This window comes from Acetobacter persici, from assembly GCF_018256955.1.
In the GTDB taxonomy this organism is placed as follows: Bacteria; Pseudomonadota; Alphaproteobacteria; order Acetobacterales; family Acetobacteraceae; genus Acetobacter; species Acetobacter persici.
In genome coordinates, this window is sequence record NZ_JAERKU010000002.1 from 1 (window position 1) to 57,671 (window position 57,671).

General features: G+C 59.3%; 43 protein-coding genes (1 of these 43 running past the window's edge). 20 read left to right on the top strand and 23 right to left on the bottom strand.

Annotation, left to right across the window (positions count from 1 at the left end; genetic code table 11):
- Positions 1–19 precede the first annotated feature (19 nt).
- The 7 genes from JK199_RS02240 to JK199_RS02270 all read right to left on the bottom strand — a co-directional run bounded on the left by JK199_RS02240 (position 20) and on the right by JK199_RS02270 (position 10,652).
- On the bottom strand, positions 20–877 hold the full coding sequence (locus JK199_RS02240; protein ID WP_212373615.1) for a hypothetical protein: 858 nt from the start codon (positions 875–877) through the stop codon (positions 20–22).
- Between the two features lie 175 nt (positions 878–1,052).
- A complete protein-coding gene (locus JK199_RS02245) occupies positions 1,053–2,207 on the bottom strand; it encodes an energy transducer TonB (RefSeq protein WP_212373617.1) in 1,155 nt (384 codons plus the stop codon).
- Between the two features lie 107 nt (positions 2,208–2,314).
- A complete protein-coding gene (locus tag JK199_RS02250; RefSeq protein ID WP_212373618.1) occupies positions 2,315–3,865 on the bottom strand; it encodes a c-type cytochrome in 1,551 nt (516 codons plus the stop codon).
- Entirely contained in the window at positions 3,862–5,643 is a 1,782-nt protein-coding gene (locus JK199_RS02255; protein ID WP_086655083.1) for a GMC family oxidoreductase, read from the bottom strand. The genes JK199_RS02250 and JK199_RS02255 overlap by 4 nt, the downstream gene beginning before the upstream one ends.
- Entirely contained in the window at positions 5,636–6,445 is an 810-nt protein-coding gene (locus JK199_RS02260) for a gluconate 2-dehydrogenase subunit 3 family protein (protein WP_212373623.1), read from the bottom strand. Before JK199_RS02260 ends, JK199_RS02255 begins: the two co-directional genes overlap by 8 nt.
- Before the next feature lie 416 nt (positions 6,446–6,861).
- Positions 6,862–8,964 (bottom strand): M13 family metallopeptidase, encoded by a 2,103-nt coding sequence (locus JK199_RS02265; RefSeq protein ID WP_212373631.1) that lies wholly within the window; start codon positions 8,962–8,964, stop codon positions 6,862–6,864.
- Between the two features lie 749 nt (positions 8,965–9,713).
- Positions 9,714–10,652 carry a transporter gene (locus tag JK199_RS02270; protein WP_212373633.1) on the bottom strand — a complete coding sequence of 313 codons (939 nt, stop codon included), beginning with the start codon at positions 10,650–10,652 and terminating at the stop codon, positions 9,714–9,716.
- 294 nt (positions 10,653–10,946) lie between these two features.
- Here JK199_RS02270 and JK199_RS02275 point away from each other — a divergent pair, with 294 nt between their 5' ends.
- The 4 genes from JK199_RS02275 (at position 10,947) to proP (ending at position 18,866) form a co-directional block, all read left to right on the top strand.
- Positions 10,947–13,391: a membrane-bound PQQ-dependent dehydrogenase, glucose/quinate/shikimate family gene (locus JK199_RS02275; protein ID WP_025828829.1), complete on the top strand. Its 2,445-nt coding sequence runs from the start codon at positions 10,947–10,949 to the stop codon at positions 13,389–13,391.
- Positions 13,392–13,637: 246 nt separating this feature from the next.
- Positions 13,638–14,582, top strand: a complete 945-nt coding sequence (locus tag JK199_RS02280) for a 2-hydroxyacid dehydrogenase (RefSeq protein ID WP_212373635.1) — start codon at positions 13,638–13,640, stop codon at positions 14,580–14,582.
- Positions 14,583–14,886: 304 nt separating this feature from the next.
- A complete protein-coding gene (locus JK199_RS02285; RefSeq protein WP_408742323.1) occupies positions 14,887–17,274 on the top strand; it encodes a TonB-dependent receptor in 2,388 nt (795 codons plus the stop codon).
- A 137-nt stretch (positions 17,275–17,411) separates the two neighbouring features.
- On the top strand, positions 17,412–18,866 hold the full coding sequence (proP, locus tag JK199_RS02290) for a glycine betaine/L-proline transporter ProP (protein WP_212355581.1): 1,455 nt from the start codon (positions 17,412–17,414) through the stop codon (positions 18,864–18,866).
- A gap of 45 nt (positions 18,867–18,911) precedes the next feature.
- On the opposite strand, the gene JK199_RS02295 is transcribed toward proP, so the two are convergent.
- Entirely contained in the window at positions 18,912–20,300 is a 1,389-nt protein-coding gene (locus JK199_RS02295; RefSeq protein ID WP_212373637.1) for a DUF2142 domain-containing protein, read from the bottom strand.
- A 248-nt stretch (positions 20,301–20,548) separates the two neighbouring features.
- Between JK199_RS02295 and JK199_RS02300 the strand changes: the two genes are divergently transcribed.
- The gene (locus JK199_RS02300) at positions 20,549–21,937 is read left to right on the top strand and encodes an L-serine ammonia-lyase (RefSeq protein WP_212373645.1); all 1,389 of its coding nucleotides are present in this window, start codon (positions 20,549–20,551) and stop codon (positions 21,935–21,937) included.
- On the opposite strand, the gene JK199_RS02305 is transcribed toward JK199_RS02300, so the two are convergent.
- Together JK199_RS02305 and JK199_RS02310 are read right to left on the bottom strand one after the other, a co-directional pair.
- Positions 21,899–22,768 carry a TIGR03915 family putative DNA repair protein gene (locus JK199_RS02305; protein WP_212373647.1) on the bottom strand — a complete coding sequence of 290 codons (870 nt, stop codon included), beginning with the start codon at positions 22,766–22,768 and terminating at the stop codon, positions 21,899–21,901. The genes JK199_RS02300 and JK199_RS02305 overlap by 39 nt on opposite strands.
- 17 nt (positions 22,769–22,785) lie before the next feature.
- Positions 22,786–24,015, bottom strand: coding sequence for a putative DNA modification/repair radical SAM protein (locus JK199_RS02310; RefSeq protein ID WP_212374051.1), 1,230 nt, complete (start codon positions 24,013–24,015; stop codon positions 22,786–22,788).
- 242 nt (positions 24,016–24,257) lie between these two features.
- On the opposite strand from JK199_RS02310, the gene JK199_RS02315 reads away from it, so the two are divergent.
- From JK199_RS02315 to JK199_RS02325, 3 genes are all read left to right on the top strand, one after another.
- Complete coding sequence (locus JK199_RS02315; RefSeq protein WP_086655092.1) at positions 24,258–25,223, top strand: thiamine pyrophosphate-dependent dehydrogenase E1 component subunit alpha; 966 nt, start codon at positions 24,258–24,260, stop codon at positions 25,221–25,223.
- Positions 25,224–25,286: 63 nt separating this feature from the next.
- Positions 25,287–26,315: an alpha-ketoacid dehydrogenase subunit beta gene (locus JK199_RS02320; RefSeq protein ID WP_086655093.1), complete on the top strand. Its 1,029-nt coding sequence runs from the start codon at positions 25,287–25,289 to the stop codon at positions 26,313–26,315.
- A gap of 3 nt (positions 26,316–26,318) precedes the next feature.
- The gene (locus JK199_RS02325) at positions 26,319–27,458 is read left to right on the top strand and encodes an acetoin dehydrogenase dihydrolipoyllysine-residue acetyltransferase subunit (protein WP_212373649.1); all 1,140 of its coding nucleotides are present in this window, start codon (positions 26,319–26,321) and stop codon (positions 27,456–27,458) included.
- Here JK199_RS02325 and JK199_RS02330 read toward each other — a convergent pair.
- Both JK199_RS02330 and zigA read right to left on the bottom strand, forming a co-directional pair.
- Positions 27,443–27,790, bottom strand: coding sequence for a DUF6525 family protein (locus JK199_RS02330; protein ID WP_025829214.1), 348 nt, complete (start codon positions 27,788–27,790; stop codon positions 27,443–27,445). The genes JK199_RS02325 and JK199_RS02330 overlap by 16 nt on opposite strands.
- Positions 27,783–29,012, bottom strand: coding sequence for a zinc metallochaperone GTPase ZigA (gene zigA / locus JK199_RS02335; RefSeq protein WP_212373656.1), 1,230 nt, complete (start codon positions 29,010–29,012; stop codon positions 27,783–27,785). Before zigA ends, JK199_RS02330 begins: the two co-directional genes overlap by 8 nt.
- Positions 29,013–29,091: 79 nt before the next feature.
- On the opposite strand from zigA, the gene JK199_RS02340 reads away from it, so the two are divergent.
- Complete coding sequence (locus tag JK199_RS02340; RefSeq protein ID WP_212373659.1) at positions 29,092–29,715, top strand: DUF1826 domain-containing protein; 624 nt, start codon at positions 29,092–29,094, stop codon at positions 29,713–29,715.
- Positions 29,716–29,828: 113 nt separating this feature from the next.
- Here JK199_RS02340 and JK199_RS02345 read toward each other — a convergent pair whose 3' ends face one another.
- The 3 genes from JK199_RS02345 to JK199_RS02355 form a co-directional block, all read right to left on the bottom strand.
- Positions 29,829–31,766 (bottom strand): CocE/NonD family hydrolase, encoded by a 1,938-nt coding sequence (locus JK199_RS02345; RefSeq protein ID WP_244984843.1) that lies wholly within the window; start codon positions 31,764–31,766, stop codon positions 29,829–29,831.
- 283 nt (positions 31,767–32,049) lie between these two features.
- A complete protein-coding gene (locus tag JK199_RS02350; RefSeq protein ID WP_212373661.1) occupies positions 32,050–32,877 on the bottom strand; it encodes a hypothetical protein in 828 nt (275 codons plus the stop codon).
- Complete coding sequence (locus JK199_RS02355) at positions 32,874–33,017, bottom strand: hypothetical protein (protein ID WP_212373662.1); 144 nt, start codon at positions 33,015–33,017, stop codon at positions 32,874–32,876. The genes JK199_RS02350 and JK199_RS02355 overlap by 4 nt, the downstream gene beginning before the upstream one ends.
- Here JK199_RS02355 and JK199_RS16035 point away from each other — a divergent pair.
- Positions 33,016–33,201 carry a cysteine-rich CWC family protein gene (locus tag JK199_RS16035; protein ID WP_408742319.1) on the top strand — a complete coding sequence of 62 codons (186 nt, stop codon included), beginning with the start codon at positions 33,016–33,018 and terminating at the stop codon, positions 33,199–33,201. The genes JK199_RS02355 and JK199_RS16035 overlap by 2 nt on opposite strands.
- 257 nt (positions 33,202–33,458) lie before the next feature.
- Entirely contained in the window at positions 33,459–33,641 is a 183-nt protein-coding gene (locus tag JK199_RS02360; RefSeq protein WP_212373664.1) for a hypothetical protein, read from the top strand.
- Between the two features lie 330 nt (positions 33,642–33,971).
- On the opposite strand, the gene JK199_RS02365 is transcribed toward JK199_RS02360, so the two are convergent.
- The 3 genes from JK199_RS02365 to JK199_RS02375 all read right to left on the bottom strand — a co-directional run bounded on the left by JK199_RS02365 (position 33,972) and on the right by JK199_RS02375 (position 37,435).
- On the bottom strand, positions 33,972–35,258 hold the full coding sequence (locus JK199_RS02365; protein WP_212373666.1) for an NAD(P)/FAD-dependent oxidoreductase: 1,287 nt from the start codon (positions 35,256–35,258) through the stop codon (positions 33,972–33,974).
- A 135-nt stretch (positions 35,259–35,393) separates the two neighbouring features.
- Entirely contained in the window at positions 35,394–36,446 is a 1,053-nt protein-coding gene (locus JK199_RS02370; RefSeq protein WP_212373668.1) for a WD40 repeat domain-containing protein, read from the bottom strand.
- Positions 36,443–37,435: a CobW family GTP-binding protein gene (locus JK199_RS02375; protein WP_077930369.1), complete on the bottom strand. Its 993-nt coding sequence runs from the start codon at positions 37,433–37,435 to the stop codon at positions 36,443–36,445. The genes JK199_RS02370 and JK199_RS02375 overlap by 4 nt, the downstream gene beginning before the upstream one ends.
- A gap of 544 nt (positions 37,436–37,979) precedes the next feature.
- Between JK199_RS02375 and JK199_RS02380 the strand changes: the two genes are divergently transcribed.
- Positions 37,980–39,896 (top strand): Hint domain-containing protein, encoded by a 1,917-nt coding sequence (locus tag JK199_RS02380; protein WP_212373670.1) that lies wholly within the window; start codon positions 37,980–37,982, stop codon positions 39,894–39,896.
- Between the two features lie 160 nt (positions 39,897–40,056).
- Positions 40,057–41,916, top strand: a complete 1,860-nt coding sequence (locus JK199_RS02385; protein ID WP_212373672.1) for a Hint domain-containing protein — start codon at positions 40,057–40,059, stop codon at positions 41,914–41,916.
- A 196-nt stretch (positions 41,917–42,112) separates the two neighbouring features.
- Here the strand turns inward: JK199_RS02385 and JK199_RS02390 are convergent, their stop codons facing one another.
- The 3 genes from JK199_RS02390 to JK199_RS02400 form a co-directional block, all read right to left on the bottom strand.
- Complete coding sequence (locus JK199_RS02390) at positions 42,113–43,495, bottom strand: chloride channel protein (RefSeq protein WP_077930367.1); 1,383 nt, start codon at positions 43,493–43,495, stop codon at positions 42,113–42,115.
- A gap of 214 nt (positions 43,496–43,709) precedes the next feature.
- On the bottom strand, positions 43,710–44,642 hold the full coding sequence (locus JK199_RS02395; RefSeq protein ID WP_086655107.1) for a cation diffusion facilitator family transporter: 933 nt from the start codon (positions 44,640–44,642) through the stop codon (positions 43,710–43,712).
- A gap of 12 nt (positions 44,643–44,654) precedes the next feature.
- A complete protein-coding gene (locus JK199_RS02400) occupies positions 44,655–45,953 on the bottom strand; it encodes a cation diffusion facilitator family transporter (protein WP_212373674.1) in 1,299 nt (432 codons plus the stop codon).
- 105 nt (positions 45,954–46,058) lie between these two features.
- Here JK199_RS02400 and JK199_RS02405 point away from each other — a divergent pair, with 105 nt between their 5' ends.
- Both JK199_RS02405 and JK199_RS02410 read left to right on the top strand, forming a co-directional pair.
- The gene (locus JK199_RS02405; RefSeq protein ID WP_212373676.1) at positions 46,059–47,717 is read left to right on the top strand and encodes an NAD(P)/FAD-dependent oxidoreductase; all 1,659 of its coding nucleotides are present in this window, start codon (positions 46,059–46,061) and stop codon (positions 47,715–47,717) included.
- A 185-nt stretch (positions 47,718–47,902) separates the two neighbouring features.
- A complete protein-coding gene (locus JK199_RS02410; RefSeq protein WP_212373679.1) occupies positions 47,903–48,781 on the top strand; it encodes a hypothetical protein in 879 nt (292 codons plus the stop codon).
- A 345-nt stretch (positions 48,782–49,126) separates the two neighbouring features.
- On the opposite strand, the gene JK199_RS15730 is transcribed toward JK199_RS02410, so the two are convergent.
- Positions 49,127–49,327 carry a helix-turn-helix transcriptional regulator gene (locus JK199_RS15730; RefSeq protein ID WP_244984844.1) on the bottom strand — a complete coding sequence of 67 codons (201 nt, stop codon included), beginning with the start codon at positions 49,325–49,327 and terminating at the stop codon, positions 49,127–49,129.
- Between the two features lie 490 nt (positions 49,328–49,817).
- Between JK199_RS15730 and JK199_RS02420 the strand changes: the two genes are divergently transcribed.
- Genes JK199_RS02420 through JK199_RS02430 form a run of 3 tightly spaced genes read left to right on the top strand, consistent with a single transcriptional unit; the run spans position 49,818 to position 53,909 of the window.
- A complete protein-coding gene (locus JK199_RS02420) occupies positions 49,818–52,055 on the top strand; it encodes a TonB-dependent siderophore receptor (RefSeq protein ID WP_342356276.1) in 2,238 nt (745 codons plus the stop codon).
- Positions 52,052–53,668 carry a PepSY-associated TM helix domain-containing protein gene (locus tag JK199_RS02425; protein WP_342356277.1) on the top strand — a complete coding sequence of 539 codons (1,617 nt, stop codon included), beginning with the start codon at positions 52,052–52,054 and terminating at the stop codon, positions 53,666–53,668. Before JK199_RS02420 ends, JK199_RS02425 begins: the two co-directional genes overlap by 4 nt.
- A complete protein-coding gene (locus tag JK199_RS02430) occupies positions 53,655–53,909 on the top strand; it encodes a hypothetical protein (protein WP_212373681.1) in 255 nt (84 codons plus the stop codon). The genes JK199_RS02425 and JK199_RS02430 overlap by 14 nt, the downstream gene beginning before the upstream one ends.
- A 48-nt stretch (positions 53,910–53,957) precedes the next feature.
- On the opposite strand, the gene JK199_RS02435 is transcribed toward JK199_RS02430, so the two are convergent.
- Positions 53,958–54,743: an alpha/beta fold hydrolase gene (locus JK199_RS02435; RefSeq protein WP_212373683.1), complete on the bottom strand. Its 786-nt coding sequence runs from the start codon at positions 54,741–54,743 to the stop codon at positions 53,958–53,960.
- A gap of 261 nt (positions 54,744–55,004) precedes the next feature.
- Here JK199_RS02435 and JK199_RS02440 point away from each other — a divergent pair, with 261 nt between their 5' ends.
- Both JK199_RS02440 and JK199_RS02445 read left to right on the top strand, forming a co-directional pair.
- On the top strand, positions 55,005–55,820 hold the full coding sequence (locus tag JK199_RS02440) for a universal stress protein (protein WP_212373685.1): 816 nt from the start codon (positions 55,005–55,007) through the stop codon (positions 55,818–55,820).
- A gap of 74 nt (positions 55,821–55,894) precedes the next feature.
- Positions 55,895–57,671: the 5' portion of a hypothetical protein gene (locus tag JK199_RS02445; protein WP_212373687.1), read on the top strand. The gene runs 530 nt beyond the window's last position; only the first 1,777 of its 2,307 coding nucleotides appear in the window; the start codon lies at positions 55,895–55,897; its stop codon lies off the right edge, out of view.

The following is a 57,671-nucleotide window of genomic DNA, read 5'->3' on the forward strand; positions in this document are numbered from 1 at the left end:
ACCGAGCAGCCATGGCGCATTATGTCCCTCGGATTGCGCGACTGGGCTCATGGGTCATAGCAAAAACAAATTGGTATAAGTCTTTTGGAAGAGTCACAGTCAGGCAGCGTCGTTCCGGGTTAAAAACCGGGCGGCAGCCGTGGAGAAATATTTTAACCTTTCCATGGATAAGGTCGCATAAAGAGTATTTTTTATAAGTCTCCGTAAACTCCGGCCCAAGAGTGATGTTTAAAGGAAAAATCTCCCCATTGATGACGAATTTTCGATAGCAGTTTACAAAATAATATCCTTTTGCGGACCCTTTGGTAAGTTTTCCATCACCGTGAATAATTTTACCATCCCAGTCAAAAGTATCTAAATTGTAGTCGTTATTATCTATTGAATTAAAGTTTTCACTATAACTTCTGTTAACATCGTTTATTGTCAGAAATTCCTTTCGTCTTTCCGCGAAGGACAGGGATGACCAGGCGTCAGCAACAGCCTCTAGTGTTCCCTGCACCAGAACTGGCAGTTTTTGTGCTCTGGCAATGAGGGCCGCAAGCTCGGCAGGGTCTGGCCGCCCGATACGGGGGATGCGTTTTATTTTTCCCAAAAAATTTGGAATGAGAAGAGGCTGGTCTATGGGATCACCGGCTTTCGGTGTGCTCGTCCCTGTCGCTTCCGTTGGCTCTTTGTGATAGCGGCAGTTAGTGTCGTGCAAAATTTTTAGCGCACGGAAAAAATAATTGTGTTTGCACGAGCGGGCAGGCGTGACGAGGATATGGCACTTCGGACAGTAAAACGTATCTTTTTGATGCAGGTGCGCTGTCCGGGCCGCCTCAAACCGGTCTGTTTCAAGACAATAGGCAATAGAAAGAACAGGATTTTTATCAGACATTATTCCCGCCCGGAATAGAGTGATCTTCTAAAAAACTATTCTCTACAAGAGGGTCAGAGCAACTGATTTTAAGGGGCTGGTTTCTACAGATTTTGGTGAGGCCGGGGCATGGCCCGCAGTCCGTTTCCCCACCAGAATTCGGAAACATCCCGGCGTTAAAAGGCAGACGCTGCCCTTAACGCCGGATCAGGATGTAATTGATCGTCAGATCAATATCGAAGTGGTTGCCCTTCATATCCGGCGGGACTGGTGGAAGCTGGGAGCCGCGGAACATGCCGGAGGTTGCGGCATCCAGATAGTAAGACCCGGCAGAGCCTGTCTGATAGACGGACTTCACGCGGCCTGTGCGGTCCAGCACCACATGCACGGAGGAACTGCCTTCTTCCCCGTTTCGGGCCGCTTCTTCCGGGTAGTACATGTGGCGCTGAATCCACTCGTTAATCTGCTCACCATAATCATCGCTCACACCGCGCACGGAGGTGCGGGAAGTGTAGTGCGCGTTAATCTGGCCGTTTTCCACCACAGGGCCGACGGACAGATCAATCGGGCCGCCGGAGCCGCCCGGTCTGCCGTGACGGGAGCGGCGGGGAGCCGGGGCCTCGTTAAAGGAGAGGTCCATCGGGTTATCAAAAGGTGACGCCGCACGGTGGTTCGGGTTGGGGGTGGGCCGGGTGTGCTGCGTCGGGCGCGGGATGGCATGCGCCTGCGGTTTGTGGCCGGACGGCGGATGCGCGGCCTTAACCGGCTTGGGCGGCTGCGGGGAGGACTTGGTCAGCCCGTCATCCGCTTCTGGCAGCGGCGGGGTGGCCGGTGTTTCCTCAGAGGGCACGGTGGGGGAGGGCGGGCCTTCCGCCGGGCTGGGTTCAGCCTGCCCGGCCTTGCTCGGGGCCTTGCCGGAATTGCCGCCCCCGGCTTCATCCGAATGTGGGCCAACCATACCGCTGGTGGATTCCGGCTGAGCAAACACCATTTCCACCGGGGAAGGCTGCTGGCCGTCCGGCGTGCCGTGCGGCGGGTGGTGCGTGGCCTGCCAGAGCAGCGCGCCCAGCAGCAGGAAATGCGCAAGGGCGGAGGCTGTCAGCACCGGGCCGATTGTCGGCTCGGCGTAGACTTCCCTGCGGATAATGGGGGTGGCGGTGCCTTTAACGCGGCGGTAGCCGCTGGCCGGGCGGGCGACGGGCGTGGGGGATGCGGTCAGCCGGTCCCGTTCACCATCCTGCGGGGCAGGCGGCGGGCTGGCGGGGGTTGCTGTGCCGGGTGGGGAAGGAGGAACCAGTCGCGGTTCCTGCCCATCCCGCCTGCGCGAAGAAGGGCTGAGCTTCGCCGTCATAAAGTGCCGGATCTCTCCTCCGCAAGAACCGCGCCAGAAGCTGACCGGTTGAAGCGGCTATTTTGCCATTGCTTCTGCATTGTTGCCACCCTGAATCCGAATTTGCCTTACATAGCAGGGTGCGCAGTTTCCTGCGAGGGATCCTGTGCGGGCCGCTGCGGAATGGCATCGGCCCGGACGGGGGCCGGGTCAACCGGGGTTGGCGGCGCGCTTTGCAGTGTGTCGGGCGTGAGGGTCTTGCGCAGATGCGCGACGTCTGTGTCCGCCACAGCCGGAGCCGTATTGCCCCATGCCTGACGGATAAAGGTGACAACAGTGGCCACCTGCGCATCTGTCAGCCGCGCGCCAAAGCCGGGCATGGTAAAGGCGGAAGGCGCTGCGGCCGTGCCGTGCAGGGTCGCGCCCGTCAGCACAATATGAATGAGGGAGTCGCCTGACCTGTTCTGCACCACCGGATTACCTGCCAGCGGCGGGAAGGCCGGAGCATAGCCCGCGCCGTTGCTGCGGTGGCAGGCCGCGCAGTTATCCAGATAAAGCTGCTGCCCCGGTGTCAGCCTGCCGCCTGCCTGAAGGGCATGGGTGGCGGCAGGGTCTGGCTCCCAGCCAGCTTGCGTGGCGTCAGCCGGGGGCAGGCTTTTCAGGTAGCGCGCCATGGCTGTCAGATCTTCATCCGTCAGATATTGCGTGCCGTGATGCACTGCGGTGTCCATGTTGCCAAAGGCGCTGCCGCGTTTATTCCGCCCTGAGCGCAGGAAGGCCGTGAGGTCTGCCACACTCCATGCGCCCAGACCCGTGCGGGGTTCCCCGCGCAGGGAGGGTGGGGTCCAGCCATCAACTGCCGCCCCCCCGGCCAGATAGTGCGGGCCGTCCTGTGCCGTCAGGGCGGTTTCCTGCATGGCGAGGCCGCGTCTGGTATGGCACGCGCCGCAATGGCCGGGGCCTTCCACCAGATAAGCGCCGCGTGCCAGTTCAGGCGTGGGGAACGGGCGTTCCGCCGATTTGCGTGCGGCGTCCGGTGAGGGCGCGAAGACCCAGCGCCACACCGTCAGCGGGAAGCGCATGGAAAGGGGCCAGGGAATACTGTTAGGCCGCACGGCCTGCGCGACAGGCTGCACCCCCTGCATGAAATAGACATACAGCGCATGCAGATCCGCGTCCGTCATGCGGGCATAGGAGGGGAAGGGCATGGCCGGGTAAAGCGAGGCACCATCGGGCCGCACGCCTTCCCGGATGGCGCGGACAAACTGCGCTTCCGTCCAGCGGCCAATGCCGTGGGCTTTGTCCGGCGTGATGTTGGAGGAATACAGCGTGCCGATCGGGAGTTGAAAGGCATAGCCCCCGGCATAGGGGGCCGAGCCGGGCATGCTGTGGCAGGCCGCGCAGTCCGCTGCGGCGGCGATGTAGCGGCCTTTGGCAATCAGCGCTTGTGCAGGCGTAGTCTTGCCATCAGACGCAGAGTGAGAGGCCGGGGGTGTCGTGCCTGATGGCAGGGCCTCCGGTGTGGCGGTAGGCGGCGCAATGGCACGCGACGCTGCATCTTCCGGGCTGGCAGGAGCGGGCAGGGATGTGCCCGGCTGTGGGGCGTGCTGGTCTGCCGCCAGAGCCGGGGCGGTGAGGCTAGAGAGGAGGGCCGCGCCGCAGAGAAGGAGATACTTCATAGCGCCACCAGCGGGCCGCCATTGCCCTTCAGCCATTGGGTGCGGATATGGTGGGCGGACCAGTAGGCGAGGGCGGCGACCAGCCCCGTCGGGTTATACCCCATTCCCTGCGGGAAGGCGTTGGCCCCGACCACAAACACGTTGGGTACGTCCCAGCTTTGCAGATAGCGGTTGAGGGCAGAGGTTTTCGGGTCGTCCCCCATGACGGCACCCCCGCACAGATGCGTGGTCTGATACTCGCGCACGTCAAACGGTTTACCCGGCTCCCGCATGCCATACTGCACATCCTGCGCGCCGAGGGCCTTCACCACGTTGGCAAGCTGGCTGATGACGTAACGGTTCATGCGGATATCATTATCTTTCCAGTCAAACGTCATGCGCAGCATCGGCTGGCCGTAGCTGGTGCGCCATGTGGGGTCGAGGTCCAGATAGACATCGCGGTAGGCCATGTTGGAGCCCTGCGCGTTGATGGTGAAGGAATGGCGGTAGGTCTCAATGGCTGCTTTTTTCCACGCACTCCCCCAACGCGGCACGCCCGGCGTATGGGCTTTTGCGCCGGCAATGGGTTTGACGCCCGCCTGATTGACCCAGAGCGGGGAGCCACCAATAAAACCAAGGGGGCCGTGGTCAAAATTGTCGCTGTTGAAATCATCGATCGCAACACCGCCAGCGGAGCCGATAAACTGGTCCGTGCTGCGGGTGGGCGGCATCCAGACAGTGCTGTTGGTAATGTTCTGATAGGTAAAGTTCCGCCCCACTGTGCCGGTGTTGCTGACAGGGTCATAGGCTTTGCCAATACCGGAGAGCAGCATGAGGTGGACGTTATGGAACTGGAAGGCCGCCAGAATGACCAGACCGGCGGGCTGGGTGATCTGGTTACCCTCGGCATCCTGATAGACAACACCGGTCGCTTTTTTGCCGGTGGAATCCAGCAGGACTTTCAGCACATGCGCGTTGCTGCGGAGCGTGAAATTTTCATGCCGCCGCAGGGCGGGCATGATGTTTACGTTCGGTGAGGCCTTGGCGTACATGTAGCAGGCATAATCACTGCAATAGCCGCAGAAGTTACACGGACCCATCTGCGCGCCATACGGGTTTGTATAGGGCTGGGACGCATTGGCGGCGGGCATGGCGTAAGGATGATACCCGGCCTCTGCTGCGGCATGGCGGAACAGATGCGCGGTATACACATCCCGCAGGGCGGGAAGCGGAAAATCATCCGAGCGGTCAGGCGCAAACACATTGCCCTTGCCAGTGGTTTTTCCGTTTACGGTATAGGCTTCCCCGGATGTGCCGAAGACTTTCTCCGCTTTGTCAAAAAACGGTTCCAGTTCGGCATAGGTGACGCCGTAATCCTGAAGGTTCATGCCTTCGGGGATGAAGGTGCGGCCATAGCGTTCCGTAATATGGCTGCGCAGACGGAGGTCCTGCGGGGGAGCGCGGAAATGCACGCCTGTCCAGTGCAGCCCCGCTCCGCCCACGCCTGCTCCCGGCAGAAACGCCGCCAGCCGACGATACGGCACAGCCTCCTGATCCATCCGGTTGCGCACGGTCACTGTTGTTTGCGCGGGGTTTTGAAAAAGCTTGTAGCGCACAGCGCCTTCCAGCTCATCCAGAGAGGACGGGTAAGCACCGTCCCGCGCGGTTGAGCGCCGCTGCCCGCGTTCCAGCATCACAACGGAAAGACCGGCTTCACACAGTTCCTTGGCCATGATGCTGCCAGCCCAGCCGCTGCCAACCACTACAACATCCACGGGGGGAAGTGTTTTGTCAGTCATGCTCAGCACGCTCCCCGGCAATGGAGACGGGGCCGTAGGGGTATGGGGTGTCATACCGGTCGACCCAGTCCATATAGTCACCCCGTGCACCGGGGAAGCCCATCATCACCCAGCCCGCCAGATGTCTGTTGCCACCGTGGAGAGGGTCGGCAAATGCGCCTTCAATCGTATCCGAGCGGAGCTGCTCGAAAAATGTAGAGGCGGGTAAAGGGACGGGCGATAGGGCGGGCGGGCCTGCAAACTGTGTGGCGTTCTGTTCCAGTGCGGTCAGAATGGTGTCCTGCACGTCTGGCGTCAGTGTTTCAAACGCCGCCTGATGTGTCTGCCGCACCCATGCAATGACGCCTGTCAGACCGATTTTGTAAATCTGCTGCGGGCTGTAAGGAAGCTGATAGCCCAGATTGGCAGGTGCGTCTGTACGGTGTGGGCCTTGCATATACCAGAGTTCTCCACGGCCCCACGGTGTGTCCATCTGCTGGTCAATAAAGTGGGGCACACCAAGGGCCAGAGCGCCGGGGCCGCTGGCATCGGCAGGGAAAATCCGCTCACACGCGGCGCAGAGAAAAGCGAACTGCTCCGGGCTGAAAAAACGCGGTGCATCGGGTGCAGAGGATGAACCGGGACGGGCAGGTGTCGCTGCGTCGTGCGTGCGGGGTGCCGCGCCAGTCTGGTCCGCGGCGGCCTGTGCGGGCGTTATGCTGCTGACGGCAAGGGCTGCGGCTCCGGTGCCTAACCCCTGCACAACATGGCGGCGGGTGGGAGAGGCGGCAGCGGGATGAGGGCGGTGCGGTGTGTGGGGCATCGGCGGCTCTTTTCCGTGGACGGGGGGTGACCTGTGGCGGTCCCCGGCCCCGCTCCAGCAGCTCTGTTGCGCGACCGTTCTTGCCTTATGGTTAGCGGACGGGGGGGCGGGAAACAAGGCAGGGGCCGGTCCGGGGCCGGTTTCGGTCGGTCCCTGCGGCGGGTATGGGGCGTTGCCGGAGCGGCTGGTTGCGCGGCAGGAGGTGTCCGGTCTGACCAGATCCGGGCGGCCAGAAATGGCCTCTGTCGGCGGAGGCAGGGTGCGGAAAATCCGTGTGCTGGCGGCACGTTGCGCGGCTGTGTTCGGGGTGCGGGTGGCATGGGGATGGGCCGCCCGGTGGCTGAGAGGGCAGGCAAAAAAAGGGCGGCCCCCGCAAGGAGCCGCCCTCTCTTCAGGCGTGTTTAAAAACGGGTTTATTACCAGATTTTTACGCGCTGCTTCGGTGTCAGATACAGAGCCTGGCCCGGTTTGACATCCCATGCCTTGTACCAGGCATCGATATTGTGCATCGGGATGTTCACACGCGCCTGCGGGGGGGAGTGCGGGTCAGTCACGATCAGGTTTTTGACCGTATCGTCACGCAGCTTCTCACGCCAGACCTGCGCCCAGCCGAGGAACACGCGCTGATCACCCGTCAGGCCATCAATCACCGGCGCAGGCTGGCCGTTGAGGGAGGCATGATACGCATCCAGAGCCAGTGTCAGGCCGCCAAGGTCCGCAATGTTCTCACCCATGGTCAGCTTGCCGTTCACATGCACGCCCGGCAGCACCTCAAACGCATCATACTGTGCGCCAAGGCGGTCAGCCAGCTTCTGGAAGCGGGCGGCGTCGGCCTTGGTCCACCAGTCACGCAGGCGGCCATGTTCGTCAAACTGACGGCCTTCATCATCGAAGGAGTGGGTCATTTCATGACCAATCACCCCGCCAATGGCCCCGTAATTGACGGCGGCATCGGCCTGCGGGTTGAAGAACGGCGGCTGAAGGATGGCGGCGGGGAACACGACCTGATCAAACAGCGGGTTGTTGTAGGCGTTGACCGTCTGGGGCGTCATGTCCCATTCGTTCCGGTCAACTGGCTTGTCCAGACGGGCCAGCCAGTAATCCCACTCAAATGCCACGCCGTTTTTGGCATTGCCGTACACGTCACCCTTTTTCACGTTCAGGCTGGAATAATCCCGCCATTCGTTCGGGTAGCCCACCTGCACTTCAAAGTTTTCAAGTTTGCGCAGGGCGGCTTCCCGCGTTTCCTTGCTCATCCATGTGTTGTGCTGGAGGCGGATGCGGAAGGCGTCTTTCAGGTCGCCCGTCAGCTTCTGCATGGCCGTACGGTTTTCCGCGGGGAAGTACCGCTCCACATAGACCTTGCCCAAAGCCATGCCCATGGCGGCACTGGTGGCCTGAACACCGCGCTTCCAGCGTACGGGCAGTGCGGGCTGGCCGGACAGGGCCTTGCTGAAGGTAAAGCGGGCCTGCACAAAGGCATCCGGCAGGTAGGGGGTGGCGTTTTCAACCGTATGGAACGCCTGCCATGCCTGAAGCAGGCCGATATCGGCTTTGGCCAGAATTGCGGCCTCACCCGTAATGGCGGTGGGTTCCCCCACAATCACGGTGCGGTTTGCAAGCCCTTCTGTCGGCAGGCCAGCGGCCGTCAGCCAGGCAACCCAGTCAAAACCCGGAGCGGCTTTGCTCAGGGCGTCCACCGTCATGGGGTTGTAGGTTTTCTGCGGGTCACGCAGGTCCGCGCGGGCCCAGTGGACTTCCGCCAGCTTTGTTTCAAACGCCACAATGGCGGCGGCGGCATTGGCCGGTTCCGGCCATTTGATCAGCGTCAGCGCCTGCGTGATGTAGGTCTGATAGGCGGCGCGCTTGGCGGCGAATTCCGGCTTCAGGTAATAATCACGGTCCGGCAGGCCCAGACCAGCCTGATCCACACCCAGCGCGTAGTGGGTCGGGTCCTTGGCGTCCGGGTTGATGCCCAGAGAGAAGGGGGACGTCATGAAGTTGGCGGACGCTGTGCCGGAAAGCGTTGCAAACGCCTTGGCGTCCAGCATTTTCTGGATGCTTTCCAGATCATCCTTCATGGGCTTGATGCCCTGCTTTTCGATGGATTTTTCATCCATGAAAGAGGCGTAGAAGGTGCCCAGCTTTTCCTCAATGCTCTTGGGGTGCTTGACCGGGTGAGCGGAGAGATCATTCAGGATGGTCTGCACCCGCGTGCGGGAGAGTTCAGCCAGCGCATTGAACGGGCCATAGCTGGTCATGTCTGACGGGATGGTCAGGTGGTCCAGATAGGTGCCGTTAGCGTATTTGAAGAAGTTGTTGCCCGGCTTTTCTGCGGTGTCGCGCCCGGCGAGGTCCACACCCCAGGTGCCGAAGGAGGCCTGCGGAACGGCGGCGGGGGCAGCAGCCTGCGGGGCGGTTTCTGCGCGGGCAATGCCTGCAACGCTGCTCAGGCCGAGGCCTGCGGACAGCAGCAGAGCCACCCGGCGTGACAGTTTGGCATGACGGCGAACGGTCATGAGGTCTTCCTATTATCCAGTACGGGCGGTGCGGGCCTGAACCCTCCCCCCGTTATATTTGTGGAACAGACTGTTCCGGTGTGAGGATAAAAGCATGCCATGCCGGAAATGCCTACCCTCTGAAACCATGGACTTTCCGGGGGCTGCGCCAGCCTGACCACGCTTGCCTCCGGGCCGTGCGGGCGGGGAGGCGAGGGTGTGGGGCCGGGAGCATGAGAACGGTGGGTGTGAGAGCAATTGCCGCCGGGCCGCGCGGGGGGCGTGAGAACAATGGGGGTGAGGCAAGGGGATAAGAGAGGAGCGCGGGACAAGCGTACGGCACAGGGGCACAGCACCGGGGGAGCGGATGATGGCAAACCCGACGTCTAGGAGCGTGGCGGAAGGACTGCCCCGAATGAACGTGCCCGAAAGAACTGGCCTCAAAGGAACGGGTTCAAAGCGCAGAACTGCTGGAACTGGACGGGACTGAGGGAGGTGGCACGGGGACGTTGGATGTCGAGAGCGAAAAAGGAGGCGTGAGGAAAGTCTGTCCCGCCGGTCCGGGGCGCGGAAGACGAAGGGCCGGTGTGCCTGAGAATCAGATTGGGTACGATTCGTGAAAGAGTGCCGGATTAACAAACTGTTTTGAGTTCAATAGTGTTGAATTTTTTAAGAATTCAGACTGTTCCCACTGAAAAAAAATCTCGATGAAAAACGATGGTCTGTGTGAGCTGCGGGCTACGTGCGGCTGGAACAGAACTCTGATAGTTTCACCACAGATAAACAAATTTCATATAATAGGCGTTTGTTTCCGGTGTGTTCCGGCCTTCCACACTGTGGGAATAGCGTGTGGTCAGGCTGATGGATTGGGTGAGGGTAAACATGGCCCCGACCCCCATTGCGACTTCCCTGCTGCTGGAATTATCAATCCAGTTCTGCACGGTTCTGTCCCGCGTGGCGGCGGTATTCTGCCAGTCAAACGCCAGAAACGGTTCCACGACGCGGTGGGCTTTCCAGCTAAAGCGCAGGTTACTGTGGAAGGTGGTGCCGGGCTTATAACTATGCTGCTCGTCAACATGTTTTGTCATGTTGACAATCGCGCCGAGGTCTCCATCAAAGCTGAAATGTTTCCATTCATAGTCAAACATGAAGCTGGACAGGTTGGACCAGTAATGCGTGGCCAGTGAGTCCCGCGTGCCGCTTGGGGTTTGTAAAAAGGTCTGAATACCGAAGGTGCTGTTTTTATTGGGTTTGAACCACACAGCCGGACCGCTGATGGTGCCGCCAAGGCCGCCATAATTGGTCCCGTTGGCCAGTGTGTAGGATTCGGTCTGAATGACCTCAAACGCAAAGCCCACATGCGGGATTGCGTCAAAACTCCTGAAATGCACGTATTTTGTCATGCCCGCCCATGTGTGGCTGCCGCCCACCGGCTTGCGCGCGCCCTGACTATTATAGCTCAGCCCCGCGGCATTGCCGTCCCCATACTGGACCAGCACGTTAAAAGGCTTGAAATCAACAGGAAGATCGTATTCATGCGGGCCGATAATGGCCAGAGGGATATCCGCCGCCTGCGCATGAGGTAGTGCGGAAAGACTGGTAAGACCCAGAAAAAATACGGCCGGGCGAATACGGAAAAGACTTGTGAAGGAAAGGTTTTTACGAAAGATTTCTGACCTGAACAGGTGGGGCAGAGGGGAGCTGATCATGCAGGCGGCACTTTTTATCTGGTCATGGTTTCAAACAGGTCTTACACAGCGCGGCCTGTGCCTTGGGCCAGCGCAGTGGAATGACAGCCCCACTCATGAAGTTTTTTTGAAGAGAGAGCGTGTCACAAACCTGTGATTCTTTCATTAGTCACATGAATGTTATTTAAGACTTGTCTGAATGAATGATCAGTAGCAAGGGATATCAGAACGCAAAAAAGAGAGGGAAGAGGGCACGCATATCACAGAAGTTTTTCCAAGAGTCTGACGTTCATTTCTGAAAATTGTGAGGTTAACATGAAGCCGACCTTATCCAGGTCATTAGGGCTGATAACCGGTGTAGCGCTGGGGCTGGTGGGGCTGTACCTCGCCATTGCCGGTGGGCAGCTTGCAGTCCTTGGTGGCTCGCTGTTCTACGTTCTGGCCGGTCTTGTCCTGATTATCACGGGCGTTCTGGGCGTTGCGCGCCCGAAAGCGGCCCCCCTTGTCTATTCCGCCCTGATGCTGGTGACCCTTGTGTGGGCGCTGGCCGAAACGGGTCTGGATATCTGGGGGCTTGAAGTCCGCCTGATCACCTTTCTGGTGTTTGGCGTGTGGCTGCTGGTACCGGCCGTATGGGCCACGGGCCGCGGCTGGCTGGCCGATAAAGCCGCTCTGCTGGGCAGCGTTGCCGTAACGGGCGTGGTGCTGCTGGCAAGCTGCTTTACGTCCTACTCCATCAACGGCACGCTGGCCCCCGAGCGGATGGCGGCATCAGACCCGGCTGCCGAGACGGATAATAATATTGCCGATGCAGACTGGCATTATTATGGCCGCACCGCACACGGGGACCGGTATTCTCCGCTGGGGCAGATCACCCCGCAGAATGTGTCTCACCTGAAACTGGCATGGCAGACCCAGACGGGTGATACCGCCCGTGTGGGTGAGGCCGCTGTGGCCGGGCCTGATCAGGGGCATGAGTTCAACCTTGAGGTAACCCCCATCAAGGTGGACGATACCCTGTATATGTGCACCCCCCACAGCTGGATTGTGGCGATGGACGCCGCAACGGGTAAGATCAAATGGACGTATGATCCGCATCCCGACAAAAAGGATGTTGCGGCCAACGTGTATCTGGCCTGCCGTGGTGTGTCTTTCTACAAGGCGCCCGAAGGCACGCAGACATCCTGCCCGAAGCGGATTTTCTCCCCGACGGCGGACGTGCGTCTGGTGGCGGTCAATGCCGAAACCGGCAAGCCGTGTGATGACTTTGGGGATCACGGGTCCATTTCCCTGCGCACCTATCTGGGCAATGTGCCGCTTGGCTTCCACTTCGTCACCTCTCCGCCGCTGGTGGTGAAGGACCGCGTGGTGCTGGGTGGCTGGGTGATGGATAACCAGGCCAACTTTGAACCCTCTGGCGCGGTGCGCGCGTTTGACCCGCTGACGGGTGAGCTCGCATGGGCATGGGATGCTGGCCATACGCCGGAAAACTGGAAGCCCGGCCCGAATGATGAACTGACGCGTGATACCCCCAACGCATGGGGCGTTTACACGGCGGACCCGGAACTCGGCCTGCTCTATATCCCGACCGGTAACTCCCCGCCCGACAACTGGGGTGGCTCACGCCGTCCGTTTGATGAAGCAACGTCCAGCGCCACAATCGCTCTGGATATTGAAACCGGCGAACGGAAATGGACTTTTCAGACCGTACACCATGACCTGTGGGACATGGATATTCCGGCTGGTCCCTCTCTGGTTGATCTGCCCGGCCCGAATGGCGAGACCATTCCCGCACTGGTGCAGAGCACCAAGCGCGGTGAATTCTTTGTGCTCGACCGCCGGACCGGCCAGCCTGTTCCGGGCTATCCGGTTGAAGAAAAGCCGGTTCCGACTGCGGGTGTTGCGCCGGATGACCATGTGTCTCCCACCCAGCCGTACCCGGTTGCCATGCCGTCTCTCACCCCGCCGGATCTGAAAGAGACGGATATGTGGGGGGCAACATTGCTGGACCAGCTTATCTGCCGTATCCAGTTCAAATCCTCCGCGTATGAGGGGCAGTTCACGCCGCCGCATGTTGGGAAAACCACCATTGTTTATCCGGCTTTCTACGGTATTGTAGACTGGCAGGGTGCGACGGTTGACCCTGTGCGCAAGGTTCTGCTTGCCAACGCCAGCTATCTGCCGTTCCGCATCAAGCTGGACCACCGGAAATCTCTGGAAGAAAGCGGTGCTCTGCCCAAATGGAATGGTGAAGGCAATGAGCCCACACCGAAAGGCAACGCTCTGGCAATCTCGCCAGATTACGGCACCCCGTATGTGGCCTACACCAACCCGTGGCTGAACCCGCTTCAGATCCCCTGCAAAGGACCTGTGTGGGGCACCATGACGGCGATTGATCTGGTGACGAAGAAAATCATCTGGCAGCACCCGATTGGTACCACTCGGGATACCGGGCCTTTCCGCACGCACAATAACCTGCCGCTGCCTACGGGCATGTATAACATTGGCGGCAGCATTGTGACCAAGGGCGGCATGGTCTTTATCGGTGCCACGGCGGATGATTATCTGCGCGGGATTGATCTTGCTACAGGTAAGGTGATCTGGCGTGACCGTCTGCCCGCTGGTGGTCAGGCAACGCCCATGTCCTACTCTGTCAACGGCAAGCAGTATGTGCTGATTGCGGCTGGCGGGCATGGTGGCCTTGGCACCCGTTCTGGCGACTATATCCGCGCTTATGCGCTGGATGATGCTGCCAAATAACAGTGCAGTTCCGGCTGGTTTGTAAAAAGCCAGCCTGAGCCATCAGAGGTTTTAAAAAGCCGGTTCCGCCCGTTTGATCAGGGCGGGGCCGGTTTTTTTTATGGGCGCAATGCGTTGTGACTGGTGTGGCGGGTGAGTTTTGTGATCACATGCCGGATGAGAATGCAACCTGCTGCGCGCGGTCAGGTTGGTTCGGGTCATTGCGGTGGTGTGGTCTCAGTTTTACGGAAAAGGGGAGTGTCGGGCATGGTCTGTCTTGTCATTAAAAGCGGGGGCGCTGCCGCCCTGCCGGAATGGAAAGCCCTGTTTGCCCGCCTCATGCCCTCGCTGGCTGTGCGGGACTGGAATGACCCTGCGGTGGACCCGGCCCATGTGGATTACGCACTGGTATGGAAGCCGGAGCCGGGGCGGCTGGCAAAAATGGTCAATCTGAAAGCCATTCTGAGTGCCGCCGTCGGCGTGGACCATATTACCTGTGACCCGAACTGGCCAAAATCAGTGCCCCTGATCCGCATGGGGGGTGAACTGCCTGCACAGCAGATGGAAGATTACGTGCTGTGGGCGGTATTTTCCATTTTGCGGGATGCCCCCCTCTGGCGCACGGGGCAGCAGGAGAAGGTCTGGACGCGGCAGACCAATGCCGCCCGGACGTCGGCTGACATGAAAGTCGGGGTGATGGGGCTGGGCAGCCTTGGCGCGCCGGTGGCAACGCGGCTGGTGCGGGCGGGTTTTCAGGTCTCCGGCTGGGCGCGCCATGCCAGAACGCTGGAGGGTGTGACCTGCTACGCGGGCACCAAAGGGCTGAACCGCTTTTTGCAGGGGTGCGATACGCTGGTCTGCCTGCTGCCTGAAACGCCGGAAACAAAAGGGATTGTGACGTATGATGTGCTGGCGCAGCTCCGTAAACCGGCCGGGCTGATTAACGTCGGGCGCGGGCCACTGGTGGTGGAGGCGGACCTGCTGCGTGCCCTGAATGATAAGACTCTGCACACCGCCGTGCTGGATGTGTTTGAGCAGGAACCGCTGCCTGCGTCCTCGCCTTTATGGGCGCATGCGCGTGTGCTCATAACCCCGCATATTGCGGCGGAAGCCTCACGCGCCTCGCGCGCGGAGTATGTGGCTCAGGTTATCCGGGCGCTGGGGCAGGGGCAGGATGTGCCGCTGCGGTATGACCCGGCACGGGGGTACTAAACCCGCGTCCGGATGTGACGCCTTTATGTGACTGTTGCGCGAAAAGATGGCCCGTACGCCATTCCAGACTTGCAAGAGCGGGGGAGCTGCCTTCATAGGAAGGCTGTTTTTCGGGGTGGCCGGGGTAGGCTGCCCGCTTTGCAGTATCTGGCGGCCTGATGGGCAGAGGGGCTGGCTCCACTCAGTCTGCGCGTGTTCAGGATCATGAAGGAGCGGTCTTATTTTCTACCATGCTCAAAAAATTGTCTCTCTACGGAGAGCAGGCGCAACCAGACGGTTGAGCAGGCTCGGCACGGCGCTGAGCATGGTGGGAATGGTGCCTGTCTGGTGTGCTGCGGCACAGGCTGAGCCGCAGGACGTTTCCGGCGCGGTGCCGGGCGTGACCCCTGTTGTGGCCGCCCCGGCCGCCGCTTCTGGGCAGTCCGGGCGGACGCAGGGCGGCGGACATAACCCGGCGCACAGCGGCGTGCGGGGTCGGGCAGGGCAGGGTGTGTCTGGTCCGGCCGCCCGGCGGTCCGCACGGGCCAAACCTAGCCCGGTGGTGGCGCGGCAGACAACGGCTGTGGATGTCAGTGCGCGTCGGCATGATTTTGCGTATCAGGAAGCACAGCACATCCCGGACGCCACAACGCGCATTACGGCGGAACGGCTGACCGAACGTGGCGTGGTGACGCTGCGCGGGCTGGAGCGTGTTGCCCCAAACCTGACCATTCAGAGCATTAACGGCACGGCCTCCACCAATTTCTATCTGCGCGGGGTGGGGTTTAATGACTTCACGCAGAACAACATGGCCCCGGTGCTGACCTATGTGGATGATGTCGCCTTCCCGTATTCGTCCATGACCAGCGGGATGATGTTTGACCTCGCAGGAGCAAGCGTCACCCCCGGCCCGGTGGGCACGGAACACGGGCAGTCGGACACGGGCGGGGAAGTGCATCTGCACACCAATGACCCGACGGACACATGGCATTTTGGCGCCACGCAGGACATTGCCTCCTACGCCCGCAGCCGGAGCGAGGCCTATGTCTCCGGCCCGCTGGCGCGGGGGCTGAGCTTCCGTCTGGCCGGGCAGACCCAGCATGGCGGCGGCTGGCAGACCAACCCGCTGAACGGCGACCATCTGGGCGATGCGGACCTCTGGGCGCTGCGCGGCAAACTGCGCTGGAAGCCGGACGCACACACCACCATTCTTCTGGGTGGCCATTTTACGCAGGATAATAGTGAGGTGGTCACCGCCGTGCCGGTGCACCGGCTGATTGGCACGCACGCGCTGCCGGACATGGCCTCATGGCAGCAGGCGGAATGGTCCTCCCGCCCGCAATTTGCAAAACTGATTGGCCGTAAAGCCGGAATCAAACCCAGTGAACATAATCAGTTCTGGGGTGCCGATCTGCATATCGACCATGATTTCGGCCCGCTGACGCTAAGCGCCATCAGCGCGTTTGAGACGGAACGGCAGGGTGAATACACCGATCAGGACGGCACGGCGCTCTCTCAGGCGGATACGTACCGCACGATTGACGCCAACACCTTTACGCAGGAACTGCGGCTCCATTCCTCCAATACGCAGGATAAGCTGCAATGGGTGGTGGGCGCGCATTATCAGCGCACGCGCATGGATCAGCGGTTCTTTTTTGACTACACGGACTACAGGCCCGCGCGTGGCTATATGATGTCCACCACGTTTGGCCTGAATCAGGAAAGTCTCTCGGAATTCGGGCATCTGAGCTACCGGCTGCCGCATGGTGTGATGATCTGGGGCGGCCTGCTGCATGAGCGGGATGAACGCTCGATTACCGGCCTGCGGTCTCAGATTTTTGGCGGGGCGACGCAGAACTTTCATGGTGAGAGCACGACGTCCGACCAGTTTGCCGGGCAGGTAGGCGTGTCCTGGCAGATGCTCCGGCATGCGCTCGTTTATTATAAAATGAGCAAGGGGTTCAAACCCGGTGGGTTTACCGCCAACAATACCCAGATTCAGGCGCAGCTTGACCCCTTCAAACCGGAAACGGTGCTGACATATGAGGCCGGATTTAAAGCCGACCTCATTCCGGACCGGCTGCGTATTAACGGTGCAGCGTTTTACAATGATTTTCACAACCAGCAGATTCTGGGCACGGTGCTGATCCCCAATTACGGGCCGCTGAGCGAGATTACCAATGCCCCGAAATCTGAAAGCTGGGGGTTTGAGGGCACGATTGAGGCGCACCCGTTCAGCCATCTGCATCTGACGCAAAATCTTGGCTGGCAGCGTGGGAATTTTCAGGATTTCCCGACCGTGAACCGCGCTAAAACCAACGCCTATTATGCGCAGCATGGCGTGTGGAAAGCCATTAACGATAATTTTGGCGGCGTGGATAATGGCCAGCCCAAGCTGACGCTCAATGGGTCAGCCGAATGGCGGCAGCCGCTGGCGCGGGCCTATACGCTGGAATTCGGGCCGGACTGGCAGTATCGCGGCAGTCAGGCCATAACGCCCGGCGGCACCGGCTTTTATCGCCTGCCGCCCTATTTCCTGCTGGGGGCGCATGTGTCCTTCCGCTCCGCCTCCGGGCGGTGGGAGGCGACGGTGTATGCGCGCAATATCCTGAACCGCCGGTTTGCGGAAAGCGGCGGGCAGGCCACAACAACCTATTTTTATATCCCCGGAGAGCCACGCTTTATTGGCGGCCGGATTTCCTGCGCTTATTAACGCTCTCGTCCTGTTTTTTCGACATTCCGGGCATGGCTGTGTATTTATGCAGCCATGACACAGGACGATAGTGACGGACACACTCCAAAATCCCCTCGTAAAAAAGACCTGAAAACAGGCGGAGAGGTTTGTTTTTCATGAGCGATCAGCACGACTCTCACGCGCATTTCGGCTGGTTCAAACGCCGCAAAAATCTGACACCTGACGATATTACGGTTGTCGATACCGATATGCTCAGGCGGGCCGTAGGCGCTGCGGCTCTGGGCAACGCCATGGAATGGTTTGATTTTGGTGTGTACGGTTATATTGCCGTCACGCTGGGGAAAGTGTTTTTCCCATCAGCCGATCCGGCGGTGCAGCTTATTTCCACCTTTGCGACATTTACCGTGGCCTTTCTGGTGCGCCCTGTTGGCGGCGCGGTGTTTGGCCCGCTGGGGGACCGATATGGGCGGCAGAAGCTGCTGGCCATTACCATGATCATGATGGCGCTGGGCACGTTCTGCATCGGGCTTATTCCCTCTTACGGACAAATTGGCGTCTGGTCCCCCATTCTGCTGCTTCTGGCGCGTCTGGTGCAGGGGTTTTCCACCGGCGGGGAATATGGCGGTGCGGCGACCTTTATTGCCGAATACTCAACAGACCGGAACCGCGGGCTGATGGGGAGCTGGCTCGAATTCGGCACACTGGCGGGTTACATTGCCGGGGCTGGTGCGGTGATCGCGCTCCAGTTTCTGCTGAGTGATGCCGCCATGCTGGGCTGGGGCTGGCGTATTCCGTTTCTGGTGGCCGGGCCGCTGGGGCTGATTGGCCTGTATATGCGGACCAGACTGGAGGAAACACCGGCTTTTCAGGCCTATGCGGAACAGGCTGAAAAGCGTGAGCAGGATAAGCCGGGCTGGCGTGCCCTGCTGACGGTGCACTGGCGGCAATTGCTGAAATGTATCGGGCTGGTGCTGGTCTTTAACGTGACGGACTATATGCTGCTGACCTACATCCCCAGCTACATGACGGTCACGCTGAATTACCCGGAGAGCAAGGGTCTGCTGCTGATTATTCTGGTCATGGTGCTGATGATGCCGCTGAATATTCTGGGCGGGTATTTCAGTGACAGGCTGGGCCGCCGCCCGATGGTGATCAGCGCGTGTGTGGCTCTGTTTTTACTGGCTATTCCCAGCCTGCATCTTATCCGCAGCGGGAATGATTTCGGGATTTTCGGGGGTCTGATGCTGCTGGGTCTGGCGCTGGTCTGTTTTACCAGTTCCATGCCCTCCACCCTGCCTGCGCTGTTTTATACGCCGGTGCGCTATACGGCGCTGTCCGTTGCGTTCAACGTCTCGGTCTCCCTGTTTGGGGGCACGACACCGCTGATTACGGCCTGGCTGGTGAAAAAGACCAACATGCTGGATATGCCCGCATGGTATCTGATGGCGGCGGCGCTGATAGGCGCGCTTACCATGCTGACGGTGCGTGAGACGGCCCGCCTGCCGCTGCGTGGGTCCCCGCCTGCGGTGGCGAGTGAGGATGAAGCAGAGCGTCTGCTCAACAGCAAACAACGCCTGACAGTGGACCCGGTACCGCCCCCTGTGCCCTGAGGCACGGGATTTGTTTTTCCGGAACTGGCTTTCCCGGAACGGGTACTACCAGAACCGGGCGAGAAGGGCGTGGCCGAGCGTGACGGCATCAATGCTGAGAAATACAGCCAGCAGAGCCACGGAAATCTGGTGGCGCGCAAGGCCGGGCGCCAGCCTGCCCGCCTGCGGCATGGCGGGCAGCAGGAGCGCACAGAAGGGGAGCAGCGGCAGAAAATACCGCCCCTGAATACCGGAAATGACGTCACTCCCCACGGGTGACCAGATCACATACAGCGAGAGCATGATGCCCAGACTGCTGGCGGCCACAATGGCCAGTGTTGCCAGCACACTGCGCCTCTCCTGGCGGGCAGGGGCGGCCCCTTTCCAGAGGGCGCCAGAGAGAAACGCCAGCACCAGAACAAGCGCGGTCAGCACATAAAACTGTTTGCTGAGCGGGGTATCCAGCCAGCCCAGACGGCCGATCATCTGGCAGGCAAAAGCCGGTGCATAGAGCGCCAGCGTATGGAAGGTGACGGCGAGTGTTTTGAGGGGGTGGAGCAGCATCCAGCGGATCTGCCCGCTATCGGACACCCCTGTCTGGGCCAGAAACTGCACCTTGAAGGGGGCAATCCCGCATATAGACCACACCGCCGTTGCCAGCAGACTGAGGGTAAACGGCAGGAGCGGGCGCAGGGCATTGCGGCGGGCAAACGCCGCGGGCAGAAGGGCCGCAAGCAGCAGGGGCGGCTTGGCCATGGCAAGCAGGGCGAACAGCGCACTGATACCAAGCCAGCTGCCTGTGCTCCAGCGCGATGCGGCGGTATGGCGCGTCAGAATGGCGGCGGCCAGAGCGGCCAGGCCGATCAGAATACCATCATGTGAGCAGGAGCCCGCCAGATTGAGTGTCATGGGCAGGCTGGCAAGCACAAGTAGCCATGCTGTTCCACGGCGGCTGAGGGCAATGGCAGCCGTGCAGAGCAGGATGGTGACAAATCCGTTTGTCAGCCGGGCGACATAAAACGTCTGGAGCACGGACAGGCCGGTGAGGCGGGAGATGCGGATGGCGAGAGCTTCCGGCAGATAGCCCCCCGGCGCATAAATGGCGACATTACTGAAATCGATAAAGTCGTAGGTCTGGCTCCACGGGATGTGGGACGCCTGATCAAACGACGTGATGGAAAAATGCCGTTCCGGGTGGCCGATCAGATCGACGGTGGAGATCAGGGCGGGCAGCACGGAACTGGGGATCATCCCGCCGCTCTGGTTCCCTTTCCGCATCCCCGTCAGCTCGCCTTGCGAGACCTGTATGGCGCGGAAAAAATGCGGTCCTTCATCGGGCGTCATGCCTTCGGGCGTGAAGAACACGCTGATCACGACCATCAGGCTGGCGAAAAACAGATACAGTCTTGCCGCGCTGAAAGGGGCGCGCAGGAGAGAGACCAGAAGCTGCCTCACGCCTGAAGAACCGGGCAATGGGAGAAGGAACGCAGAGGCAGCATGGGCATATTTTCCGGAATGATGAAAATAAGAGGGGCTACAATAAGAAAAATAACAAAATCAGAATAGTATGAAACATGTGCTCTGAGCCCGTCCCGGAAAATCAACGGGGCTCTTCACGCGGAGGTGTAAAAAAGCAGCCGCTTGCGTATGGTAGCAGGACGCGGCACAGGCGGCGTCTGGCATGAGGAAGAGCAACGCGCGGTATGATCAGTCTTTTTGATATTTTCAAAGTTGGTATCGGGCCGTCTTCTTCCCATACAGTGGGGCCAATGCGGGCAGCGCTCAGATTTATGGAGGCCTGTGCGGAGCAGGATGCGGGCCAGCCAGGCGGGGCATCCCCGGTCGCGCACATCCGCGTCACGCTTTATGGCTCTCTGGCATGGACGGCCAGCGGCCACGCAACGGATAAGGCGGTTATTCTCGGCCTGTGCGGGGAACATCCGGAAACCGTCAGGCCGGACCAGACGGACGCCATGGTTGCGCGTGTGCGGGCGGAGGGCTGCCTTCCGGCGCGGAGCGGCCTGCCGCCGGTGCGGTTTGCGCCAGAGACGGATATTGTTCTGGATAAGGAAACCCAGCCCCCCAAACACCCCAATACGCTCCAGTTTGAGGCGTTTGACCAGACCGGCATTCTGCTGCGCACCGCGCGCTTCTGCTCCGTAGGGGGCGGGTTTATTGTGTCAGAAGAGGCTGCGGACAGCAGTTCCTACGCGCTGCCGGATGTGCCGCATGATGTTCGTTCTGGTGCGGACCTGCTGGCGCTCACGCAAAAAACCGGCCTGAGCATTGCGCAGATTGTGCTGGAGAATGAAAGCGCCCTGCGCCCCGCGGCCGAGGTTGTGGCGCATCTGGACCATATTGCTTCTGTCATGATGCACTGCATTGAACGCGGCGTGGCGCAGGCTGGTATCCTGCCCGGCAAGCTGCGGGTGCAGCGGCGGGCGCATGCGTTATATGAACGGCTGAAGGATAAGGACCGGCGCAATAGCAACCTGCCGCATGAAATTATGGACTGGGTGAGCCTGTTTGCCATTGCTGTGAATGAGGAAAATGCTGCCGGAGGGCGCGTTGTTACCGCCCCGACCAACGGTGCGGCGGGGGTGGTGCCTGCGGTGCTGCGCTATTATCGGGATTACTGCCCGGGGGCCACGGTGGAGGGGATGCGGGATTTCCTGCTGACAGCCTCCGCCATGGGCAGCCTGTTCAAGCTGAATGCCTCTATTTCCGGTGCGGAAGTCGGGTGTCAGGGTGAGGTCGGGGTTGCGTCCTCCATGGCGGCGGCGGGGCTGGCTGCAGTGCTGGGGGCCACGCCCGCGCAGGTGGAAAATGCAGCGGAAATTGCCATGGAACACCATCTGGGCATGACGTGTGACCCGGTGGGCGGGCTGGTGCAGATCCCGTGCATTGAGCGCAATGCGTTTGGGGCCATCAAGGCGATTAACGCGGCGTCTCTCGCACTGTGCGGGGATGGAGAACATCGCGTCTCGCTTGATCAGGTGGTGCAGACCATGGCCGAGACCGGGCGGGATATGAACCACCGTTACAAGGAAACCTCACTCGGAGGGCTTGCGATGAACTTCCCGGAATGCTGAGGCCCGGCGCTCCTGCAGGCGGTGGTGGAAGGCCGGGGCCGGGCGCGGTTGCTGTGCGGCCATAGCCGCAACGCGGGCCGGGGCGTTGGCCAGCATTTGCGGAATAAGCCGGGTTTCTGGAAGGTTTTTCCAGTATTTACGCGGCATTTCAGACAGCATGGCTTTGGTCTTGATGCGCGCCGGGTTGAAGGTGGAAACGTAATAAGTCTGCCAGAGCTGGTCGATATCATCCGACAGTCTGGGTTTGGCGCAGGACGTGGGGCTGAAGGCGCAGGTCTCCCCATTCCAGGCCAGCGAGCCTTTGGGCGTGAGGATCACCCAGTCCATATCCACAAAGCGTTTTGAAAAAAACGGTGCCACACTGGGCAGAACGTAATGGTCCGGTTCAAACCACGCATAAAAGGAGCGGCGGCCTGCCTGTGCCGCGCCATGTTCACGGAAGCGGACATAGGCGGTCATTTTATGCGTATCTTCCCGCACCTGTTTGTGCATGTACAGGGCGCGGGCAATGTCCGGGTCTGTCGCGATGCTGGCCAGAGCCGGTTCTGTCTGCGCGCGCCAGAGGATGCGATAGGCCAGAGCAAAGCGTGTCTGGTCCGCATGGCGCAGAATGGAGCGCAGCAGGGCGAGGCAGTTGCTCCGCAAAACCGGAGGCTGTGCGCCCGCTTTTGGGGTGGGGGCGACTAAAGGCGTATCAAACAGCGTTGTTTCGGCCGAGGCGCAGCGCCATTCAATTTCTTCCGGCGCGCGGTCTGCCAGAAAGCACTGGCGGGCCAGAGGCCGCCATGCGGAAAAGGATGTGTGATCATCCAGAATAAAACCGTAGGCCATGAGCAGAAACCACGTGTTCAGAAAAGGGCAAGTTGCTGGGGTTGCGGCACAAAAAGCTGGCGGAGATTCTGCTGGTCCGCCAGCCTGCCGGGGGACCAGCCGGTGGTGTAGAGAAACGGTTTGATCTTGCGGATGGAGACTTTCAGCTTTGCAAGGTCTTCCAGCCGCAGGTGCCTGTGGCGGCGTGCGGCAACAATGGCCTGCACGGAGCGCACCCCAAGCCCCGGCACCCGCAGCAGCATTTCCTTGGGGGCGCGGTTGAGGTCTATGGGGAACAAAGCGCGGTTTGCCAGAGCCCATGCCAGTTTGGGGTCCAGTTCAAGGTCCAGCATACCATCCGTGCGGGCGGCGGTAATTTCAGAAAACTGAAAGCCATAGAAACGGAAAAGCCAGTCCGCCTGATACAGCCGGTGTTCCCGCAGCAGCGGTGGCGGCCGGATGGGCAGAATGGCGGAGGCATCCGGAATGGGGCTGAAGGCGGAGTAATAGACGCGCCGCAGCTTATAGCCTGTGTAAAGTGAGGAACTGCTGGACAGGATATCGCGGTCGGTGGCCTGATCAGCCCCCACAATCATCTGTGTGCTCTGGCCGCCGGGGGCAAAACGCGGGGCTTTCCGGCCGGTGAGGGTGCGGTCTTTCGCGGCATCAATATGCGTGCGCATCTCCCCCATGGACTGGCGGATTTCCGAGGCATGTTTTTGCGGGGCGTAGTCCGCCAGTCCGCGTTCCGTCGGCATTTCCACATTGATGGAAAGCCTGTCCGCATACAGCCCGGCTTCCGCCAGAAGGGCGGGGGAGGCGTTGGGAATGGTCTTGAGGTGGATATAGCCCCGGAATTTGTGCGTCTGCCGCAACTCCCGCGCGACGCGCACCATCTGGCTCATGGTGTCATCGGATGAGCGGATGATGCCGGAGGAGAGGAACAGGCCCTCGATATAGTTCCGGCGATAGAACTCCAGCGTCAGCCAGATCACTTCATCCGGTGTAAAGCGCGCGCGTGGCACGTTGGAGGACGAACGGTTGATGCAGTACGCGCAGTCATAAATACAGAAATTGGTCAGCAGGATTTTCAGCAGGGAAATACAGCGGCCATCCGGGGTAAAGGCATGGCAGATACCGTTGCTGACAGACCCGAGCCCTTTGCTGGCGGCGGAGTCGCGCTTGCCCGCGCCGCTGGAGGAGCAGGACGCATCATATTTGGCGGCATCGGAGAGCAGCGCCAGACGGTCGGACAAGCTTTGCTTCATGATGTTCATGATATGTTCTTGTCTGGCGCATTGCAAGAGATCTCTCCTGTTCTGCCGGACTTTCCCCGCCTGCGCGGCGGAAAGCTGCGGAAACGGCTCCTGTTTTAACCTGAAACAGAAATTCACATATTCGTGCGATGAATGATTTTGAGAAGCATGTCCGCAACGGTGGGGGTATGGAGGCGTTGGGAACAGACTTTCCTCGGTCAGTGACAACCAAGAAAAAATAAAGGATCTGGTCCATGCAGATTTCCACAGAGACCCTGCTTCGGTCCTACCGCGCCATGCGCACCATCCGGGTGTTTGAAGAACGCCTGCATCGTGAATTTGCTACCGGAGAAATACCGGGTTTTGTGCATCTCTATTGCGGCGAGGAAGCCTCCGCCGTGGGAGTGTGCGCAAACCTGACGGAGCAGGATACCATTGCCAGCACCCATCGCGGCCACGGGCACTGTATTGCCAAAGGTGTTGATGTGGGCGGCATGATGGCCGAAATTTATGGCCGCAAATCCGGCGTGTGCCGGGGGAAGGGCGGCTCCATGCATATTGCCGATCTTTCCAAGGGCATGCTGGGGGCCAATGGCATTGTGGGCGGTGGCCCGCCGCTGATCTGCGGGGCGGCCCTTTCCCACAAGGTTTTAAAAGATAACGGCGTGGCCGTCGCCTTTTACGGGGATGGCGCCTCGAATGAAGGTACGACGCTGGAAAGCCTCAATCTGGCGACGGTCTGGCAACTGCCTGCGGTGTTTGTGGTTGAAGATAACGGCTATGGCGAGGCCACCGGCGCGTCCTACGCCTGTGCGGGCAACCAGAAGGACCGCGCTGCCGGGTTTGGCATGCCGTATATGGAATGTAATGGCTCGGACTTCTTTGCGGTGCATGATGCCGCGCGCGATGCCATTGACCATGCCCGCTCCGGCAAGGGGCCGGTGATGCTCCATGTGCATCTGGAACGCTGGTACGGGCATTTTGAAGGCGATTCCATGAGCTATCGTGCCTCGAACGAAGTGGCCGATGCCAAGAAAAACCGTGACTGCCTTGAGAGTTTCCGCAAACGCGTTGAGCAGGACAAACTGCTTGAGCTGAGCGCGCTGGATGAGATTGACGCCGCCGTGGCGGATGAGGTGGAAAGCGCCGTTCAGGCCGCCAAGCAGGCTCCCTGGCCGGAAGAGGCGGACCTCATGGCCGATGTCTACGTCAAGATCTGACGCATTTCAGATGACGCCACACGCACTGCCGTGTGAGCAACCAGCCCGGAAGGGAAGAGACCTATGAGCAAGAAAAGCTTTCGTCAGGCGATTAATGAAGCGCTGCGTCAGGAAATGCGCCGCGACCCCACTGTTGTGCTGATGGGGGAGGACGTTGCCGGTGGGCAGGGTGGTTCTTCCGGCGTGAAGGACGCATGGGGCGGGGTGCTTGGTGTGACCAAGGGCCTGCTGACCGAATTTGGGGAAAGCCGTGTGCTGGACACCCCGATTTCTGAAGCCTCCTACATTGGGGCCGCGGCCGGTGCGGCGGCCACGGGTCTGCGCCCGGTGGCGGAACTGATGTTTGTGGATTTTGTTGGCTGCTGTCTTGATCAGATCATGAATCAGGCCGCAAAATTCCGCTATATGTTTGGGGGCAAAGCCCGCACCCCACTGGTGATCCGCGCGATGTATGGCGCAGGCTTCAATGCGGCGGCCCAGCATAGTCAGGCGCTTTATCCGCTCTTTACGCATATTCCGGGGCTGAAGGTGGTTGTGCCGTCTTCCCCGTACGAGGCGAAGGGGCTGCTGATCGAGGCCATTCGTGATGATGATCCTGTAATCTTCCTTGAAAACAAAGTCATGTATGACGATGAGGAAGAGGTTCCGGATGAGGCCTACACCATCCCGTTTGGGGAAGCGAACCTGACGCGCGAGGGGAATGATGTGACCATTGTGGCCATTGGCCGCATGGTGGGCATGGCGAACGAGGCTGCGGACCGGCTGGCAAAACAGGGTATTTCCTGTACCGTGCTGGACCCGCGCACCACCTTCCCGCTGGATGAGCAGACCATTCTGGAATGTGTGGAAGATACGGGCCGCCTTGTGATTGTTGATGAATCCAGCCCGCGCTGTAACATGGCGTGTGATATTTCCGCCCTAGTGGCCGAGCAGGCGTTCGGGGCGCTCAAGGCCCCGATCCGCCGCGTTGTGCCGCCGCATACGCCCGTGCCGTTTTCCACCCCGCTGGAAAAACTTTACATGCCGAACGCGGACAAGATCGAGGCTGCGGTCAAATCCATCATGATGCAGAAAACGCCAGAGGTTGCCTGAACAATGACACATGCACTGACAGCCCTGACCATGCCCAAATTCGGTCTGGCCATGACCGAGGGTAAGCTCGCCTCCTGGACCGTTTCCGTCGGTGATACGGTGCGGGAAGGGGATGAAGTGGCGGATATTGAAACCAGCAAGATCACCAGCGGGTATGAAAGTCCGGCCTCCGGTGTCCTGCGCAGGCAGGTGGCGCAGGCGGGGGAAACCCTGCCTGTTGGTGCGCTGCTGGGTGTTGTGGCGGATGCCGAGGCGTCAGACGCCGAGATTGAGGCGTTCATTGCCAGCTTCAAAGCCGATACGGAAGAAGAGGGCAGCGAGGATGCGGGCGCTGCAAGTGCGGAACCGCGTCTGGTCACGGCGGGGGAGTATACCCTGAACGTGCGGGATGCCGGGCGGCGTGACGGTGTGCCGCTCCTGCTGATCCACGGTTTTGGCGGTGATCTGACCAACTGGATGCTGAATCAGGATGTTCTGGCCCGGCATCATCGGGTTATTACGTTTGACCTGCCGGGGCACGGCGCATCGTCCAAGGATGTGGGGGATGGGTCCGTTACCATTCTGGCTGAAGCGGTCTCTGAATTGCTGAAGGCGCTGAATGTCCCGCGTGCGCATATCATGGGTCATTCACTGGGTGGGGCAATTGCGCTGGCGCTGCTGCGGGATTACCCGGATACGGTTGCGTCTCTGACGCTGATCGCCCCTGCCGGACTGGGCCGCGAGGTGAATGCGCAGGGTCTGCACGATATGGTGGAGGCCGACCGCACGCGGGATATGCAAAATGCCTTGCAGGCTCTTGTGTATGATAAATCCCTCGTGGGCCGGAAAATGGCAGATAACGTGCTGAAGGTCCGGCGTCTGGACGGCGCGCGTGACGCCCTGCGGGCGATTGAGGCCGCCTGTTTTGGCAATGGTCAGCAGTCGTTTGATCTGCGGCCGGTGCTGGATGCGGCCCGTATTCCGGTCACGCTCTTCTGGGGCGAAGAGGATGAAATCCTGCCCGTAACCGGCGCAAAAAATACGCCTGACTTTGTTGTAAAGCACCTGCTGCCACAGGTTGGGCATATGCCGCAGCTTGAAAAAACGGCGGAGCTGAACCGTCTGGTTGAGGCGTTTTTAGAAAAGTCTCAGGTTGCGGCGTGACCTCTTAAAATACTGACATGGGCGGCATCATGCGGGAGCATGGTGCCGTACTGGTCTGAATAGTGGGAGGCGAAGGCTTCCCGCTCCAGCCGTTCACAATAATCCAGATAGCGGATTAACGCGCGCTGGCCGCGCAGCGTGTTGCCGTAGGTGCGTTTGTAATGCTTCCACAGCATCAGCACGTTGACGGACCATGCATCATACGCATGCTCCGCCACCCGCTGCCGGACCAGTGGCGGGAGTTGGTCAAACGCCTGCCAGTCATCCCCGGTGTAGCGCCGCCACATCGCGTCGCGCAGGGTGCGTTCATTGGAGAAATCAGCCTCAGGCATAGGCTTCTTCCTCCTCTTGCTGGCGATGCCGCCAGACGGGGAAGGGGTCAGTGAGGCCAGCATAGGCTTCCGGCCGGAAGCGTTCCTTGTCCTGCGGGGCAAGGCAGGCGTCCAGCGCGGCGCGGAGGGCTGCTTCGTCCATATCCACTGTGCCAATAAAAACAATTTCCTGCCTGCGGTCTCCGTAAACAGGGTCCCACCTGTTCACCAGCATGTCTTTCCAGTCTTCATCTTCCGGCCAGTGCTCGGGAGGGATCACGCACCACCACAGGCCCATCGCCTGTGTGCGGACCAGTGCGCCCGCCTGCCCAAGTTCCCCCACCCATTCCGGCCGGGTGGCAAGCCAGAAATGCCCTTTGGCGCGCACCACACCGGGCCATGAGGCATCAATAAAAGCCTTGAATTTTTCAGGAATAAACGGGCGGCGGGCACGGTAGACAAAGGTATGGATGCCGTATTCTTCAGTTTCGGGCACATGCTCGGCGGCCCCGTAAAGTTCTTTATACCACAGCGGGTGCTGTTCTGCTTTGGCGTGGTCAAAACGGTGCGTGTTCAGAACACGGTCCAGCGGCACCTTGCCCATATCGGTTTCAATCAGATCCGCATCGGGGTTGAGCGCGCGGATAATCTGTTTCGCGGCGTCACGCTGTTCCGGTGTGGCGGTGGATGCCTTGTTCAGAACAACGACATCGGCAAACTCAATCTGCTCCACCAGCAGGTCCACCAGAGCGCGGTCATCGTCCTCGCCAGCGGTTTCTCCCCGGTCTTTCAGGAAATCGGTGGAGGCGTAATCCCTGAGCAGGTTTACGGCATCCACCACCGTCACCATGGTATCCAGCCGCGCGATATCCAGCAGGCTCTGGCCTTCTTCATCCCGGAAGGAGAAGGTGGCCGCTACGGGCAGAGGTTCCGCAATCCCGGTCGATTCAATCAGCAGATAATCAAACCGGCCTTCATCCGCCAGCCGTCGCACTTCTGTCAGCAGGTCATCGCGCAGGGTGCAGCAGATGCAGCCGTTGCTCATTTCCACCAGTTTTTCATCCGTGCGGGAGAGGTCTGATCCTCCCCGCACCAGATCGGCGTCAATATTCACGTCACTCATATCATTCACAATCACCGCGACGCGGCGGCCTTCACGATTGTTGAGAATATGGTTGAGGAGTGTGGTTTTCCCGGCCCCCAGAAAGCCGGAGAGGACGGTAACAGGCAGCAGGGTGGTCATGATGCGTCTTCCTTCGGATTGCGGTTCCGGGTGTCTATATGATACGTTATATCATAACATATACTTAAAGCGAAACCCTATGCTGACCATGCTCGCCCCCTTCCATTACCCCACCGCAGATGCCGCTTTTCAGGCTCTTGCGCAGCCGGACTGCCATATTGCGCTGGCAGACCGCACTCTGCCGCGTGATCTGGAGCAGGCCGCGCAGGCGTTTCTGCATGATGGCCCCTCTCTGATTCTGACAGCAGGCTCCTCTGGACAACTGGAAGAAGAACTGGCGTCCGCCTTTACGCCCGCAACGCGCGTGCTGCTGGAAGATGCGCTGGGGCTGGCCCGGCAGTATTGCGCGGCAACCGGGATGGACGCCGTGCGCTTTCGGCTGGAGCGGATTACTCATGACAGTTGCCGCCGCTTCCATGTGGATCATGTTGTGTTGCGGCTGCTGTGTACCTATGTGGGGCCGGGTGTGCAGTGGCGGCGGGTCGAGGCGGGAGAAAATGCGACGGTGCATCAGGCTGACGCCGGAGCTGTGGCATTGCTCAAAGGCGGCTGCTATCCCGGCTGGCAGCCGGAGGGGGCGGTGCAGCACCGGTCTCCACCCCTTTCCACGCTGGCCGTGCCCACCACGCGCCTGTTGCTGACACTGGATGCCCCGCAGGCGTGCGGTATGTCCGAGGACCAGCGGAGGATTATCCGGGATTAGGAAAATCTATACAGTGAGGCTTATTTTATACAAATCCTGCTACAGAAGAAAAGCGTGACGCATGAAGGGGGAAGCAGAGACGTCTTCCTCCCTCTGACGAAAGAGCGTGGGCTTTAAGGCGTGACCGGAGAGGCCTGATGCACTTTGAGCCAGCTTGCGGCGGTATCAAGGGTGATCGTCGCGGGTTTGTAGGCCTCTGGCGGTGCCGTGAAAATGGAACTGACATATGTTTGCGGGTTCCGGTCATAGAGCGGGAACCAGCTTGACTGCACCTGCACCATAATGCGGTGGCCGGGGCGGAAGGTGTGGTTCATGACCGGCAGCCGGAACTGGTAAAGCTGGGGTTTGCCTGCCGGAATGGCCTCCGGGTGTTCAAAGCTTTTCCGGTAGCGGCCCCGCAGAATGTCACTGCTGACCATAAGCTGATAGCCGCCGAGTTCACGCTGTTCCGGCACTTCATCCGGGTAAACGTCAATCAGCTTCACCACAAAATCACCATCCGTACCGGTGGTGGTGGCTGTCAGATGCACCAGAGGCTGGCCGTCCAGAGCGATGGGTTTTGTCAGCACGGGCGAGGTAAAGGTGGCCACGTCCGGTCGGGATGCCGCGTTACGCTGGTCTGTGGAAAGCCAGTCATCCCACACGGAGCCGGGGGCGTCACGGGTAATAACCGGGCGCTGAACATAGGGCACAGGATGCGCCGGGTCCGCCAGATAGCTGACAGATCCTGACGTGCTGGCAGAGGCGTTCAGGGAGAGTTGATGCTGTGCCGTCAGATGCAGGGTTGCGCAGTCTTGTGTGCAGTCCTGCTCGGGCAGGGCGCTGCGTGTTTCCCACGTGTCTGACCCGCTGCGATAGGCTGAAACGCGGCCGGGCAGCGGGATCGCGTCATCTTTCAGATAATGCGCCAGAAACGGCTCAAGGATTGTCCGGCGGAAATACAGGCCGGTATCAGAATGGAGCCTGATGGGGCCAAGGGTGCTGGCGTCCTTGATCTCGCCGCCGTGGTTCCACGGCCCCATGGCCAGCCAGAGGTTCGGCTGGTCCGCCTGTTTGTGCTTCAGCGCGTAATAGAGCGCAATATCTCCATAGTTATCTTCCTGATCCCACAGGCTATGAACAAGCAGGGTTGGAACGCTGAGGCGCTGCGTGGGGACCAGGCGGTCCAGCGCCTGCTGCTGCCACCAGCTATCATACGCAGGGTGGGCCAGAATTTGCCGGAAGAAGCCGATCTGCTCCATGCCGCGCTCCTTGCCCAGTTGCCCGGCGGAGACGGAATTCAGGAAAAGATCATAATTGTCATACTGGTTGCTCCACCAGATAACAGATTTTTTCCGGGTGGCGTCCTGATTGTAAATATAGGACAGCATTTCCTCACGGAAGGCACCGTTATGGAACCAGTCATCCCCCATCCAGCCATCTACCATCGGGTTCATAGGGACGGAGACTTTCAGGGCGGGGTGCGGGTTGAACAGGGCCGTCAGGGCTGTGTATCCATCGTAAGACACACCAAGAATCCCAACCTTGCCGTTGCTTTGCGGGATATTGTGCACCAGCCATTCAATGGTGTCCCATGTGTCTGTGCTGTGGTCCACTTTGGTCGGGTTTAAGGGGCCGCGCAGCGGGCGGTTCATCACATAGTCCCCTTCGGACCCGTATTTGCCCCGTACATCCTGCACAACGCGGATATAGCCGCCATCCACAATCACATCGGGCATGTTGTCATACCCCTGAAGGATGGAGCGCAGGGTGCCGCTGTCCGCCTTGGAGGTCATGCGTGTGGCATTATACGGTGTGCGCGTGAGCAGAATGGGGGCGTTCTGCGCGGCTTTGGGAATAAGGATCACGGTATGGAGCTTCACGCCATCCCGCATGGGGATCATTACATCGCGGCGGATGAAGTCGAATCTTTCTGTATTGACCGTGAAGGTTTCAGGCATGTCCGGGGCAATATCGGCACCTGTGGCGGCGTTCTGTGCGAGAGCGGGGGTTGAAAGGGCTGTCACGCAGAGCAGCATCAGAAGAGTTTTGACCATAGGTTCCCTGACCATAATACGGATAGGCCTGTGTTCTGTCAGGCAGGTAATGTTGTCTCCCGGCGTGGCGGCAGAGGTGGCGTGTACCAGTACAGGGTATATTTCGTTTCGGGACCAGATGCGTCAACAGGCCATACGGAGCAGATGTGATAACTTCAGGTTAAGGTTTAAGGCGGGAAGGAAGGCAGGAACGTAGGAAGGCAGGCTGCATGCATGGACGTATGGCCGCCTCTGGTCAGCCCCACGCCGGGGATGACTGCGGTTAGGGGGTGGGCCGTTGTGGGGCAGGCGGGCTGGTTTATGGGGCTGAGGATTTACAGTCAGGCACGTTGATGGCAGAGGCGCCGTGTGCGTCAAACCAGACCGTGCCGTCGTCGACCATAGCTTCCCCATTGTGCACAAACATGTCGTGCGGGACGGCGCGCTGGAGGCTGAGCCGGACACAGGGCGTGAAAATACGGGGCCATGCCGCAAAAAGAGCTTCCGGTGTCTTGAGAATTTGCGTGTGCTGAGCATTGATCCTTAATGGCCATGACACCAGTTTTGCAGTGTCCGCTTTATTCCCGCTGAGGGCGCTTTGCAGGAAGTGTCTGACCATTGCTTCAAAAACCGCAGGCGGAGCGTCTGTGACAGACTCATACAGTGTGTCCGGGGTGAGAGAGTCTGTTGTCACCAGATTCAGGAGAACGGGATAGGTCTGTGTGCCTTTCTGCCAGGTTCCGGCCAGTTCCGTGGCAGATTGCAGGGAGAGGGGCTTTGTGGCTGTTTTATCGGTGGTTGTAAAATGCAGCGAGAAATGGCCACCGCCCGGTTCATCCAGCGTAATCTGCTCACCGGTAATCTGGCCAGTGAGGGGAATATCCACCAGATTTTTTGTATAGAAATAGCTTGCAGCAGTCAGTTTCTGATCCGGCAGGACAGAAAGGGTCGCCCCGATGCGATAGGGGCCGAGGGTGCCGAGTAACCGGTAGTTTTCAGCTTCCGGGTGTGATGTGGCCGCAGCTGGGGCCAGGTCTGCCGGAGGGCCGGGCGGAGAGGCTGGCGTACCGGCGGTGGCACCTGCGGGGGCGATGGCAAAGGTAAAAAGGCTGAACGCCAGAAAGGCAGTGGCTCTTCGCATCATCATCCGGTCTTTCTGCTGTAAGAGGTGGGGGAAAGCGGTGCAGGCGTGTCAAACGTCTGCGGGGTGGTGTGGGAGGAGGCGTGGTGTGCGTGGTGGGGTGTCGTTGAGGGACGATACTGCAGGAACGGCAGGAGGGTAAACATGATTTGTGAAATCTGTGGAACAGACTTTCCGTGCACGGCGGACAGCCAGTGCTGGTGTATGCAGGTGCCTCACGCTATCCCGCTCCCTGCCGGGGAGGCTCCGGGGTGCGTGTGCCCGGCCTGTCTGGAAAACCTGATCCGGCAGTCTCGTGCCGGGGAACACGTCTCTCCAGAGCCGGCATGACGGGTGATGGGACCTGATTTATTGAAAAACAGAAAAACATAATTTCAATAAGAGATGATTTTATAAAACAGTTTTGCAAAATGCAGGTCGGGGTTGCATGAGGTGAGCGCATTGCCGTTGCGCAGTATAAAGCAGCGGAGTTTTGATGCAGATCAAAGGCGGTTAGGGCAAAGCTGAGGAAACTGTCTTCGGTAAGCACAGGAGCCTGAAACGGGCGAAGCCTGAGGGCCTGTTGCACGGAACGGAAGGATGTTCGGATGACCACCACGGCCAGCACAAACAAGACAGTCGAGATTGCAGGCACCCGCTATGAGATGCTGGGCACCATGAATGACGGGGACTGCAAGGTGCGTCTGAAAAACCCCGGCGGAGAGGTTGTGGAAATGACCTGTGATTCCTTTATCAACCAGCTCAATAACGCCAGCGCCCGCTATCTGTAACCGGACTGGAGAGCCTGTGCGCCGGGTGTGCTGCGGAGAGGCAGGACGCCGGGGCACAGGCCTGAGCAAGGTTTTCTGGAGTTCCTGACGGTGCGACTGGCCGGAAGGAGAAGGACGGCGAAGTCCGGGTGCTGCGCAACGCAGGTCCGGGCTTACTGGCCGTGCAACGGGTGGCCTGCTGAGGCACCACACCGGGATCATCTGGCAACAGACTGCCTGTAACGGGGTTTGCGCCAGAAGGAAGCCTGACCAGATACAAACGCCCCCGGCGGAGCAGAGCCGCCGGGGGCGTTTGTGCGTTTTGGGGAGAAGTCCCTGCGTTTTTAGTTTTTAGTCCATGCGGACAGATGGGCGGACAAAGCGGTCCAGCCAGTCCGTCAGGCAGGCAATGGCCCCGCGCGGAACGCCGTACAGTTCAAACTGATGCTGGCGGTACAGTGCCGTGTGGCCCAGCCGGGCGCTCAGCCCGTTGAGCGCGCCGCCACCAAAGGTCTTGCCATCCGCAAAGGCGCCCCAGCCGTTGTAATTGCCCAGCGCGACAATCGCGCCCTTGTTGTTGAACTTGAAGGGCGGCACCGGCGTCTGGCTGACAATCCATTGCGGCAGATATTTTGCCAGATGGTGGGCTTCCTGCCGGGCAACCTGTGCTGTGGGCGGGAGGGGGCTTTCTGTGATGAAAGAACAGTCCCCAACCGCAAAAATCCGCTCGTCCAGTGTGGTTTGCAGATTGGCTTTCACCACAAGCTGGCCGCCACGGGCACATTCCAGACCGTCCATCTCCTGCGTGACATCCGGGGCTTTGACCCCGGCCGCCCAGACGCGGAACTGTGCATCCACGCGGGAGCCGTCTTTCAGGATAAAGCCTTTTTCATCCACCCCGCTAACCATTGCCCCGGTGCGGACGGAAATTTTCAGGGATTCAAGCTGCTGCCGGGCTTCCTCGGAAACCTTTTCGGGGAAGGACGGCAGGATGCGCGGCCCGGCTTCCAGCAAGGTGATGCGCATGTCCGGCGTTGTGGGCGTAAAGTTGTAGAGCGAGCCGATATCCAGCGCCTTGTGCAGCTCCGCAGCAAGCTGTACGCCCGTGGCCCCCCCGCCGACAATGGCAATATCCAGCGGCGTGCCGCGCCCGTAGGCTTGCAAAATGGCATGGCGGAAGCGTTCATTAAAATTGTTTGCCTCCACCACATTATCCAGAAAAATGCAGTGTTCTTTAACGCCCGGTGTGCCGAAGTCATTCGCGCGGCTGCCAATGGCGAAAATCAGCGCGTCATAATCCAGATGCCGCTCTTCCAGAATAATTTCCTCATCATCCTGCTCGGTCAGCGGGGCGAGGGTGATGCGGCGGGCCGTGCGGTCCAGACTGGAAATTTCGCCATAGCAGAAGCGGAAGCCGTGCCCCGCTGCGTGAGAGACAAAGGTAATGCGGTCATTCTCGTTACGGGCAGTCCCGGCGGCAAAGCAGTGGAGCATAGGCTTCCAGACATGGCTGAACCCTTTATCCACCAGGGTGATATCCAGCTTGCCTGCGCGGCCCATGCTGTGTCCCAACCGTGTGGCGAGTGCCAGGCCGGCAATGCCGCCCCCCACAATAACCAGACGAAACCGATCACTCATAACGTCATTATCCTTTCGTGTTCCGCCCGTGCCACAAGCCACTCTCAGAGGCCAGTATCAGCGGCGGAACAGATCTGCGCAACACACCGGCTCTTGAGGTCACGCAAATGTCTTTATGCAGGCGGGCTGGCCTGCTCAGCCTGCGGAAAGATCCACAAGGCCAATCAGCCCGTCTTCAGTCCCAAATCCCAGCAGGCATCCGTCTGGACTATAGGCCAGCGCGCTGATGGCGCTGGTGCCGTTCAGACAGACCGGAAGAACCCGTTGCGATTCCGGTTCGATCATAATAACAGACCCGTCCGCAAAGCCAGCCGCCAGAATTTCCTGCTCCGGGTTATAGGCTACGCGGGTGCAGAGCGCACCGCCCATACCCGGCAGTTCCGTCGGCGGTTTGCCCATGGGGCCGCCCCCAAAAAAGGGCCAGAGCACCACAACATCCGCACCGCTGGTGGCCAGCCACTTTCCCGTGCGGGAGAAGGACATGGACTTCACTTTGGTGGGGTAGCCGCTCATGCGGATATTGTGCCCGTCCGACAGCCGCCAGCCATGCAGGTCATTATCCTGCATGGAGGTGATCAGGGCCTCGCCAGCCGGATGGATTGCAATGCCGGTATGGCTGCCTTTCCATTCAAGCGGGCGCACGCTCTCACTTTTGGGCTGCGTGTACCACACGGAAGCACCGTTGTAGTGGGATGCCGCTATCCGCTTGCCCTTGGCGTCAAACACAATGCCAGTCACGGAGGAGGGATGCTCCAGCGTTTTCAGCACGGCCTCGCCCCGGCCATCCCGCAGTTCAACCTGCTTGCCTGCCGCGCTGGCGATGTAGGCTGTCTTGGCGTCGACATGCGTGGCGATATGCTCAACCCAGCGGCGGGTCTTGCCGAGTTCTTCCACTTCTCCGTGCATGTCCAGACGGCACAGGCGGCCATCATCCCCGCCGGTCAGGAAGCCGGAAGGGTCTGTATCCGGAGCAAGGGCAAGGGCCGCGCCATCATGCACGGCATAGGTTGCCCAGCTTGCCGGTTCCCGCAGGTCAGCCCGGTGGGCGATAATCACATCGCCTTCTGCTGTGGTGAAGGCAAAGCGCATGTTATCGCGCGAGGCCGTGCAGGCGGTGATATGGCCGTCCACAGTGCGGGATGCGCCGCGCTTTTCAATCAGGCCGCGCAGGGTGCTGGAGGTGCTCATGAAACAGCGCAGCTTTCAAACCCGCGCCGAAGCTGGGGCCGGTTGAGGTTACGACCAATAAAGACAAGGCGGGATTCTTTGGCCTCGCCCTCTTTCCACGGGCCGATGGAATTGCCGTCTGCCATCATATGCACGGCCTGAAACGCAAAGCGGTCCGGCTGGCCTTCAAAATTCAGAATGCCTTTGGTGCGCAGGATATCGGTGCCTTTTTCCTGCAACAGCGCGCTGATCCACATCTGGAAGCGGCCTGCATCCAGCGGGGTTTTGAGGGTGAGGGAAATGCTGTTCACATCTTCCTCGTGATGATGGTGGGTGTTTTCCAGAAAGTCCGGCACGGCGGAGAGGGTACGCTGGAGGTCAAACCCGCCAACATCCATCACATCCGTCAGCTTCACGTTACCTTTCTGCGCTTTATGGATAGGCGCGAAGGCGTTCAGCTTGCGGATGGCGTCTTCCACCGCTTTAAGCTGAGCCTCGTCCACCAGATCAGTTTTGTTGAGGATGATCACATCCGCAAAGGCGATCTGCTGGTGGGCTTCCGGGCTTTCCTTCAGCGTTTGCAGGAAGTTCAGCGCATCCACCACGGTAATCACGGCATCCAGCCGCGTTTTGGCGCGCACGTCCTCATCCGCAAAAAAAGTCTGAGCAACCGGTGCGGGGTCAGCCAGGCCTGTGGTCTCAATAATAATGCCGTCAAACTTGTTCCGGCGCTTCATCAGGCTGCCCAGAATACGGATCAGATCACCGCGCACGGTGCAGCAGATGCAGCCGTTGTTCATTTCGAACACTTCTTCATCGGCATCGACCACGAGGTCATTATCCACGCCAAGTTCACCGAACTCGTTAATGACGACAGCATATTTGCGGCCATGTTCCGCCGTCAGAATATGGTTGAGCAGCGTGGTTTTGCCCGCACCCAGAAAGCCCGTCAGAACCGTGACGGGAACCAGTGTATCCGCAGGATCGGACGTGGGGGACGCATCGGACATGAAGCAAGGTCTCCGTTAAGATTACATTCGTGCCTCTTCATATAGGGGGCCGGAGCGCGGAGGGCCAGAGACGGGGCTGAGTTGTTTTGGAGAGCTTCTGCAAGAGGGGGGACGGAGACGTCTGAAAGACGGACAAAAGAAACCTGCGGGCGTAATAATTAACAAACAGTATATAATGCTTTTTTATGGTCATTTTTTAGACAAAAAAAGAACGATTTTTTTTGAGTAAAACTTAACAAAAAGGATTCGTTGGGCTGCGCGGTCTTCTCATATTTTCCAATATATTCTTATTTTATATATAGATATCTAATATGTAATTTTTATATCTTTGATTCTAATGGGAAAAGACACTCTTCACGGAAGAGTGAGGCTGGTGGATAAAAATTAATAAGCCTTGAGAGGCTTTCATGTGCTGTAAAAAAAATGGAACAAAACATTCCTTATTTTTTCTGAATTTTTCAGAGAGGGAATGTATGGCCTTATTCATGTATTAAATAAGGCACGTTTGTGGCTTGTCTGGATAAAATTAACAGGAGGTCACGTTATGGCTCAATACACTGGAACAACGGCCTCAGGCCTTGTTTATACAGCATCCTCCACCAACATTGGGGTGCCCCCCCTTCTCGGAACGGTTGTCTATGACGTCACAATTGCAGGAAGTGACGGAACGACTATTAAAACTCTTTCTGGCCTGACTGCGGGTATCCAAATTATCGGTCTTTCTGTTGCACCAACGGGAAATGTCGTTACTGGAAGTGATAGTATTACGACTCTTGTTGGTCTTGTCGGCGCGACCTATGTGACGATGCCGGGCAGTACGGGCGATATTAACATTGTTGCCAATGCGGTCAGTGGTAATACGTACTACATTGGTGGCAATACAGATATTAATATTGCTGTTAATGCGCTTTCCGGAAATACGCTCAATATTTACGGAGGTACGGCAACCTTCTCCGGAAGTCTTGTTGCAGGACTGCTTTCTGGATCGACAATCAATATTGGTTATGGCGGGACTTATTCCGGCTCCGTCGGGCTGATCAATATTCTGAGTGGCTCGACCGTTAATTTTCAGGACGGTGGCGGTACACTAATCCTGAATGCGGATAATCAGGTGCTCAACCTTCTTGCCACGACAGGTGTGCATGGGGTGACGTTTAATAATTATGATCCGTCTGTTGATACAATCGAGCTACAGAACACGGTTCAGCCGATTGGAAGTTATCAGATTTCGACATCTGGTTCAGGAAAAACAATTACTCTATATGGAACGAACGGGACAGATGTTGTTGCGAGCTATGCTGTTAACACGGCAAGCGGCGTAACCCTGCCTGACGGCGTTTATACGAGTATCGGCAGTCATGATCAGAGCGTTAATCCGCTTGAAATCACATATAGCAATGGCAATACCTATATTGGTGCCTGCTTCCTCGCCGGGTCCATGATCCGTACTCCGCAGGGCGAACGGGCGGTTGAATCGTTAACAATTGGTGAGACCGTTCTGGTTTTTGAAAACGGCCAGCCGGTTGAACGTCCAATTGTCTGGACGGGCAAGGCGCTGGCGCACGTGCGCGCTGGTCTGCCCGATGATGAGGCCGGTTATCCCGTGCGCGTTATGAAAAACGCGATCAGTTCTGGTGTGCCGGACCGTGATCTGCTGGTAACGCCGGAACATTGCCTGTATTTTGAAGGGCATTTTATTCCGGCCCGCATGCTGGTGAATGGCCGCACGGTACTGTTTGACCGCAGCGTTACCACATATACCTATTATCATATCGAGACCGCGCAGCATTCCGTGATCACGGCCAATAATGTGCAGACGGAAAGCTATCTGGATACGGGCAACCGTGGCAGCTTCCGCCCGTATGGAACGGTCTCGCGGATCAGTGGTTCTCAGGCGCGGAGCTGGGCTGAAGATGCCGCCGCGCCGCTGATGGTGGAACGGCATGGAGTGGAACCGGTTTTCCGGGAGCTTCTGGCCCGCGCCGAGGCCATGGGGGTGCCGGAAGCTGCTCGGGCTCCCGCACTGACGACGGAATCCGGCCTGCATCTGGTGACTGAAGACGGGCGTCTGCTGCGCTGCATGCGTACAGTACGCGGGCAGGCCCTGTTTATGGTGCCGGGGTCTGTGCAGGCTGTGCGTCTGCTCTCCCGCACCAGCCGCCCGTGTGATGTGCACGGACCTTTTGTGGATGACCGTCGTGCCCTCGGTGTCTGCGTGGGCGAGGCTGCGTTCCAGCTTGGCGGAGCTGTAGTGCCGGTGACGGTCCATAAGACTGAAGCGTCTCTGACTGGCTGGGCTGAACTGGAGGGTGGGGCAGGACGCTGGACCATAGGCGACGCCCTGCTCCCGCTGCCAGCGCGCGCGCCGGAGAGTTTTGGGATACTGAGCCTGCAAATTCTGGCAGGTGGTCCTTACGTTGAGCAGGAAACTGAAGAGGCGTCCCGCGTTTCAGGGATCTGATTTTTCCTCAGTTTTTTAAGAAGAGCAGGAGAGGCTCGGCATTTATGCCGGGCCTTTTTTCATGCGTAAATTTTCCGGTGATTTTAATCAGTATTTAATAGTTTTATTTTAAATAACAGAGTCGGTTTAAAGAAGTTATTCCTTAATGAAAGATTAAGATATGACCGACTATACAAATTCTTCAGGGGTTGTTTACTCTGTTAACGTCGCGGATACTGACTGGTTTGGTAATCCTTCCTCTTACACCGTAACGATCAAGGATCCGGATGGAACAGTCACAGATCTGGGGACTTTGAGCAGCGGGAACGTCCTCACAAAAAGCGGGGGCACGCTCTCTATTGTTTCCGTCCTGGGTATCGGCGGAGGCGATTATGTCATTCCGCCGGGCATCACCGGAACGGTTACCACTGTGGTTTCCCTTCTGAGTAATGCAAATGTTTATGTGGGTGGTACAGCAACTATTACGACGGCTGTTTCCGCTCTTAGTGGCGTTACTGTGAATGTGGATGGCGGCACAGCCACCATGGGAAACAACCTGCTGGCAGGGGCGCTTTCGGGGTCAACCGTTAACCTGACCAATGGCGGCACCTTCAGCAACGGCGCTGGTCTTATCGCGCTTCTGAACGGTTCAACCATCAACTTTGGCACGGGCGGCGGGACTTTTATCGCCAATGCGGGCGGCACTGTGCTGAATCTTTCCTCAACGACCATCACGGGGTTTGATGCGGCCAAGGATTATATTTCTTTCGAAAACCTGTCTTCCACGCCAGCAAGCTATTCTATTAGCAGCTTTCTTGGGTCCCAGACCATCACCGTCTATGACGCAAACAAGACGACAATTGCGACCGTGAGCGTGGACGGGGATAATTTTGCAACCGGCAATTACTCTACCAGTGCTGCTGGTCCTCTCACTGTGTCCAGCGATGGTAAATCCCTGAGCATTGAAGCTGTCGGGTCTGTCTGCTTTCTGGCCGGAACAGTACTCAGCACGCCCACGGGCGACATTGCGGTTGAAGATGTGCAGGTGGGCGATAGCCTGCTGACGTTTAAAAACGGCAAGCCTGTTGCGCAGCAGGTTATCTGGGTTGGCTCCCGCAAGGCGGACGTGCGCCCCGGTCTGCCGCTGGATGAAGCTGGCTGGCCGGTCCGGGTGCGTCAGGGCGCTCTGGCAGACGGCGTGCCCAGCAAGGATTTGCTGATTACTCCGGAACATTGCCTGTATCTGGACGGGCAGTTTGTGCCGGTGCGTATGCTGGTGAATGGGGAGACCATTGCCTATGACCAGACGATCCGCGCTTATACCTACTACCATGTGGAAACCGAGCAGCATGCGGTCATCATGGCTGACGGCGCACTGACGGAAAGCTATCTGGATACGGGCAACCGCCGGGCCTTCCGTCAGGCTGGCACGGTTGTGCGGATCCCCGGTCTGGCACGCAACTGGGCTGATGATGCCGCCGCCCCGCTGATGACGGCGCGTGAGGCTGTTGAGCCGCTGCACCACTCTCTGGCCCTGCGGGCAGAAAAGCTGCGGGCTGCTCAGTCTGACGTGACGACTCCTGTGGAAGAGGCCGTTCTGACAACAGACCCCGACCTGCATCTGGTGACGGAAAGCGGTGCCATCATTAACAAAGCCCGCACGCATAACGGGCAGGCCATCTTTATCGTGCCGCCGCATGTGCAGACTGTGCGTCTGGTGTCCCACGCCAGCCGCCCTGTGGATACCATTGGCCCGTTTGTGGATGATCGCCGCATGCTGGGTGTGCTGGTCGGGCGTATGATGCTGCAGGACGGCAACCGTGCAGATGCCCGTATTCTGGAACCGGCAGCGGGGACACTGATCAACGCAGGCTGGCATACCGCGGAAGCCGGGCAGAGCGCACGCTGGACCAGCGGCAACGGCCTGCTGTCTCTGGGTGCCCGGAAGCCCGGAGCATTCGGGATGCTGATGGTTGAGGTGCTGGCCGGTGGCCCGTATCGCGTCCAGCAGGCTACGGCGCAGGATCGCGCTGTATCCTGAACACGTTTTGCTCTCAGCGGTCCGATGCTCAAAAAGCCGGGCCGCTGATGGCAGACAAGGCATTCCTGAGAGACAGAAGGAAACGCTCCATTCTGTCGTGCTCATAAAATAAACTCAGAGAGCCTGCCTTTTCTTACGGAAAGGCAGGCTTTTTCGTGTGCGGGAGGATGCGGGCTCTCTCTGTCTGCCGCGCTGTTTACTGGTTGCGGCCCATCGTGTCCGTTGCCGGGTTGGGCGGTGTGGAACTGTTGGGGCGTGGGTCTGCGGAGCGCAGGAAGCGGACGGCCAGTGCGCCATAAAGGGCATGGCTGCACAGGGCGCGGGAGACACCAAATGCCAGAAAGGCGCTGGCCAGCAGAGCAAGGGTGATCTGCTGGTTGTCACACATTTCCATGACAATGACGGTGGCTGTCAGCGGTGCCTGTGTCACGGCGGCGAAATACGCCACCGTGCCCAGCAGCACGACCGCGCCGGGTGAGGTATGCGGCAGATACTGTGCCACCCAGCCGCCCATGCCAGCCCCCACGGACAGGGAAGGCGCAAACAGCCCGCCCGGAATCCCGGAGCAGTAGGAAACGATGGTGGCCAGAAATTTCAGTACGAAATAGGAGGCCGGATAATCCCCGGACCCCATGATGATATCGCGCGCCTGCACATAGCCCGTGCCGTAGCTCATGCCGCCGGAGAGCAGGCCGATAATGGCCAGAACCAGCCCGCACAGGGCCGAGAATAGAATGGGATGCTGGGCAATGAACTTGCCCATCCGGCCCGGTATGCCGCGTGAGATACGGATCAGCAGGGCGGAAAAGGAGCCACCGCTCAGCCCGCCCAGAATGCCGCAGGTCAGCACCGCCAGCCAGCTTGCCCCAACCGGCACCACGGAACTGGTATGGCCGAAATAGGTATAGTTCCCCACCATGGCGATGGCGGTTACACCGGCAATCACCACACAGGTCAGCATGGTGCCGCTGGTACGCTGCTCATAGGAATGGGCGAGTTCTTCAATGCCAAACACAATGCCTGCCAGAGGCGTGTTGAATGCCGCGGCCACACCGGCGGCCCCGCCTGCTTTGATCAGAGCGCGTTGCTTGATGGGGTCATGCACGCCCATAAACCGCCCGACCGTGTGCATGATGGAAGCGCCGACCTGCACCGTCGGCCCCTCACGCCCGATGGAACCGCCCGAGAGCAGGCCCAGACAGGTGAGGAAGATTTTGGCCAGCGCAATTTTCAGCGCCAGAACTTTGTCTACAATGCGGAAGTCATTCAGGTGCATGCAGGCAATGGCCTGCGGAATACCGCTGCCCTGTGCCCCCCGGAACCATGTGCGCGTCAGCCAAGTGGACAGAGCCAGCCCGCCGGGGGTGACAACCAGCATCAGCCAGGGGCTGAACGCGATGATCTGGCTGCGCAGCCCCGCGGCCTTATCGGCCAGAAACGCAAATGCAACCGCCACCACGCCGACCATCACCGCACCGGACCAGTAGATCAGCTTGCGCCGCCAGTTTACCGTGCCGGCTTTTGCCTGTTCCCGTAAATGGCGGAGCTGGGCGGACGTGACGGGCACGCTGGCAGACATGGACAATCCTGATCGGCTGAGAAGGGTAGGGGTCTTCTAACACGCCTTGGGTGTGAGGAAAGCGTTGTCTGGTTTTATACACGCGCTGTATTAATAAAACGCATGTCGGGGCAGAGTCATATGCGTCAGGTGGGAGACTGGGCGGGAATACTGCGTAAAAACCCTGTCGTAAGACTGAAAACTGCAACCACCGTGCCGCAGAAAAGCGGCTGATTTAGCGTGATGCAGACTCGGTAGCAGGGCGCGGCCAGAACACAATGCCTTCATGCTTGGCCATGTTGTCCGGCTCGACATGAATATGCACCAGCGTATCGCCCATTTTGCTGCGCAGGCCTGCTTCAATCCGGTCACAGATCTCGTGGGCTTCTTCCACCGTCATGCTGCCGGGCACAACCAGATGGAATTCCAGAAACGTAACAGCCCCCACAATGCGGGTGCGGATATCATGCGCTTCAATCGCGCCGCGCCCGTTGGTGGCGATAATATCGCGGATATCATCCAGTGTTTCCGGGGCCGGGGCTTCATCCATCAGGCCGGCGATGGACTCCCGCATCATCTCCCAGCCCACGCGCAGGACGTTGAGGGCAATCAGCCCCGCGAGGGCTGCGTCCAGCCACATCCAGCCCGTCAACGGGATCAGCAGCAGCCCGGCCACCAGCCCCACGCCGGTCCACACATCGGACAGCACATGCTGCCCCCCCGCCTGCAGGGCGGGAGAGCGGCGGGCGCGCCCGGCATGCACCAGTGTCAGCCCCCAGATCAGATTGACGACTGTCGCTGCCGCATTGAGCAGGATGCCGAGATACGAGGCGCTGACCGGGTGCGGGTGCAGCAGGCCTTCCACCGCTTCCCGCCCGATCACAAACGCGGTGACCAGCACCAGTGAGCCTTCCGCCACAGCGGAGAGATATTCCGCCTTGTAATGCCCGTAGGTGTGGTTGTGGTCTGCCGGGCGCGCGGCGACGCTGAGCGCCCACAATCCGCCGATGGCGGACACCACGTTGATGATGGTTTCCACCGCATCTGAATAGAGCGCCACGCTGCCACTGAGGGCATAGGCCGCATATTTCAGCCCCAGCGCCACCACACTGACGGCCAGACTGCACAGGGCAATGCTTTTATTGCTTTGGGGGAGGGGGAGCTGCATGGGGGACTGATATCAGACTGTATGCGGGTCTGTCAGGTGGCAGGGCGGGTGATAGTCCGCGCTTTCAATCTGCACCGTGGGGTGCACAATGCCAAAGCGGGTGCGCAGGGTGGCAATGGTGCTTTGCAGCAGCAGCGTTTCCGTCTGCCCCGCAGGCAGGCTGGCGGTGCGGACGAGATGCACCGTGAGGGCGGTTTCCGTCGTGCTCATGGGCCAGATGTGCAGGTCATGCAGGTCCGCCACACCGGGCTGGGCGCGCAGGAAGTCCTCCACGCTGTCCCGGTCCACGGAACGGGGCACGCCATCCAGCGCCATATCCAGTGAATCGCGCAGCAGGGACCATGTGGCCAGCACCACCACGACGGAAATGGCGAGGCTGATGGCGGGGTCAATCCATGTCAGGCCGGTCAGCAGGACCAGCCCGCCCGCAATCACTACGGCCAGAGAGGTCAGCGCGTCCGAGGCCATGTGCAGGAACGCCCCGCGAATATTAATGTCGTCCTTCTGCCCGGAGGCAAACAGCAGGGCTGTACCGCCATTCACCAGAATCCCGATGGCGGCGACACTCATCATGGTCCAGCCAGCCACCGGGGCGGGGTGGAACAGGCGCTGGATGGATTCCCACGCCACGCCGCCCGTTACCAGCATGAGAATAACCGCATTGGCGAGGGCCGCCAGAATGGAGGAACGCCGCAGCCCGTAGGTAAAGCGTGCGGAGGGCGATTTTGCGGACAGATGCTGCGCCAGCCATGCCGCTGCCAGCGCCAGAACGTCCGACAGGTTATGGCCAGCATCCGCCAGCAGGGCCAGCGAGTGAGACATGACGCCCCATAGGGCCTCCGCCCCCAGATAGACGGTGTTCAGCACAATCCCGATGGCAAAGGCCACGCCGAATGAGGCGGGCGTATGCACATGATGATGCCCGAACCCGTGGTGATGATCGTGCCCGTCATGCGTGTGGCCGCTATGATCATGTCCATCGTGATCATGCCCGTGATGATCATGGGTGTGATCATCGTCATGCTCATGCCCGTGCTCGTGCCCGTCCCCGTGCAGGCCGCCATCATGCGCAGGGTCCGCAGCGCCGTGGGCATCATGATCATGGTCGTCATGGGTATGCCCGCAGGAGGCGGGCGCGCCGGGGTTTTCTCCGCCTGTCGGGGGGGCTGGCTGATTGTGCGCGGAGGAGCCACAAGCAGCGGGGCCACAGGACAGACCGTGTGCGGAATCCGGCGCAGGCGGATGGTCCTGCGCTGTGCAGGAGGATGGGTCCGTATGCGGGCCGGAGGACGCGGGCGGTGGCTGAGACATGGCATGTCCTTGCGGGTTGGCGGGGGCGTGCCCGTTGCGTCCGGACGCTGTCCGGCATAGGGAAAGCCCCTGAATTGTCTATACACATGTGATAAAGGTCGCGCCATGCTCAGACTGACCGAACTGCGGCTTCCGCTGGACCATCCCCCCGAGGCTCTGAAAGAGGCCATCCGGGCGCGCCTTGATATCGCGCCGGATGCGCTGGAGCATTTTACCGTGTTCCGGCGTGGGCATGATGCGCGGCGGCGCAGTGCGATTATTCTGGTCTACACGGTGGATTGTGCCGTGAAGGAGGAAGCCGCCGTGCTGGCGCGCTACCGGGCGGCGCACCCAAAAGACCCGCATGTTACCATTGCACCCGACATGCGCTGGACCCCGCCGGTGGCGGATGGCGTGGCGCTGGCCGGTAAGCCGGGGTATCTGCGCCCTGTTGTGATCGGGGCCGGGCCGTGTGGTTTTATGGCGGCGCTGACGCTGGCGCAGATGGGCCTGCGCCCGATTGTTCTGGAACGCGGCAAGGTGGTGCGGGAGCGCACGGTGGATACGTTTGCGCTGTGGCGCAAAGGAGTGCTGACGCCTGAGAGCAACGTGCAGTTTGGTGAGGGCGGGGCCGGGACGTTCTCGGACGGCAAGCTGTATAGTCAGGTGCGGGACCCGCGTTTTCTGGGGCGCCGGGTGCTCGAAGAATTTGTAAAGGCCGGGGCACCGGAAGAAATTCTGTATCTGGCGCATCCGCATATCGGGACCTTCCGGCTTGTCTCCATGGTGGAGCATATCCGCGCGGAAATTGAGGCCGCCGGGGGCGAGTATCGTTTTGGTACCCGGGTGGACGGGCTGGTGCTGGAAGAAGGCACGCAGCGCGTGAAAGGGGTGCGCACGGCTGAGGGTGAGGTGATTGCCACAGACCATGTGGTGATGGCCGTGGGCCACAGTGCGCGCGACACGTTTGCCATGTTGCAGCAGGCGGGTGTGCAGATGCAGGCCAAGCCGTTCTCAATTGGGGTCCGCATTGAACACCCGCAATCCGTGATTGATACGGCCCAGTTTGGCCCGAGTGCCGGAAACCCGCTGCTGGGCGCTGCGGAATACCGGCTGGTGCACCATGCCAGCAACGGGCGCGGCGTGTATTCCTTCTGCATGTGTCCCGGTGGGACCGTTGTGGCCGCGACGTCTGAAGAAGGACAGGTGGTGACGAACGGTATGAGCCAGTATTCCCGCGCGGAACGCAACGCCAATTCCGGCATGGTGGTGGACCTGCGCCCCGGCGAGGATTACCCGGATGATCCGCTGGCAGGCATGGCCTTCCAGCGCCACTGGGAGCGCAAGGCGTTTGAGGCCGGGGGCCGCTCCTACAAGGCTCCGGCGCAGCGGGTGGGGGATTTTCTGGCCGGTCGCCCATCCACCACGCTGGGGGCGGTTGTGCCGTCCTACAAACCGGGCGTGACGCCAGCGGACCTGTCCACCTGCCTGCCGGACTTTGCCGTGGCGGCCCTGCGTGAAGCCCTGCCGTTGTTTGACCGCAAGCTGAAAGGCTTTGCGATGGAAGATGCGGTAATGACCGGGGTAGAAACGCGTACCTCCTCCCCGTTGCGGATTCCCCGCGGGGCGGATGGTCAGTCTCTCAGCACACCCGGCCTGTATCCGGCAGGGGAAGGCGCTGGCTATGCAGGCGGTATTCTGTCCGCAGGGATTGACGGTATCCGGATTGCGGAAGCCGTAGCGCTGGGGCTTGCCGGAAAAACGGTGGAGGGGCTGGGGCTTTAAGAACTGCCTCAATAGTTGCTCAGGTTGGTCTTGTGTGTCGTTTTGCGCCTGCAAGGGTTATTGTTTGCCCTATGGCTAAAGAATTACAATTACGAGGATTAAAGTTACATTAGTGAATTTATTCTGATTTCGAAATATTTGATTAATTTTTTTTATTGGAATGAAATTTTTGATATATACATAAAATGCAGAAAGTGAAATTTTTTGGTGAGTTATGGAATATGGATAAAATACAAAAGAATTTTTATTTATCGAAGATATTTTATTTAAAAGAATATTTTATTTTTTCAACTATACTTATAATTGTGTTGCATTTTGGAGGGGATCACCAAAAATGGTTAAGTGCATGCGCGCAAGGGCTGAGTGTTTCTCTAGTAATATTTCTGGCTATCATAGCTATCAGGATTTTAGTAAAATTAATTCCGGATATTGCAGATGAACTCTGTACGGTTATTTCGTTAACTGTATGTGGAAGTGCGTTTTGGGCGGCATGGCTTGTATATTCTCAGCAGATTAATGATAAAGGAGAAAATCTCAGTAAGGCTGCTGAAATAACGAGTAGAATAATAAGTATTGAAGCAGATATATCTGGTGATTTAAAGTTTGTGCTGATTATAACTTTGTTTGTAACTGTTGTTTCCGTATCCTCTTGGTTTTTGAGAAGAATTTTTCTAGTGGAAAGGAAGCGTTTGGCAAAAAAAATACACTTTCCTTTTGGTTGTACTATTGAATATGATGATGAAATTAAAACTGGAATGAAAATACCTGATTTTCGATTCTATATTGATCCCGGGCGACTTGCTACAACATTAGTCATGAAATGTTTTTGTACTGTATCATGCTTCGTCGCTGGGTTTGGGGTCGTGCTTAAATTGTGTTTACCTCAAGCGATTAGCATGAATTTGACTCTTATATTTCTGGCTGTGATAATTTTTGGTCTTCCTATGTTTTTTACGGCTATAATCCATAAATATGGGAATGAATTTCTGGATGACTTGCAAGAAAATCCTAAGCGTGCTGTGCCTGAGTTAATGAGAAAATTGTTAGAAGTTTTTGCAGAGTAATACTGTGGAACGAGGCATTGCTGTATATCGTCAAAAGGGCGACGTGAGATCAACAGGATATAGTATATTTAGTTCATAAAACTGTCTGAAAAAATGAGTCCATCTCTCCTGGTAGTGGTTCGATTGTTTTAATCATCTTCCTCGTTAACTGACGATATACTGCACCTCTGAACTTTTGAAACATTTCGGAGGCTAAAAGATGACTCAAAAAATAGGTTTGTAGACACCCAGTTTTCTCTCAGATACCGTAACTTCGATCCTGAGGCCAGACATGCGGGCAATGGTGAAGGCGAGCGACAGGCTGGGATCGTAGCGACCGTTCTTAATCGCGTTGACCGTCTGGCGCTAGACGGACAGGGCTTCGGCAAGGTCGCTCTGCTTCCAGTCACGGGCGAGCCGCAGTTCCTTGATCCGGTTGTTCATCGATAGCACCATCGGGCGATGAAAAGATCGAAGCCCCAGAAGACGCACATGGTTGGCCAGATCTGAAAAGCCCGCAGATGTGGAAACCCCGCTCCTTCGGCTCCCTCCAGCCAAAGGTGACAAGCGCGGTGCCGAAGAAAGGGTGGCGACGCCTCGAACTGATACGGCGCTGCATCTTGTCCAGCCTCCAGAGTGCAGGCAGGATCACCCATGCGACAGCAAAAGCACCGAGCGTCGGGATCAGATTGATTGTGAGATTCAGAGCGCCTGTACCATGTAGGCTCACGCATGCGCTCGATCGCGGCAGCACCAAAGAGCAGGGCAGTATACAGCGCAACTGCGCTCCCTAATTCGATGAGATAGCGTTTGTGTCGAAACATTAGCATGTCTCTTTGTAAAGTACCCTACAGTTCTGGTCTTGAGTTCTAAAGCAGCCTTTCCAGTATCGCCGTTGGTGAAGAAAGAGGCGATGTGGGTGTTGTCAGGGCGGCAACGTTTAAAAGAGCTGTCCGGACTGGGTCGGGCGCATTTTTGCGGACTATTGCAAAAATGTAATTGCGAATAATTCTCATAATTATGTAGATGGTGATGTCTTCGTGGGAGAAAGAACACCGTGTCTCGTACTGCCTGCCTTTTTGTCGTGCTGGGGGTGACCTGCGCCACCCAGCCTCTTCTTGCTGCTGAACCTGAGGCAAAGGATCCTTCCAGAAAATCCTCTGTTATTAAACGGCCTGCCCAACAGTCTCCTCAAACTACTGCCCGGAAATCTGGCGGGAAAACGGGAGCAAAAACCGCAGACCGCGCTGCGGCGGCGGAAGCCATTAACGTGCAGGGGCGCAGGCTTGCCACAACGGCATCCTCCGCGACCAAAAGCGATACGCCGCTGATTGAAACGGCGCAGTCTGTCTCCGTTATCACCCGGAATGAGATGAATGTGCGGGGCGTGCTGAGCCTCAATCAGGCAGTGCGTTATGCGGCAGGCATCACGCCGGATCTGCGCGGCGGGATTGGCACGCGGTATGACCAGTTTCTGCTCCGTGGCTTCAGTGTTCCCACGTTCCTTGATGGCCTGAAGATGCAGGACAGCCCCACGGGCTATGCGGTGGGGCAGACTGACACGTTCCGGCTGGAGCGGGTGGAGTTGCTGAAAGGCCCGGCATCCGCACTGTATGGGCAGTCCAGCCCCGGCGGGCTTGCCGCCCTGTCTAGCAAGCTGCCTACGGCGCAACGGTCTTACGGCGATGTCACGACGACGGGCGGCATGTTTGATCTCTACCGTGTGGATGCGGATGTTGGCGGGTTTGCGTCTGACAACGGTTCAGTGCGCTACCGTGTGTATGGCACCGTGAATGGGCAGCACACGCAGCTCTCCAAAACTGGTAGCCGCCGGTTCTCCATAAGCCCCTCTTTCAGCTTTGGCGGTGATGGCCCGACAACACTGACCATTCTGGGCAATTACCAGTATGATCCGGAAAGCGGCACTTATGGCGGTGTTCCGCTGGAAGGCTCCTTGAAACCGGCATCCTTTGGCTATCTGCCCCGTAATTTTTATGACGGTGATGTCGCGGTTGAAAAGTTCAACCGGAAACATGGCGCTTTTACCTACATCTTTAGCCATCGCTTTAATGACGACTGGAGCTTTAACTCCCGCGGCCGTTATGACGATATCAAGGTGGAGCAGAGAAGCACGTATGATGCGGGCTATTACAGCAGCCCGGACACCGTGCCGCGCTATGCCTATGGCACCAACGAGCATGTGCATAATCTGGCGTTTGACAGCCAGTTTAAAGGCCATGTGAACACTGGCCCGCTGCGGCATGAGATGATGTTTGGTTATGACTATATGTGGCAGCAGGCGGGTGAGCTGTACACGCAGGGCGACGCACCGGACCTGAACGTTCTGCACCCCAACTACCACATGACCTTCCCCGATCAGGTGGCGGCTGCGCGTTATAAGGCGGATTCACATCAGGTGGGTGCGTACGGGCAGGATGAAATCCACTGGGGCGGACTGGTGCTGAATGGCAGCCTGCGGAATGACTGGTACCGGTCCCGCCAGATCGAGCGGTTTAGCGGGTCTGATACACGGCAGCGCTCCAGCCAGATTACATGGCGCGCGTCTGGCCTGTATCACTTTGATTTCGGCCTTGCGCCCTATATCAGCTATTCCACATCTTTCCAGCCGCAGTCAGGCCTTGTGTCAAATGATGGCGGGAAGACCATGCGGCAGGCCAGCCCGTCTCTTGGCAAACAGCTTGAAGGCGGCCTGAAATATCAGATCCCCGGAACGCCGGTGCTGCTGACGGCGGCTGGCTTCCATATTGAGCAGACCAATGTTCTGGTTTCTGTCGGTAGCCTGCCGTACAGCGTGCAGAGCGGGAAGGTCCATTCTGATGGGTTTGAGTTTGAGGCGCATGCGGATGTTTACAAAGGCCTGATGGTGACCGCAGCCGTCAGTGTGCAAAAAGTGCGTGATGACTCCACCGGAAAACCGCTGATCCAGTCTGGCAAGGGCAATGCATCCCTGTTTGCGTTCTACACCGTGCCGTCCGGGTCCCTCAAAGGATTCGGCTTTGGTGGCGGCATGCGCTACACCGCCAAAGCCTATGGGGGCGAGGCTACGTATGGCAGCGTGTGGCTGCCGAATTATGCGCTGTTTGATGGCTCCATCAAGTATGATCTGTCCAACCTCTCTCCCTCGCTGCATGGGTGGACGGCGTCTGCCAGCGTCCGGAACCTGTTTGACAAACATTTTGTCTCAAACTGTCTGGCATATGCCTCTTATGGTCAGGCCTTCTGCTATTATGGGGAACGGCGGAATGCGCAGGGCAGCATAGGCTTTTCCTGGTGAAATCTGCCGCGGTCATTCTGCTGGCCTATGCTGCTGCGGCACTTCTGAGCTTTGTTGTGGCGGGGGTGCTGCCCGCATCTCCCGTCAATGCCGTGCTGGCAGGGGTTTTTGCCGGGCTGGCAGGCTGGCCACTGCTGACCATGCTCGGGTTTTCCCGCGTCCGCCCCGGTTTCCGGGCCGCGATGACGCAGGTACATGATATGGCGGGCATTTTTGCCGGATGGCTGATTTACGTCATTACGCTGTCCGGCACGCTCAGTGTGTTTCGTCCCGAAATCAGCTTATGGGCCCGGCCAGAATTACGGGGGCAGCCGGTGGACCCGGTCGCGGCAACGCGTGCCGCCATTGGCTGGCTGAGCCAGCACGCGCCGCATGCGTCCGCATGGTACATCACGCCCGCACGGGCGCGGGCACCGTTTAGCTGGGCTGCGTGGGATGAAAACGGGGCGTTTCTCCAGCGCGCGCTGGACCCGGTAACAGGGGCCCCGGATGCGATCCGGGATACGCTGGGCGGAGATTTTTTCTACCGTTTTCATTTTGAATTGCAGTTGCCGTATCCGTGGGGGCGGCTGACGGCTGGCATTGCAGCCCTTGCGCTGGTGTTTGTTTTGCTGACTGGCATTGTAGCGCACCGACGGATTTTTCTGGATTTTTTCACGTTCCGGCCCGGCAAGGGGCAACGGAGCTGGCTGGATGCGCATAATCTGGCGGGGGTGGCGGCGTTGCCATTCCATCTGGCTATTGCCTTTACCGGGGCGGTCACGCTGGCCAGCCTTTTAATGCCCTGGGCGGCACTGGCGCATTATCCCAATGCCGCCACGTTTGAGAGTGCACTGGCTCCCTCTCTGTCCGCCCCGGCCGCTACGGGGACGGCAGGTACACTGGCTCCTGTTGCCTCGGTTCTGGCGGAAGCGGCCCGCCGTTTGAAAACGGAAGGCATGAATCAGGTTTACGTTTATAATCCTTCTGACAGTGCCGCGACGATTGTGATCCTCGGCGATAATAATGACCGGCTGGCGTTTGGCACGCACGTCCTGCGTTTTGATGGGAAGACCGGAAAACTTCTGTCTGATACGCAGGAAAAACGGCCCGCTGTTACCGCGTTTGCCGTGCTGTATGGCCTGCATGTGGCCCATTTTGCGCCACTGGCAACACGCTGGCTGTATTTTGCCTCTGGTATTCTGCTGCTTGTTGTGACGGGGAGCGGGCTGAGGCTCTGGCTGAGGCGCCGCCTGCGCCGGGGGAACACGGTGCGTCTGGTTGCGCTGGACCGGATGAATGCGGGCATGGTGGCGGGCACACCTGTTGCATTCAGCACGTTTTTTCTGGCGAACCATCTGTTACCTGTCACGCTGCCAGATCGGGCCGAGCGGGAAATACAGGTGGTGTTTGCCGTCTGGTTTCTGCTTCTGCTGCTGGCGCTGCTCATGCCCGCGCGGAAAAGCTGGCAGATTTTTACAGGCCTTTGCTGTTTTTCTGCACTGGCGGTTGCGCTGTGCAGCGCGCCGTGGGGGAACAGCGTGCAATGGGGTGTTTCTCTGGTGGCACTCTGTCTGGCAGGCTGTTGCGTGCAGGCTCTCCGGACCATGAGGGCTGCGCATGACGGTGGCTGATTCTTATGGAACAGTTCTGCAATTTTGCGCGGTTTTTATGCTGTCTCTGCACCGTGCGTGGGTCCGGTGGGCGGGCGGTGTTCTGCTGGCGGCCAGCCTGTGTCTGGACATTATGACTGCCGAAAATACCGGCTTCACCCTTGTTTTCTGGATTTGCGCACTGGCATTTGTCGTCATCGCCACGGCTCTGCTCCATACCGTCAGACGGCAATGGGTGCAGAGGCGTGGGGGTGTGCTTTAAGGGCGGTGCCTTATCTCGTGGAAGGCAGGGAAGTTTTTAAACGCTGCCCTACTTCCCCGCAAAAGCCTCCACCAGTTCGGCAAAGCGTTTGGGGGCGTCAACATGGACCCAGTGGCCTGCGCCGCTGATGGTTTCCAGCGTGTAGTGCGGGAACAGGCGGCGCATGGCGGGGTAGTTTTTGGGCTGGATGTAGGGGGAGATCTCACCGCGGATAAACAGCGTCGGGCCGTCATACTGCGTGCCGGGCGGCAGGTCCGGCCAGCTCATGATGGTGGGCAGCGCCGCCATGATGTCCGCAAGGCCGATGCTCCAGCCGGGAGCGTCGCCCAGCCGCATGTTCTGCACCATCATCTGGCGGATGGCTTCATTCGGGATCAGCGGATGCAGCAGGGCATCCGCTCCGGCGCGGTCCAGATGCGGGGGGAAATCCAGCTTCTCCAGCCCGGCGGGCACATCCATGCGGGTAAAGCCGCCCTCACCGGGGGCAATATCCACCACCAGCAGGCTGTGCACGCATTCCGGGTGGCGCAGGGCCAGCATCATGGCGGTCTTGCCGCCCATGGAATGGCCCAGCAGCAGGGCGGGCAGGGCGTTGTGGTGCTCCAGCGTCTCCCGCACATCATCGGCCATAATCTGGAAGCTCATGGGGCCGTGGGGGCTGTCCCCGTGGTTGCGTAAATCCAGCGCCAGTGTGCGGCGGGTGGCGGCCAGCCTGCGCTGCACAAACCCCAGATTGCGGGCCCGGCCAAACAGTCCATGCAGCAGAACAACCGGGGGAAGGGGCCGGGCGTCGGGGGACGCTTCGGGGCCCCGTTCAATCACGTTCAGCAGCACGGCGTGTTTTATCCTTTCAAAAACAAGGCTCTGGCGAGCAGGCCTTAGTAAACTCTCGCTTATCTTCTCCCTAAAGGCGAGGGGGCCGGGGGCGTTTTTTCTTCACCTTCCTGAGAGACCGGCGCTGGGGTGTGCCGCACGGTGCCAGAGGCGGGAACCTGCGGGCGGATGGCGGGTTGGAACAGAACCGTCTCAGCGAGGCAAGCCCCTCTGCCGCATGGCTGTAACCCGGAGACGGCGCAGAATAAGGACGGTTTTTGCATGGAACGCTGCCTCGTTATCCTCAACCGGCCCGATCAGGCCGTGGCACTCCTTTCTCAGGCGGCGGCGCTGATCAGGCAGACAGGCGGGGACCGGATTGATGTTCTGGCAGCGCGTGAGCCCCCGTATGATGGCCGGGGCCCGATGGGGCTGACGGAGGAAAGCATTTTTGTCATGCGGCAGGACCAGCGGACATGGGCGGTTGGGCTGCATGCCATTTTTCACCGCTGGCTGGAGCAGGAATATGGCTCTCCGGAGGGGCGGCTTTCCGCGGTGGAGGTCAACTGGCTGGACCCGGAAATTGCCGTGGAGCGGATGATCAGCGGATATGGCCGCGATGCCGGACTGATTATCATGAGCTTTCCTGACGCGCGGGACAGTGAACAGAAACATCGTGCCCTGCGCGCTTCCATTTTTGAGACAAACCGCCCGCTCCTGCTGGTGCCGCCCTTCTGGGACCGCCCGTGCGGCCGCACGGTGCTGATGGCCTGGCGGGAGTCCGCCAGTTGCCGCAAAGCCTTTACATCGGCCCGTATGCTGCTGTCGCATGCGCAGACGGTGATGGTCGTCTCGGCCGAAGGCGAGACAATGCCTGCCGATCTGCTGCCCGGTGTGGCGTATGAAACAGCCCATCTGCCGCACAGGAGCGGTGCGGATGCCATTGCGCAGCAATTGCTGGACACGGCCCATACGGAAAAAGCGGATCTGCTGGTGATGGGCGGCTTCCAGCACGGCATGGTCTATAACCGCATTATGGGCAGCGTGACGGAGTATGTCCTGCACCATCCGGCTCTTCCGGTTCTGCTGCATCACTGACCATGCTGCGGGGCGCGGGGAAAGCCCGCGTCCTCCTTGTAGAAGAGCCGCCTGCTTTTTGCTAAAGCCGGTCTATGGAGACCGCATTTTCCCGCCCGGCGTCGCGTCGCTGGCCGTTCTGGCACGTCGCGCTGCTGGTGCTGCTGCCTGTTGTCATTCACCTGCCTGAACTGCTCGGCCCGGCTTTGCTGGGGCAGATGACGTCCGACCCGCTGTCCGTGCTGTCCGTGGCCACCACCACCCGGCGGGACTGGCTGGAAGGTGGCCTGTTGCCCGGTCTGCCCGGCTGGATTGACGGGTGCGCCGGGGTGATTGTGCAGGCGCTGGGCCATCTTGTGGCGTCTGACTGGCGGCAGGGCATCCTGCCCTGGTGGAACCCGTATAGCGGGGTGGGGATGCCGCTGGCCGGTGAGTATCAGCCCGCCGCGTTCTTTCTGCCGTTTGTGCTGCTGCTGGGCCTGCCCGGCGGCCTGCTGCTGATGAAGATTGCTCTGCAAATGGTGGCAGGGCTGGCGATGTATGCGTTTTTACGCGCTTTGCGGCTGGACGCCCGCGTGGTGCTGGCAGGCGCGCTGCTTTATGCCTTTAATGGCACCTATGGCTGGGCTTCGGACGGACCCAGTCAGCCACTGGCCTTTTTACCACTGGCCCTGTTCGGGATTGAGCGGGCCAGAACGCATGTGGGGGCAGGAGGCTGGGGCTGGCTTGCGCTGGGGCTGGGTTATCTGCTGCTGTCCGGCTTTCCGGAAACGGCGTTTCTGGTTGGCACACTGGCCCTGTGCTGGGCTGTGCTGCGGCTGGTGCAGCAGCCTGCATCCGCGCGGCTTTCTTTCGCGCTGCGTATTGGGGCGGGCGGCAGTGCGGCGTTGTTACTGGCGGCCCCGCAACTGGTTGCCTTTGAGGATTTCCTGCGGGAAGCATGGGTCGGGCTGCATGCCGGGGTGATGGATGTTCGCCTGCCCGATGCAAGCTGGATCATGGCGCTGTTCCCTTACATCAACGGCCCGTTTTTTTACGGGCAGGCCGAGCAGTTTGGCGCATGGTGGGCAATGGGCGGCTATATCGGGCTGGTTATCCCGTTTCTCGCCCTTGTTGCGCTGGCTGGAGCACGTGAGCGCCCGGCCCGGCTGATGCTGGCGGCTTATGTGCTGATCTGCATGGCCAAGCAGGCCAATCTGCCGCTCCTGACAGGGCTGGTGGATATGCTGCCCGGTGTGGGGCGCACAGTGTTCTACCGGCTGTGCTTTCCGGCGGAACAGGCGGCCCTGCTGATGCTGGCCGTGTTCGGGATGGATGATCTGTGCCGGCTTTCGGCGGATCTGCCTGCGGCGCAGGTAGGGGCGCGCTTCAGGCGGCCGGTGCTGTGGGCCGGACTGGTGCTGGGCGCGGCTGTTTGTGTTGCCTGGTGGCTGAACGGCGCCACACGGGCCGCCCTGCGTTCCTACAGCCACGGGCCGGTGCCCACATGGGGGTATGAGGCTGCATCGGTTGCGCTGGCCTGCGTAGCGATGGCTTTGTGTGTGGCAGCGTTTCTGGGGGGCGCGCGTCTGCCCTCTGCCCGTGCGCGGATGGGGCTGCTGAGTGCGGCGGTGCTGGGGGAAGCTCTGGTGCTGTTCTGTGTTCCTCTGCTTTCCCTGCGTGCCCCGCTGCCCCGCAATGTGCCCCTGCTGCAAACCGTGCAGCGGGAACTGGGCTTGCAGCGGTTTGTAACGATGGGGGTGATCGCGCCGAATTATGGGGCCTATTTCCGCCTGCCGTCGCTCAACCATAATGGTGTGCCGATGCCAGCCGCGTGGATTGCGCGCATGCAGCGTGATTTTGGCCCGGATGTGGACCCGGTGACGTTTGACG

Excerpts from the sequence above, each read along its gene's own strand:
- JK199_RS02395 (WP_086655107.1), bottom strand. The coding sequence starts at position 44,642 with ATGCAGCTCCCCCTCCCCCAAAGCAATAAAAGCATTGCCCTGTGCAGT.
- JK199_RS02285 (WP_408742323.1), top strand. The coding sequence starts at position 14,887 with ATGGTGGGAATGGTGCCTGTCTGGTGTGCTGCGGCACAGGCTGAGCCG.
- JK199_RS02370 (WP_212373668.1), bottom strand. The coding sequence starts at position 36,446 with ATGAGCACCTCCAGCACCCTGCGCGGCCTGATTGAAAAGCGCGGCGCA.
- JK199_RS02245 (WP_212373617.1), bottom strand. The coding sequence starts at position 2,207 with ATGACGGCGAAGCTCAGCCCTTCTTCGCGCAGGCGGGATGGGCAGGAA.
- JK199_RS02275 (WP_025828829.1), top strand. The coding sequence starts at position 10,947 with ATGAAGCCGACCTTATCCAGGTCATTAGGGCTGATAACCGGTGTAGCG.
- JK199_RS02440 (WP_212373685.1), top strand. The coding sequence starts at position 55,005 with ATGGAACGCTGCCTCGTTATCCTCAACCGGCCCGATCAGGCCGTGGCA.
- JK199_RS02315 (WP_086655092.1), top strand. The coding sequence starts at position 24,258 with ATGCAGATTTCCACAGAGACCCTGCTTCGGTCCTACCGCGCCATGCGC.
- JK199_RS02375 (WP_077930369.1), bottom strand. The coding sequence starts at position 37,435 with ATGTCCGATGCGTCCCCCACGTCCGATCCTGCGGATACACTGGTTCCC.
- JK199_RS02310 (WP_212374051.1), bottom strand. The coding sequence starts at position 24,015 with ATGAAGCAAAGCTTGTCCGACCGTCTGGCGCTGCTCTCCGATGCCGCC.
- JK199_RS16035 (WP_408742319.1), top strand. The coding sequence starts at position 33,016 with ATGATTTGTGAAATCTGTGGAACAGACTTTCCGTGCACGGCGGACAGC.
- JK199_RS02410 (WP_212373679.1), top strand. The coding sequence starts at position 47,903 with ATGCAGAAAGTGAAATTTTTTGGTGAGTTATGGAATATGGATAAAATA.
- JK199_RS02400 (WP_212373674.1), bottom strand. The coding sequence starts at position 45,953 with ATGTCTCAGCCACCGCCCGCGTCCTCCGGCCCGCATACGGACCCATCC.
- JK199_RS02255 (WP_086655083.1), bottom strand. The coding sequence starts at position 5,643 with ATGACTGACAAAACACTTCCCCCCGTGGATGTTGTAGTGGTTGGCAGC.
- JK199_RS02320 (WP_086655093.1), top strand. The coding sequence starts at position 25,287 with ATGAGCAAGAAAAGCTTTCGTCAGGCGATTAATGAAGCGCTGCGTCAG.
- JK199_RS02355 (WP_212373662.1), bottom strand. The coding sequence starts at position 33,017 with ATGTTTACCCTCCTGCCGTTCCTGCAGTATCGTCCCTCAACGACACCC.
- JK199_RS02350 (WP_212373661.1), bottom strand. The coding sequence starts at position 32,877 with ATGATGATGCGAAGAGCCACTGCCTTTCTGGCGTTCAGCCTTTTTACC.
- JK199_RS02365 (WP_212373666.1), bottom strand. The coding sequence starts at position 35,258 with ATGAGTGATCGGTTTCGTCTGGTTATTGTGGGGGGCGGCATTGCCGGC.
- JK199_RS02330 (WP_025829214.1), bottom strand. The coding sequence starts at position 27,790 with ATGCCTGAGGCTGATTTCTCCAATGAACGCACCCTGCGCGACGCGATG.
- JK199_RS02380 (WP_212373670.1), top strand. The coding sequence starts at position 37,980 with ATGGCTCAATACACTGGAACAACGGCCTCAGGCCTTGTTTATACAGCA.
- JK199_RS02405 (WP_212373676.1), top strand. The coding sequence starts at position 46,059 with ATGCTCAGACTGACCGAACTGCGGCTTCCGCTGGACCATCCCCCCGAG.
- JK199_RS02300 (WP_212373645.1), top strand. The coding sequence starts at position 20,549 with ATGATCAGTCTTTTTGATATTTTCAAAGTTGGTATCGGGCCGTCTTCT.
- JK199_RS02430 (WP_212373681.1), top strand. The coding sequence starts at position 53,655 with ATGACGGTGGCTGATTCTTATGGAACAGTTCTGCAATTTTGCGCGGTT.
- JK199_RS02360 (WP_212373664.1), top strand. The coding sequence starts at position 33,459 with ATGACCACCACGGCCAGCACAAACAAGACAGTCGAGATTGCAGGCACC.
- JK199_RS02345 (WP_244984843.1), bottom strand. The coding sequence starts at position 31,766 with ATGGTCAGGGAACCTATGGTCAAAACTCTTCTGATGCTGCTCTGCGTG.
- JK199_RS02270 (WP_212373633.1), bottom strand. The coding sequence starts at position 10,652 with ATGATCAGCTCCCCTCTGCCCCACCTGTTCAGGTCAGAAATCTTTCGT.
- JK199_RS02390 (WP_077930367.1), bottom strand. The coding sequence starts at position 43,495 with ATGTCTGCCAGCGTGCCCGTCACGTCCGCCCAGCTCCGCCATTTACGG.
- JK199_RS02385 (WP_212373672.1), top strand. The coding sequence starts at position 40,057 with ATGACCGACTATACAAATTCTTCAGGGGTTGTTTACTCTGTTAACGTC.
- JK199_RS02240 (WP_212373615.1), bottom strand. The coding sequence starts at position 877 with ATGTCTGATAAAAATCCTGTTCTTTCTATTGCCTATTGTCTTGAAACA.
- JK199_RS02340 (WP_212373659.1), top strand. The coding sequence starts at position 29,092 with ATGCTGACCATGCTCGCCCCCTTCCATTACCCCACCGCAGATGCCGCT.
- zigA (WP_212373656.1), bottom strand. The coding sequence starts at position 29,012 with ATGACCACCCTGCTGCCTGTTACCGTCCTCTCCGGCTTTCTGGGGGCC.
- proP (WP_212355581.1), top strand. The coding sequence starts at position 17,412 with ATGAGCGATCAGCACGACTCTCACGCGCATTTCGGCTGGTTCAAACGC.
- JK199_RS02260 (WP_212373623.1), bottom strand. The coding sequence starts at position 6,445 with ATGCCCCACACACCGCACCGCCCTCATCCCGCTGCCGCCTCTCCCACC.
- JK199_RS02250 (WP_212373618.1), bottom strand. The coding sequence starts at position 3,865 with ATGAAGTATCTCCTTCTCTGCGGCGCGGCCCTCCTCTCTAGCCTCACC.
- JK199_RS02325 (WP_212373649.1), top strand. The coding sequence starts at position 26,319 with ATGACACATGCACTGACAGCCCTGACCATGCCCAAATTCGGTCTGGCC.
- JK199_RS02265 (WP_212373631.1), bottom strand. The coding sequence starts at position 8,964 with ATGACCGTTCGCCGTCATGCCAAACTGTCACGCCGGGTGGCTCTGCTG.
- JK199_RS02280 (WP_212373635.1), top strand. The coding sequence starts at position 13,638 with ATGGTCTGTCTTGTCATTAAAAGCGGGGGCGCTGCCGCCCTGCCGGAA.
- JK199_RS02305 (WP_212373647.1), bottom strand. The coding sequence starts at position 22,768 with ATGGCCTACGGTTTTATTCTGGATGATCACACATCCTTTTCCGCATGG.